The organism is Paenibacillus gorillae (assembly GCF_000513275.1).
GTDB lineage: Bacteria > Bacillota > Bacilli > Paenibacillales > Paenibacillaceae > Pristimantibacillus > Pristimantibacillus gorillae.
This window is the reverse complement of record NZ_CBVJ010000078.1, coordinates 1-57,671: the sequence shown is the minus strand read 5'-3', so window position 1 is coordinate 57,671 and position 57,671 is coordinate 1. Positions and strand designations below refer to the sequence as shown.

Below are 57,671 nucleotides of genomic sequence, written 5' to 3'. Positions count from 1 at the left end.
ATGAAGTAAACCGGTTTGTTGAGAAGCCTGCCGCCGGATTTGCGCCTTCTAATCTCGCAATAATGGGCCGATATATTTTGACCCCTGAGATATTCGAATTTCTTGCTCACCAGGAGGAGGGGGCCGGCGGTGAAATTCAGCTGACGGACGCGATTCAGAAGCTGAACGCAGCCGAAGGCGTCTATGCCTACAACTTCGAAGGCATCCGTTATGACGTTGGAGAGAAGCTTGGATTTATTACAACGACGCTTGATTTTGCCCTTCGCAGTGAAGAATTGAGAATACCGCTGTTGGCCGTTATGGAGCAAATGATGAAGCAGCAATATTCGAATAAGTAAAAGGACAGGTGAAAGCGATGGCTCCAACATCCCCTCAACGGAATGACATCGAGGCTGTTTTTGAATCCGGGACTTTATATACCGGGTATGAGCGTAATCTTACATTAAGGTTCTATCTGAAGGCCAAACGGGCAGTAGATTTGCTAGGCGCCTCAGTTGGACTCATCCTGTTGTCGCCGATTTTGCTGGTGGTCGTTTTCAGTATAAAAATAGAGGATCCTAAAGGGTCCGTTTTTTTTACCAAAAGCGGGTCGGTAAAAATGAGCGTCAGTTTAATATGTACAAATTTCGCTCAATGGTATCAGATGCGGAGAAGCAGTTGGACGAACTTCTGGAACGAAATGAAATTGAAGGCGCCATGTTCAAAATGAAAAATGACCCCCGCATTACGAAGGTTGGCAAGTGGATTCGGAAGACCAGTATCGATGAGCTGCCGCAGCTGTGGAATGTTATCCGCGGCGATATGTCGCTTGTCGGCCCGCGCCCGGCTTTGCCTCGCGAGGTTCAGGAATACACTAGCTACGAAAGGCTCAGGCTGAAGGTAACGCCGGGCTGTACCGGGCTTTGGCAGGTTAGCGGACGAAACGCATTAAGCTTCCGGGAAATGGTGGAGCTTGATTTGCATTATATTGAACGGCGAAGTCTTCTATTGGACCTGAAGCTTATTTTATTGACCGTCAGAGTGATGTTTGGCTCTAGCGACGCCTATTAAGAGGGGAGAACAGGATATGAAGCTCGTATTGTTGTCCGGCGGATCGGGCAAGCGTCTCTGGCCTCTCTCGAATGACGCCAGGTCAAAGCAATTCTTGAAGGTGCTGGAGGATAAAGAGCAGCGCAGAGTGTCCATGGTGCAGCGGGTATGGGGACAATTGGAGCAAAGCGGCTTGGCGGAATCCAGTCTGATCGCAACGAGCCAGTCCCAGGTGGAGATGATGCATAGCCAGCTAGGCGAGCAGGTACCGTTAATTATTGAGCCGGAGCGCAGAGATACATTCGCCGCGATTGCGCTGTCCGCCGTTTATTTATATTCACAGCAAGGTGCAAGCCTGGATGAAGTAGCGATTGTTTTACCTGTAGATCCCTATGTCGAAACCCGGTTTTTCGACACCGTCAAGGAACTGGAAGCTACTCTCCAAGTCTCTCAGGCAGAGATGGCGTTGATTGGAATCGAGCCCGCTTATGCCTCCTCTAAATATGGCTATATTGTTCCTTCCTCTGAACCAGATGCATCCGCCCGGCAGCCCTCTTATCGCACCGTAGATCGTTTTGTCGAAAAGCCGGATGAAGAAAAAGCTAAAGCGCTGATAAGCCAAAATGCGTTGTGGAACTCCGGCGTATTTGCATTCCGGATCGGTTACATGATCGATCTATTGGAACGCAAGGGTTGCCCCATTCAATATGAAGAGCTTGCTAAGCAATATCATCTTCTGCCCAAAATAAGCTTCGATTACGAAGTAATTGAGCGAATGAACAATATCGTCGTCATACCGTACGACGGGTATTGGAAGGACCTTGGCACTTGGAATACGTTGACGGAAGAAATGAATAACAGTCAGCTTGGCAGAGGAATGGTTAGCTCCGATAGCATCAATACACATCTGATCAATGAAACCGATATGCCGGTATCGATTATTGGCGTGTCTAATGTAGTCGTCGCGGTTAGTCCGGACGGCATTCTCGTGACGGATAAGCAGGCCAGTCCGCGCGTGAAGGATTTCATCGATTACGATCAAGAGCCGATGTTCGAGGAGCGGCAATGGGGATATTTCCGTGTGCTGGATTATCAGAAATACGAGGACGGCAGCTGCGTCGTGACGAAGCGTGCCTTGATCCGGCAGCATAGAAGCTTTGGCTATCAATTGAATGTTCATCGTGAAGAGAGCTGGACCATCATAAAGGGAACAGGGGAATTCGTGCTGAACGGACGATTCATGTCCGTCAAAGCGGGAAGCACCCTGCATATTCCGATGCAGTCTCTGCACAGCATCCGAGCGATAACGGAGCTAGAGATCATCGTTATCCAGACCGGCCGAGATGCGGACCACAATCAGGTGATGGAGCTGTACCGGACTTGGGACGAAGTGGCGGAGCATGCGATATATAAACGCTAAGCGACCTGCTAAATAAATTTGTTTAATTTCATGTATTGACATGCTACTAATTGTATCATAAAGTAGAGTTGTAGCAAATGTTACAAATTGTATCTATCTATTAATTATCCGAAGCTTCGCGGGGGTGCGATTGTGGATTTAAATCGTTATTTAAGTTTGGTCAAAAAGAAATGGTGGCTTTTGGCTATATTCGTTATCGTAGCATGCGCAGCCGTTGCCGTTAAGAGTCTCTATTTCACGACGCCAATCTACGAGGCAAGAGCCAAGCTGATCGTAAATCAAGTCAATTCCAACCTCATGCCTAACGTAGGATCGCTGCAATTCGATTTAATGCTGATGGGCTCCTACAAAGAAATTATGCTGTCTTCAGCGATTTTGGATAAAGTCGTTGAGCTGTATCCGGAGCTTGGGGAATCTGCCAGTCACATGGCAAGGGAGTTGTCCGTAGCTTCCAGCACCAATTCTCAGGTGATGAGCATCGTATATCAGGACGAGTCGTATCAGCATGCGATGGATGTCGTGAATGCAGTCGTCAAAGTGTTCAAGGATCAAATTCCGACTATTATGAATGTCAATAACATTACGATCCTGAATGAAGCGAAATCTACAGATGCCAATAGCCTCTCTCCGATTAACAACAACATGGTCATGTCTTTGCTAATCGCCTTCGTCATTTCGATCATGCTCTGCATGTCTTTCATTATTTTTCTGGATTACTTGAACGATACCTTTAAATCCGAAGTGGAATTAAAGGAGCTGCTGGGTATACCGGTTCTGGCCTCGCTTAGCAAGACGCAGCGGAAAGATTTGAGAACGGGCCGCAGAAAAGCTGCATTAGCCAAGAAAAGAGAAGTAGGTGAGAATTATGCCACGCTCAATCAATGATTCACATTTAATCGTCTCGGCTAATCCGATGTCTCCATTCGCTGAGAGTTATCGTGTCCTTCGTACTAACATTCAGTTTTCTTCTATTGATACTCAGTTTAAAGTCTTAATGGTTGCGTCTGCGCAAGCGGGGGAAGGGAAGACGACGGTTATCAGCAACTTGGCTGTCGCTTATGCGCAGGAGGGGAAGCGGGTGCTGCTGATCGATATGGATCTGCGCAAACCTTCCCTGCATGAGTTCTTCTCCCAGACGAACTATAAAGGATTAACAAATTTGTTAACCGGACAATTTACCACTCAGGACGTCGTGATCCAAACCCAAATTCCAAATTTGTCGGTCATTACTGCCGGTCCGACGCCGCCTCATCCGGCCGAAATGTTAAGCTCGCAAAAAATGAGTCAGTTAATCGAGGAGTTAAGACAGGACTACGATATGATCCTGATCGATACGCCCCCGCTCCTTGCGGTAACAGACGGTCTGCTTGCTAGTGTACTGTGTGACGGCGTAATCTTGGTCGTTCAGGCAGCCGTTGTTAAGAAAGCGCTCGTGCTTAAGGCGAAAGAGCGGCTCGAGCATGTTCAAGCCCGCATTGTGGGCACAGTCTTAAATCAACTGAACCGCGACGACAATTTTAATATCGGCTATTATGGCATGTGAGGTTGAATAGTCTAGTCGTGACGTCCTGAAGCAATCGTTTCATTAGGAGTTGAAAGCAATTGCGGATTCATCTGATACAATGGCGAAATCACCTCGTTTTGTTCGTGGCTGCTGTTCTGCTTGCCGCCGTTATTGGCTTGTTTACACAGAGTAACCCCATGTTTATGCTCCAAATCGGCATCCTTATTGCTGTCTTTATTCCAGCGGCCGTGTTGTCGCTTCGGGATCATGCCGCACTCATTCCCTATATCGTGGGATGCTGGGTTTTTTCTGCTGAGCTCCGGAGAATTATAGATTGGGCGCAAGGTGAGTACAACCAATTATCGTTAATTCTCATCCTTCCGCATATCGTGACGTTTTCTCTCATATTCAGCATCATGAAGAACAGGGAAAACCGCAGCTTCGCCGAGGAATTCAAGACGAATAAGTTTTATCCTTTCATTGTGGGGGCTTACGTATATGCTGCATTCGTAGGCTTGATTTTGAATAAAACGGCTGGCATCTACGATATGATGGGATACCTTGCACCCGCATTAATTGTACCTTACTTTTTTTAAGACCGTTTACTTCTGCTGAGCTAAATAAAATCATTCAATTATGCGTGACATTTGCTTTGCTCATTTCCATTTACGGCTGGATTCAATATTTGACTCTCCCGGCATGGGATTTGTTTTGGATGAAAAATGCGCACATGACTTCTATTGGTCACCCGTTTCCCAAAGAATTCCGGATGTTCTCGACGATGACCTCGCAAGGCCCGGTAGCTGTATTTCTAGGCACGATGCTGGTCATCATGTTCGTCAACAAAGAATGGCGAGGCAAATGGGGCTGGCTGGGCATCATACTGGTTGCGTCCGCCTTGTCGATTACACTGGTTCGCTCGGCCTGGGTGACGCTAGTGCTTGGATTGATTGGTTACATCGCCTTCATGGACAAAGGGAAAAGGGTATCAAAGATTTTATCCATCCTTGTTATTGGTGCATGTCTTTTCTTTGTCATGAGCAAATTGCCGGGTGTAGAAAATGTAACGGCGAGACTTCAAACCTTCCAAAATATGGATGAAGATACGTCTTATAAAGATCGAATTGGCCTTGTCTTTCACGCGACGCCGATCATACTAAGTCATCCTCTTGGCGCAGGGTTTGGAAGTGTCGGACGGGGGACGATTCTTGGTGATGGAGAAGGCTTTGCTGGACTAGGGAGCCTGGACAACGGCTATCTAGGCGTATTCGCGACCTTCGGCCTTTTGGGGGGAATAGCGTTTTTCATTGGGATGTATTTATTGTTTAAGCATTTGCTAACGCTTAAGAACAGCAGTATTAAAGTGTTAGCGATTTCGACGATTATTCAAATTTTAGTCGCCTTCTTTTTTGGAGGAGGGCTTCAAACTTATCAGGGCGTTTTGTTTTGGCTTTTCGTATCCATGGCGCTCTCGCAATCCAATCCGAAGGAGCGACGGTTATGATTCATATTTTGCCGGGCATCAGAAGGAGATTGCGTAACTAGAAGGCAAAGGAGTATTTGGATGAAGGAGCAGCAAGGGGTAAAAGGACAATGGATGAGGAATACGCTGCAAACGTTTGGAAGCCAAATCGCTATTATGTGCATTACGATTCTGACAGGTGTCTTGCTTGCAAGGGGACTCGGCGCAGAAGGCAGGGGAACCTACATTGCGATCACGATGTGGTCTAATTTGCTGTACTGGGGATTCAATTTCGGAATTTATCAATCCGTCATCTATTTTTCGAAAAGCTATAATGGGGATAAAAAGGTTGTTTTTACTACCTTTCTTGTCTATGGGGCCATTCTTTGTTCCATCGCTACCCTTATAGCAGAAGTTTTGATCGTTCCGATGGTTACTGCAAACGGAAGCAGCGATATCGTATTTGCTGCAAAAATCTATTTCCTGGGCATTTTCTATGCTGCTTTCTCCGAGATTATTATTAGTACATTGGCAGGCGAGGAGAAGTTCGGATATTCGAATCTTCTTCGCATGGCAGTACCGGGTCTGACGGCGATTGCAATGCTTGGGCTTTATGTCATGGGCTATCTTTCGAGTGTAACGGCGCTGTATGCTTCATTCATCATTTCGACCCTTTTGTTCGTAATGAATGTGGTGAAGATTATCCATATGAAATATGTTGACTATAGGATCGATTGGCGGCTGATGTGGTCTGCTTTTAAATATGGCTCCAAGTCGCATGGAGGCAGTGTAGCCAGCCTGACTTCGGAGAACTTAACGCAAATGGTTCTGTCTCTCTTTATGCCACCGGCTGCCCTGGGCCATTATTCGGTTGCACAAAGCGCAACATCGCCAGTTAACACGATTACCTCGACGATTGCCATTACGACGCAGCCGAAGCTGACAGCAGAAGAAAAGTATAAGGTGCATGGCCGGGTTGTAGAGCTGATTAAAAAAGCAATCATTCTAGTAGGAATCGCCGTAGCGGGCATGACAGTTGTATTGCCATTTGGTATCGAATTCGTTTACGGCCATGAATTTGAAGCGGCGATTATTCCAGCTTTGATCTTGCTGCCGGCCAAATTATTTGATTGTTTGTCTAATGTTATGAGAAATGCCTTAAATGGTGCGGGTATGACGTTCATCAATACGAAAAGTGAGCTTATCGTACTAATTGCGACGCTTGTCTGCATGTCTGTTTTTTTCACTCGCTGGCATTTAATTGGGGCCGCTGCCGCGACCTTAATTTCTAGTTTGGTTCGAATTGCGATCTTTTTTATCGAATACCGGAGAAGGTTTGTGCGTTTTACTGTAGCGGAGGCGTTTCCGGGTAAAATGGATATGATGGAGCTCTATAGGGATGCGCACAGCCGAATCGCCCGGGGATGGGCAGACCGGCGTAAGCGCGGTCTATCCCCGGAGCGATCGGAATTATAGCGCCTTATAGGGCTGCTAATGTGAGAACGCCATTTCTGACGAGTAACTGATATCGGATCCCGCTGGCTTCGTCAGTCAGAATCAGGCCATTGCCAGAACCGCCGATCTCCAGACTTTTGTCCGCATACAGGTATGGCACGGGCGAGTAGGAGCTTACATGGTCGTAGGATACCATAACACCTGCAAAGTAAGTGGGATTCGTCTTGGAGAGGACATGAAAGGTTAGCCGATAGGCAAGTCCGCTTGGAATACCTTGCTCGCGTCCGAGCATGCGAAGCCAGCCTAATTGCTCAGAGCCGATGACATCGTCATAAATATTTGTCCCTTCACCTTCGATTCTTCCCCTTGAAGCGTAGTAGGTAAAGCTTGTAGGTGTTGTTGGCAGGACAAAATATTGCATAGCAAGCGGTCGGTTAATGCCAACATTGAGGGGAAGCGAAGGAGAATTGAAGTCGATTTGGAGACTAGGCTCATTGATTCCATCCGGTGTAAGCTTAATGATCTTGATATTGGTTCCGATAATCCGTTTCATATCATCGGTGATAGGGACGGGGAGTTCGGAAGCGGAGACGATGCTTAGCTTTCCTCCATCGCCAACTCTCCAGTTCTCCAATACTTCCGGATTTTTAAGCAGGTTAGCCGGGGCAATCGGAACGAATGAACGGGTGTCACGCTCCTTCATTCGCGACTTCAAGTCATCGGAAGTATAAAACGGTGCGATTTTTTCTTTGACTACGATATCGCTCAAAGTCAAACCGCTTAGATCCAATCTTCCGGTAATATTGGAGATCCGGTAAATATAAGCTGAGCCCAATGCGCCTTTATTTGTTGACTTCATCAATTTATTCAACGTATCACCGAAGACGACGGATGTCTGCAACGCGCCGAACCAGGCGGCATACTTCTGTTTTTCCGACATCGGCTTCAGATCGTCAGGCAGAGCGTATTGCCAATCGCTTTCATTATCCGTGTAATCGGGTCTGGACCAAGAGAAGCCGAAACCAAATGTCATGAGGTTAAACGATATTGATTTAGGCAATAACCGAATGGCAGCTTCACCACATTGCTCAAACTGCGCAAACATGAATATACCGCTCAAGCCGTCGACATCGCTGACGCTGTTGTAATCCTCCAAGCCGCTGTCGATGCATTGATAAATGCCGTATGGCGAAAATCCTAGATGCACTCTAGTGATTTGAACCCCCAGACCTCCGCGATGACCTGCAATGGGAAGCGTTCCCAGCAGAATGCCGCAAAACTCCCCTGAGATATTTCCGCCCTGGTAGAAATAATCATTATTGTTTTTACGGCAGTAGACGCCGATTAGGCCGCTCCAATTACAGTCATACGATGTTATATGGCCTGTATTGTTATTTAACAATTGTCCGACTTTTACGAAGCGGGTTCTTACATTCCGGAATATAGGCGTAGCATTTCCGCTTATTTCTATGGCTGCAGGGCCAACAGCAAACATTTCATACAGATCTTGATCAAACAGTTTTTTATCGATCCATTTACTTAAATAACGTCTGTTGTATTGAATCACTCCGTGGACAGTGAAATTTTCGAATTCGGCACTAATTCCCGCCGTTTCAATTTTTAAGCAAGGCAACAAATCGGTTTTCGTATCAATTGGATCCCATTGCAGTATCGCTCCATACTGTTCTCCATCCACATAAGGGCCGGTAGCGGATACAATACCCCGGCAGTAGCTAACCAAGGTTTGGCGAATACGGTATTCACCAAGCGGAAGAAATAATTTATAAGATGAATTGCAAAACTGCAAGGCTGATTGCATAGCAGCTGTATCGTCAGTCGTTTTATCGCCCTTAGCTCCAAACCAGTGAGGATAGACAAAATCGATTTTCGCCGCTCCGTTAAATAACCCTCCTGCTGTAATATCGAAGATCCAGTCATGAGTTCCCGCCTCAATCGAACCGTTAATCGTTATTACAATGCCTTTATCTGGTTTTAAGCGAGCATTATTTGCGAATAGCAGCCGCTTGTTAGCAGGTATCGTTATATTTTTTTTACGGCGTAAACCCCTTTTGGGATGAAAATGATATCTGAACCTGCGCCCATTGCCGCCACGATTGCTGCCGAGCTATCTTTGCTTCCGGTCGGATCTGCGCCCTTCTGAACGATATTGTTGCCAAAATCATCAATTCCCGCCATCTGAAAATCACCGCCTCAATAAATTAGTTATGTATCCGCAACCTTGCGCAGAAACAATAGCATATAAGATGAGTTGTGTGGGTGATCTCGTTGGATTACATACTAGGATATTATATGAGATTCACAGTTGATAGAGACGGCGTCTGCACCAGATTGAATACCCAAATCCATCGGGCCCATTATTTATCCTTTGTTAAAATAGCGGTTATGCTATTGACATGATACTTAATGTATCATAAAGTTAGATTAACAATGATACAAATCGTAACTATTAAGAGTCGCTTAATTATGAGCAAGGGAATGATGGGAATGCGGGTAAGCGTAATAATCCCTTCGTTTAATCGCGTACAAAGCTTAAAGCTATGCCTCGAAGGGTTAATGAGACAATGCAGACTGCCGGATGAAATCATAGTGGTTGTACGAAACTCAGACGACGCAACGATGACCTTTATAGCATCGCAGATAGATTGCAGAATTCGGATGGTTACTGTTGATGTTGTTGGCGTGATAGCGGCATTAAACACCGGCTTGCAGCATGTTTCCGGAGATATTCTCGTCATTACCGATGACGACACGATTGCTTATCCGGACTGGATAGAGAAAATCGCTGAGCATTTTCAATCTAACGAACGGCTTGGAGGACTCGGGGGAAAAGATGATGTGTATCACTCGGGTAGATTGGAAACGGGCCAACGAAGCCGGGTTGGCCAATTATTATGGTTTGGCAGAATGATCGGCAACCATCATATCGGATACGGGAGAGCGAGGCAAGCAGACATCTTAAAGGGAGCAAATATGAGCTTTAGGAGAAAGGCAATCGAAGGCATCCTATTCGATGAGAATTTGAAGGGGACAGGAGCTCAGGTTCATCTGGAGGTCCCCTTTTGTCTAGCGGTCAAGAACAGAGGCTGGGAGCTTATCTATGATCCAGGCGTCGGCGTCAATCATTTCCCGGCAGAGCGATTTGATGAAGACAAGCGGAATACGTTTAATGAAACGGCCTTTTTCAATATGGCTCATAACGAAACTTATTCCCTTCTGAAAAACTTGAACTCTGCGAAACGTTTTATTTTTCTTCTATGGGCGTTCTTAATCGGCAGCAAAGCTACTCCTGGGTTCATCCAGTGGATCCGGTTCATTCCTCAAGATAAATCGATGGGATTGAAGAAGCTACTTATTTCATTTAAAGGAAGAGTTGAAGGATGGAGAACATGGAAACTGTACCGAAATTCGAATTGAGTCCGCTGCGGATTGCCGTTATTGCTCTGGAGTTCATTTCTTCTCAGCATAGAACCGGAGGCGTGAGCCACTACAATCACCGGTTGTGCACGAAGCTGGCCGATATGGGCTATGACGTAACGGCAATCACATTGAACCCCTACCCGGAGAAATTGAATTATAAGGTGTCACCTTTATTCGAAGACACAGAAGCGAAAAATAGGTTTGCCCGTTACTACCTGGCACCGATTAAAGGCAGAGCCGTAGACTTCAGCGCGTATGATCTAGTCATTTCAAGCGGTGATGATTGGGCGATGCGCCGCTCGGAGAAAACCTGGGTCCGCATTATGCACGGCAGCGCCTACCGAGAGGTTCAGCATAACAAAAAGTGGCTGAGGAAGTTAAATCTTTCGGTGCTTTATTTACTAGAGCTGCTCTCTTGGAGACAATCTACCGTTACGTTATTCAATTCGCAAGATACGCAGACTCTATACCGTTCCCGTCCACAGGATAAAGTGCTGCATCTGCCGGTCGACCTCCAGCTGTTTCATCCCGGAAAGAAGGCAGAAGATCCGACTATACTATTCGTCGGTGCGCTGGATAGCCGCAAGAGGGGGCGTCTATTAAGAGATTTATTCGTTTCAGAGATTAAGCCGAAAATTCCAAACGCGAAGCTATGGATGGTGTGCTATCCTGATGAACCGCATGACGGAGTAACCTATTATCAAAGCCTGAGCAATGAGCAGTTGGCGGAGCTTTTCCGGCAAGCTCATATTTATTGCATGCCTTCCACTTATGAGGGTTTTGGCCTGCCTTATTTGGAGGCACTCGCCAGCGGTACTTTGGTGGTCAGCACGCCTAACCCTGGAGCGGTTGAAATACTGGATGGCGGGCAATATGGCGTCCTGGCCTCAGATGATCAGCTGGCTTCCGCCTTAATTGATGGCTTATCGAACATAGCTAGCTATCAGGAATTGGTGTGCAAAGGGCTGGAGTGGGCTCAATCGCATTCTTGGGAGCAGGTGGCCATCGAATATCTTTCTTATTGCCCCGGCTGGAGAGGCGTCCCCGCGCTCGAAACGGCAGGTGTGATGTCATGAACATTCTTCTCTCCATTCACCACGAGATGAACAAAAACGCGGGAGCACCCGGCGTAACCTTTCAACTATACAAGCACTATCAGAGAATGGGGCATAACGCAGTTATGTTCACCTTCGATGATATGCCCTCATACATTCCTGGAAAGTGGAAGGCTGTCCTTTTTCCGTTTTACCTATACCGCAAAATTAAGCAGCTTGCTAAAAAAGGACAATTAGATGTGGTTGATGCCTCTAGCGGCGATGCATGGCTATGGTCGCTGCTAAGAAGCAGGAAACGATCGCCTGCACTGGTGTCTAGAAGTCATGGCCTTGAGCATACGATGCATGAAAATATGCTGGAGGAGCAGCGCAGGGGAAACCTCAAATTGTCGTGGAAGTATCCGCTCTATCACGGAGGTCTTCGGCTTCAGGAAGTTGCAATCTCCTTTCGAAGAGCGGACGGAGCTTTGTTTCTGAACCATCGCGATTTTGAATATGCGATCAGCCGGCTGAGGGTGCGAAGTCCGCTTGCCCGGGTCGTAAGAAATGGTCTGCCGGATGAATTTCTGCATTTGCCGGTCGATTACAATATAGGCTCAGAGATTCGGATCGCTCAAATCGGCAGTTATATACCGAGGAAAGGCATTCACTACACGGCTCAAGCGCTAGACGAAGTATTGCGGCAATTTCCCCACGTTAAAATATCTTTTATCGGCACAGGATGTTCACGGGAAAAGGTTCTTCAGGATTACGACGAGCAGCTTCACGATCAAATTGATGTCGTTCAAGAATATAGTCATGAAGAGCTTCCTAGGCTGCTGGTGAATCACCATATCAAATTATTTCCAACCCTCTCGGAGGGTTTCCCGCTTTCCCTCTTGGAAGCGATGGCTTGCGGACTGGCCCCTATCTCATCTTTCACGACAGGCTCTTTCCTTATTGATGGACGAGATGCCTTGATCATTCCTTTCCGGGATGCTGCCGCCATTCAGAAGAAATTGATTCGCCTTATCGAAGACACCGATTACTTGCAATCCATCCGGAAAAAAGCTTATGAAACCGCGCAGCAGCATGAATGGGACCGTATCGCCGGAGAGGCGATTTCTTTTTATGAGCAATTGAAAGAGAGCAAGTTATAAAAATTTTTTATTTGTGACAACCACCCTATATCGATCAGAAAGAGAGAGAAGCGACAATGAAGCTGCTATCGACAGGATTGGGCTGGAATGAGCTGCAGCCGGGCGGATTAAATCGTTATTTTGCAGATTATAATGCCGCTATGAAGGAGTATGGGCATGCTGAGCTGGGACTTGTCGTGACGGAGAGTGGAGACCGGCTGTCGACGGAGTTGAACATTGTAGAGGCTGCGTCTTCACAAACGCCGCTAATCACCCGAATGAGATCGCTAAGACGGAAGACCCGTCAATCGGTGGAAGCGTTCCAGCCAGAGGTGTTCAATCCACACTTCGCGCCCTATGCGGCAATGGTGTCCAGATCCGTCTTACCGCAACATGTGCCCATCGTCACCCATTTTCACGGACCTTGGGCTTTGGAATCAAAGGTTGAGGAGCATCACCGTTCCCCTTTGATGAGAGAGTCTCGTTATTGGATGAAGAAACAAGTTGAATTGATGACGTATCGTCGTTCAGACAGCTTTATTGTCCTAAGCGAATACTTCCGGGACATCTTGACCGAACAATACGGCATAGAAGACAGACGCATACATATTATTCCTGGAGCGGTAGAGCATGAGAAATTTAAACCGCATCCGGATAGGGAGAGCTTAAGAAGGAAGCTTGACATACAGCCTGAGCAGCAACTGTTGTTCTGCGCCCGAAGAATTGTTCGCCGGATGGGCATCGACCGTTTAATCGAATCGATGACCGCTGTTGTGGCACTGCATCCCGGTGTTCGTCTGTTTATTGCGGGAGACGGGGCGATGCGAGAGGAATATAGCCGACTCGTCGAGAGTCTGCAGCTTTCTGATCACGTTAAGCTGCTCGGCAGGGTGTCGAATGAAGAGTTGGTGGAATGGTACCAGGCGGCGGATATGAGCATCGTCCCTACGATAACGCTGGAGGGATTCGGACTTGTCACCGTGGAGTCGCTGTCCTGCGGCACTCCGGTGCTCGGTACGCCTTATGGAGGAACGAAAGAGATTTTAAGCAGGCTGTCGACGGATTTGCTTTTCGAGGATGGAACGTCTGGGGCGATGAGCGATACGATAACAGCGGCTTTGGAACAAAGCTTGCGTATACCATCTCGGGAACAGTGCAGGGAGCATGTCCTGCAGCATTACACATGGGACAGGGTCGCAGATGCAGTGACTCAAGTATTCGAAGTTGAGCTTGAGAAAAGGAAGCGATTCCGTTAGCGGGTTAATGGGAGGTAGCAGGCCATGAGTATTCAACTCAGTATTTGTATCTGTACGAGAAATCGTCCCGAGGACTTGGAGAAGGCACTCATCTCGATCGAGCAGTCCACGATACCGGCATTTGAAGTCATCGTATCCGATGACAGTACCGATCTTCGTACAAGGGATTTGGTTGCATCGAAATTTCCGCAGACGGTGTTTATCGAAGGCCCGAGAAAGGGACTAGGTCCGAACCGTAATCATGTGCTGCAGCGGGCCGCAGGAACGCATCTCTTGTTTATGGATGACGACATGGAACTGGGAACGGAATGTATTGAGCGGCTGAACAGGCGATTGAACCAAGTGGAAGCGGCTCGCAGAGATAAGGCGATTCTGACTGGAATTGAATATGGCCGTAACAACGACAAAGTGTATCCGAAGGACCAATCATTTCTCGGATATCAGACCAAGCTGTACAACCGTTCGGAGGGGCTGAATACGTTAGTAATAGGGAGCGCGATTTTTCCTCGGGGATTGTTTCAGATGGTCCGCTTCGATGAGCAATTGGTGTACGGGTATGACGAGGTCGATATTTCGACAAGAGCTGTAAAAAGCGGCTATGAAATTATTTTGTGCGAGCAAGCTTTTATTACCCATAACAGTTCCCCGGTCAACCGCGATTATTATAAACCGGTTATAGAAGCTTCCAGATTTTACGTCACTTACAAACGTTATACGTACACGGAGAAGCTGCCCGTTAAAGGCTGGATCTTTTTTTCGTTGGCTTGCTGTCACTTGCTGCTCAGCGATTTGAAGCATAAGGGGCTTCCGGGACTTAAGGATGCAAGAAAAACGATGGAAACCTCTTTGACTTATATTCGGAATTACCGGCAAACGGAAGCCGGACGTTAGTTCCTTGTGTAAAAGGAAGAAAGGACGCGATACCGATGAGAATCGCTCTGTATAATCACACGAGCGAAGTGAGCGGCGCAGAAATTAATTTGCTGCTGACCGCAGCCTATATGCCGCAGACTTCCTTTGTTCTGTACGCGCCGGAAGGTGAGCTGCTGGAGCGGGCTAGAAGCCAAGGGATGGAGACGATTGCGTTGCCGGGCTATAGCGCGAAACTATCGATGAATCCAATTCGCCTGCTTAAAGGAGCTGCCGGTATGGCGCTTGCAGGCTGGAGATTTGCCTCTATGGTCAAAACAGCGAAGCCGGACGCGATTCATGCCAACTCGGTTCGTGCCGGCATTATGGCGTCGATGTTCCGCTGGTACCACCAGATTCCGCTCGCTTGGCATCTCCACGATATGCCGCCAAGAGGAATCATCGGCCGGCTGATCCGGACGCTTGCGGCCGGTACAACACAGGCGCTTATTGCGATCTCGCAGCCTGTGCTGGAGGGGATGAAATCAAGGACGCTGGAGAACCGTCTTCATCTTGTTCATAACGGCGCAATACTGAGAGATCAGGATGAGCTTGCCAGAAGGTACAGCAAGAAGGAGATTAGAGGCGAACTACAGACGCCAATGGAAAGCAGCGTGCTCGTCATTGTCGGACAGATTACGCCATGGAAGCGGCAGGAGGATGCAATTCATGCGCTAAATGCTCTGCTGCAGGAGGAACGCGATCTCTATTTATGGATCGTGGGAGAGCCGAAATTCCGCATGGAGAACGAGATTTATTTGGAACAGCTCAAGCTGCTTGTTTCTATTTTACATATGGAAGACCGCGTACGATTTACCGGCTTTCGCGAAGATATCGATGAGATTTGCAATGCTGCTGATATGCTGCTGCTGTGCTCGGAGAATGAGCCCTTTGGGCGGGTCATTATCGAAGCGATGGCGAAGGGGACGCCAGTCGTTGCGACTGACGGCGGCGGCGTATCGGACATTATTAAACATGGCGTAAGCGGTTTGCTGTATCCGGCGAAGGATGTAGAGGCACTCGCCGCCAGCATTGGGAGCGTACTGGATGATCGCAAGCTGCGGACATCGCTCAGTATACACGGCCGCCAGCGGATCGAAGATTTCTTTTCAATTGAAGGAGCCGCTGAAAAGCTGGAGCGTGTCTATGCGGGCATTGCCGGAACACACCAGAGGACAGGTGTGAATGCGAAGCCGGTTGAACGAGCAAGGGGGATTGCCAAATGAATAGTCCCAGAGTAGCGATTGTCCATGATTATTTGAATCAAATGGGCGGAGCGGAGCGGGTTGTAGGCGTGCTGCACAAAATGTTTCCCGAGGCGCCGATCTATACGACGATCGTTGATCAGGATAAGCTGCTTCCGGAGCTTCGATCAGCATCGATCATTACGACATGGATGCAGCGGATTCCGCGAATAACGAGCAGCTTCAAGCTCTACTTCTGGCTTTATCCGCTCGCAGTCAGATCGATGAATGTTAAAAACTACGATATTATCGTCAGCTCCAGCAGCGCCTATGCCAAAGGAGTGCGCAAATCGAAGGGGAGCGTGCATGTCTGCTATTGCCATGCGCCGATGCGATTCGCCTGGGATTTCGACAGCTATATGGATCATACCCGGCTGCCAAAGCCTTTGAAGGCGATAGCGAGAGCTTTCACCCTGCCGCTTCGCGCATGGGATAAGGCGAATTCCAAGCGGGTGGACAGAGTGATTGCGAACTCGAATGTCGTTAAGGGCCGAATTAAGCAATATTACGGACTTGATGCCGATGTTGTATTTCCTCCAGTCGATATAAGCCGCTTCTCCGTTGCTGATGAACAGCCGGATGATTACTATCTCATCGTCTCGCGCCTTGCTTCCTACAAGCGGCTTGATCTAGCGGTGGAGGCCTGCACGAGGCTGAATAGGAAGTTGCTCATTATCGGAGATGGAGACGACCGGGAGCGGCTGGAGCAATTAGCAGGGCCAACGGTTTCCTTTCTGGGCCGAATCGGCGACACCGAGGTCGTCTCCCATATGCAGCGATGCAAAGCGCTGTTGTTTCCTGGACTTGAGGATTTCGGCATTACGCCGCTGGAGGCCAACGCCTGCGGTCGTCCGGTCATCGCTTATCGCGGAGGCGGCGCTCTGGATACGATTGTTCCGGGGCTTAACGGGATGTACTTTAATACACAGACGGCAGAGTCATTCGCCGAGGCGCTGGATAGCTTTGACAATCATATCTGGAATGCCGGTGCGATCCGGGAGCATGCGGAAAAATTCAATGAGCGGCTATTTAAGGAGAAATTGCTCCAATTTGTAGATTTTACAATAAAAGAGAGAAAAAAAGATACAAATCGTTAACTTTATATGCTATAATTGCTACAATTAGTATCATTTAAGGGGGCAATTGCTCATATGATGCATGATCGTACGGTTAGGCAGTATCGGGCATTCGGCCTCCGAATCGCAAGCGATTTCGAGCTGCCCGAATTGCTGAGCGTGGATGAGCCGGGATTTGAGCCGGATCTCGTCGTGGAACAGGCTGACTTGACGGCCATCCGCAATGAATTGGACCCGAATCGGCCCTTCGCGGTTAAGGAGAACGAGATGGTGCTCGGCTTGGAAAACGCAGCGACCTACCGGATAACGAACGGCAGCCGGATTCAGATGATGCCGGCGGAAGGCGCCGATCCCCGTGATTATCGGATTTATTTGCTGGGAATCGGATTCGCGGTGGCCTTATTTCAACGCGGAGCCATTCCGCTCCATGGCAGCGCCGTTGTCATGGAAGGAAGGGCGTATGCCTTCGTCGGGGAGTGCGGTGCAGGCAAATCAACCTTGGCGGCAGCCTTTTTACGTCAGGGCTACAAGCTGTTAAGCGATGATATCGTTCCGGTTACGCTTGGAGCGGGTGGCAATGGCTTTGTTGCGCATCCGGGATTTCCGCAGCAGAAGCTGTGGCAGGAAAGTCTCGACTTTTTTCAAATGAACTCAGAGCAATTTAATGCCATCGCAGATGATTACGACAAGTATGCCATACCGGTAGCAGACGGGTTTCATCAGGAGTCGTTGCCGTTGGCCGCGATATTCGAATTGGAGGTGTCAGCGGACAGCGGAGCTGTTGAGTTGAAGCCGCTATCGAAGCTGGAGCGCATGCAGCTGCTCTATAGGCACACTTATAGCGGTGAGGTGCTGACGAAGCTTGATTTAAGACAATGGCATTTCCAGATGTCTGCAGCTATCGCATCGCAGGTGGATTGCTATCAGTTGAAGCGCCCGAAACACGGCTTTACGGCGGATTTGCTTGTGCATGAAGTTTTAAATCTAGCGATGAAAGGAGAAATGGTGAAATGACAACTCCATCCGGTGTTTTTGCAGGGCAGACCGTCATGCGTGCGGAGGGCTTTCTCGTAAGCGATATGGGCGGCGATAAGGTGATGATGAACGTCGCGACTGGAAAGTATTACAATTTGGGCCAGACGGGCGGGCGGATATGGGAGCTTCTGTCGGAGCCTTCTAGTCTGGAGGGACTGGTCGACTCGTTATGCTCGGAGTACGAGATCGATCGCGAAGTATGCGAGCGTCAAGTCACTTCCTTCCTGTCCCAGCTGACAGAGCAAGGACTCATTCAGACGCGTTCCGACGAAGCTTAACATGGCTGGCAGGGTCAGAAAATGGCTGGCGTCCGACCGCCGGACGAAGCTGCTGCTGCTGGAAGCCTACTGGTACCTGGGCTGGGCCCGGATTGTGAAAGCGATGCCGTTCTCCAAGGTAGCCCCTTCTCTTGGCGTGGCGATGGAAGAGACGGCTTACGTCTCTTCCCCTGACCATGAGGAGGCAGCCCGAATGATCTCTCGGACGCTGCGCATTATGAGCAAGTACACGCTCTGGGAGAGCAAATGCATGGTGATGGCGATTGCCGGCATGAAAATGCTGGAGAAACGGGGCATCGAAAGCACGCTCTACCTGGGGACGAAAAAGGATGGCAGCGGCAAAATGACCGCACATGCATGGCTTAGAGCGGGAGCCTTTTATGCAACAGGTGCGGAAATTATGAATCAATATACGGTCGTAGCCATGTTCGCCAACGATGCGACCGTGTTTAAAGGGGAGAGAATGGGATGAGCAGCCTGAACGCGCTCGACAAGCGTTTCTTTTCGAAGGAATTTAATATGCTGCTGTTGCTGCTGCGAAGCGGCAGAACCGTTACCTTTGAAGAGGCATGGGAGCAGTCGCAGCAATTAGACTGGAATGAGTTTTTATCCTATGTCGGCTATCATCACGTTAACCCGGTCGTGTATCCTCTGCTCAAGCGGCTGAATGACGAGCGGCAGTTCGTACCGCCGGCTATTATGCAGAAGATGAGCCAATATTTTATGAAAAATACATATGAAATGCTTCATCTGCGCGGAGAAATGGAGCGTATCGTACAGCTTCTGGAGGGCCGGGGCATACGTTCGCTGCTGCTCAAGGGCCCGGTGCTGGCCGCTCTTTTATACGGGGATATATCGGGCAGGACGTCGAAGGATCTCGACATACTTGTCCCTAAGGCCGACATCAAGCACACGGAAAAGCTGCTGATGGAAGAGGGCTACCGCCTCAGCGAGGATACACCGCTTCTGCTTAATAATACCGAGCGTAAAACCCATCATCTCTCCTATTTTCATTATGAGAAAGGGATTGAAATCGAGCTGCATTGGCGGCTAAATCCCGATACGATACAGGAGCCGGATTTCGAGCAATTATGGGCCAGAAGGCAAGCCAGCTCCCTGCATCCTTCGGTACAATCGCTGGGCAATGAGGATTTGTTCCTGTATCTTGTGCTTCATGGAACGAGACATGGCTGGTCCTGCTTGCGCTGGCTGCTTGATATCGATCGCATCATCGGCAGACCGCTGGGAGGGGATATGATACAGCAGCTGCTGCAGATCTATCGCGGCCGCGATCTGATTGGCCTTGCTTTCGTGCTTGCGCAGAGTTTGCTTGGGACGAAGCTGCCGGATGCTCTAGCTCCATTGTCTGCCTCTAACAAAGCGGATAAGCTTGCGACTTACGTATTGATTTTCATGCGGGAGCGGGCGATCCTGCATCCTAAGCCGGAGAAGCGCGATATCGCGATTCATTACAATCGCTACATGCTGGCTACGATGCCGTTCAGTCAGAAGGGGCTGTATCTGCTGAACAAGATTTATCCAAGCTCCTGGGATGCAGAGGTTCTGCCGCTGCCCAAGGCGCTTCATTTTCTCTATTTTCCGCTGCGTCCGTTTCTCTGGATATGGAGACAAATGAAGCGGCAGTCCATTTAAGGAGGCTTTTCCAACGTGAAGGCGACTCTCATCCTATTGAAAAAGCTGTATGCCGCAGCCGGCAGCAAGGTGCTCCTGCACCTGACGCTCATGCTTCTGGTCAGCTGTCTGGAAGGCATCGGCATTTTTTTGATCATTCCGCTGCTTAGCATTATCGGCGCTTTCGATATGAATGCCGATGCGGTGCCGTTCGTCGGTTCGGCGATGGATGCTTTGGAAGGAATGAATATCCCCTTGAATTTGCCTATGGTGCTGGCTGCTTACATTTTGCTCGTTGGAGGACAGGCGCTGCTGCAGCGGAATCAGACGGTTCTTTCTGAAAAAATATCACAGAAATACGTGAAGAGTTTGCGGGTCGAGACGCACCGCTCCCTGTTGAGGGCGAAATGGGAATTTTTTCTGAAACGGAGAAATTCGGATTTCAACCAGATGCTTTCTACGGAGTTGAACCGGGTAAGCCGGGGGATAGATTTGTTTCTGATGCTGATGTCCTCCGTGGCGTTTACCGTTATTCAGATTGGATTTGCCATGTGGCTTTCATTTCAGCTGACGGCCATCATCATTGCAAGCGGCCTTGTACTCTCGCTTGTTTCCCGCAGATTCATTCGCAAATCGGCGCAATATGGACAAGAGTCCTCCCGGTTATTTAAAAGCTATTTCGCCGGTTTGAATGATCATTTCGGCGGGATGAAGGATATTAAGAGCAATCAGCTGGAAAGCTCCCACATTTCGTGGTTTCAGACACTGGCGGGCAAGATCGAGAGCAACTATTTGCGCGCTTACCGTCTGTACGCGAATTCGCAGTTTCTATACCGGATGACGTCCGTGCTGCTGGTCGCCGTATTCGTCTATTTCTCGATAACGTTTCTGCATGTCGCTGCAGAGCAGCTGCTGCTCATCGTTCTGATTTTTACGAGGCTGTGGCCAAGGTTTATTTCGATTCAGTCCAGTCTGGAACGTCTGGTGTCGGAAATGTCGGCGTTTGAATCACTGACAACGTTGCAGAGGGAAAGTGACGAGGCAAGGGAAGCGCATGAATCGCTGGATGATGAGGAGATTGCGCCGCTTCGCGTCGAGGAAAGCATCGCTTGCAACGGAATTCATTATCGCTATGAAGGCGGCCCGGAAGCTCATTATGCTCTGAAAAATATCGATATTACCATCCCCGCCAATCAAATGACGGCAATCGTCGGCAAGTCAGGCGCGGGGAAAAGTACGCTGGTCGACCTGCTGATGGGACTGATTAAGCCCATTTCCGGCAAGGTTTTAATCGATGGACAGGAACTGACAGATGAGCGCCTATACGGGCTCAGGCAGTCTATCGGCTATGTCGCGCAGGATCCTTTTTTGTTTCATGGCAGCTTGCGCGATAATTTGAAGCTGGTCGTCCCGGAAGCGACGGATGAGCAGATGTGGGAAGCATTGCGCTTCTCGGCATCGGACCAGTTTGTCCGTAATTTGCCGCATGGGCTGGATACGATTGTGGGAGACCGCGGGGTAAAGCTCTCCGGCGGAGAGCGGCAGCGTATCGTGCTGGCAAGGGCGATTTTGCGCAAGCCTTCCATTCTGGTGCTGGATGAAGCAACAAGCGCACTGGACAATGAGAATGAGCTGCGGATTAAAGAGGCGCTTGAGCGGCTTAAAGGTAAGATGACGATTATCGTCATTGCCCACCGGCTGTCGACGATTCGCAACGCTAACCAGGTCATCGTGCTGGAGGATGGGGAGATCGTACAGCAGGGAGGGTATGCTCAGCTTTCTTCCGAGCCCCGTGGCGTTTTCCAGCGTCTGCTGGCGAGCCAGTCTTAAGGGGATGGCATTGCAGGCTTATTGCCTTCAATGTCTTTTTTTATTTGCCTGCAAAAAAATAAACCCAGTTCCTCTGCTGAGGAATAGGGTTCATTGTTAAGCTTTTTATTACCAAGGCCAACCCCAACCTCCGCTTTTCGGAGGCCAATGTTTGCCTTGTGCATCAGAATCACCCTCGTCGAATGTCATTTTCACATCCAACGTTTCCAACTCAGGAGCTTCCCATTGTTTTTTCATACCGGTCACCTCCTTTCAATGGTTATGGCAACTCATATGTATGAGCTACGTTACGTTTCTAAGTATAGCATATGTGATACGATTTGTATCTATTTTTCTAATTTTTTCAGTTTTTTTTGAAGGGAAATTGGTGGTTGACGAATCGATTGGACCTATGGTAAATTTTAGTCAATCTATAACGGCAAATACGGAAGCACCGTAAAAGGCCGCAGGAAACTGCGTCTTTTACGGTGCTTTTTTGCGTTTGTCCGATGCGCTGCGTTGGAGGAGGGATAAGGCGATGAAGCTGCAATTGGCGATCGCAGTCAAGGAATCGGAATATGCGAGAAGGCTGGCGGATTACGTCCGCGACAGTCCGTTCGGTGAGAAGTGGCAGCTAACGGCATTTACTCATCCGGAAGCTTTTGTTCATTTTCTGAAAGGGGGGTACCCTGTTGATTTTATAGCGGCGCAGCCTTCAATGCTGAAGACTGCGGGTTCATTTCTTCCGGGGGTGCCTACGGCTGTACTGGTTGGAGGAAATGGCGAAAGCGCAGATTTTCCGGAGCTGCGGCAATTTCAGCCGCTGCCGGAGCTGCTGCACCGGATTGCTGCGCTTTATGCCGATTCTGGCATATCGAGGCAGAAAACGGAAGAAGGGGCATCCGTTCTGACTGTCTATTCGGCTTCCGGGGGTGTGGGTAAGACGACTTTATGCTTGCAGTTAATGAATACCGCAGGGTCTGGGGGCTTACGTGCTTTTTATTTAAATTTGGAGCGCTGGAACGCTATGGAAGCATGGTTGGGGAAGGAGGCAGGCTCCTCGGAGGGGGAAGGGTTGTCGCAGCTGCTTTACTTGCTGAAGGCTCAGCCGGAGAAGGTAAACGGCTGGCTGCTTCAGCATCTCAAACGGCATTCTTTGCTCAAAGGCGACTACTTGCCGTCCTTTTCCAATGCAGATGATCGAATAACGCTTCAGGCGGGTGATGCCGAGGCAATCGTTAAGGCTATTGCCGGTTCTGGTCAATACGATTTGATTGTCATTGATATGGATGAGGGACTTGATGAGCTGCATCTTGCGCTCTATGAACGAAGCGATCAGATTGTTTGGCTGCTGACCGATGATCCTTCCGTCAGACGCAAGAGCGAGCTGGCATGCCGATATGGCTCGCAGCGCTGGGGCAGCCGGTTTCAATCAGTTGAACGGCGCTTCCAGTTCGTCGTGAATCGCCGCTCTGGAGGAAGCGGGGAGCGGCTGCCGCAGAGGAATGGGAATGAGACCTGGCCAATTGCTGCGGCTTTGCCGGAATGCGAAGCAGGCAGCATCCAGCCGCAGTCTGTCATTGCAGCACCTCAGTATAAGGCGGCCGTCGAGCGGTTATATCGGCAATTGATGAAGGAAGGAGGGGGAGAAAGGCTTGCTGACGGATGAGATCGTCCTTTCGCTTCGGGAACAGATACGCGCTCAAATCGATTTTGGAGGGGCGGTTTCCGACGAACGGCTGATGGAACTGGTTGAGCGGAATGTGTTCCGCTGGTGCGAAGAGCATCCGCTGACGGTCTCGGAGAAAGTAAAGCTCGTCCGCCGGCTCTATCATTCCTTTCGAGGACTCGATATTTTGCAGCCGCTGATGGATGACCCGACCGTAACGGAAATTATGATCAACCATCATGCGGAAATCTTTATTGAACGGGGCGGGCAAATCTCTCTCCTTCCCGCTGCTTTCGAGAGCCGGGAGCGGCTGGAGGATCTTATACAAGCCGTTGTGTCGAGCGTCAACCGGGTCGTCAATGAATCGTCGCCGATTGTCGACGCGAGACTGAAGGACGGTTCCCGTGTTCACGTCGTACTGCCGCCGGTTGCGCTGCGCGGACCTTCCATGACAATCAGAAAGTTTCCAGAGCGTCCGTTAACGATGGATTCGCTAGTTGCCGCCGGCTCTTTGTCCGCTGAGGCAGCCGGGCTGCTTCAGCTGCTCACGCAGGCACAATATAACCTGTTCATTAGCGGCGGCACAGGAACGGGGAAGACGACTTTTTTGAATGCATTATCCCAGTATATAGCTAATGATGAGCGTATCGTAACGATTGAGGATTCGGCTGAGCTGCAAATTCGCAGCGTCCCCAATCTCGTATCGCTGGAGACGCGAAATGCGAATACCGAGGGCAAAGGCGCCATTACGGTAAGGGAGCTCATTCGTGCTTCACTGCGGATGCGTCCGAACCGGATCATTGTCGGGGAGGTTCGGGGCGGCGAAACGCTTGATATGCTGCAGGCGATGAACACCGGCCATAGCGGATCCATGTCCACCGGCCATGCTAACGGCGCACGAGATATGATGGCACGGCTGGAGACGATGGCGCTATCGGCGGCCGATATGCCGGTGCAGGTCATTCGCCAGCAGATTGCATCGGCGCTGGACATTGTCATTCATCTGTCCCGATTCCGCGACCGCTCCAGGCGTGTGACGGAAATTAGCGAAGTAGTTGGCGTCGAGAATGGGGAGATAAGCGTCGTTCCGCTGTTTGTGTTCCATGAGGAAGGCGAGAAGGACGGAAAGGTAATCGGCCGCTTGAAGCGTACAGAGCATAGGCTGCTTCACCGGGACAAGCTGCGGATGGCTGGCTTGGCGGAGCGTCTGGAAGGGGAGGAGGGACAATGAATCGAACGCTCGGGACAGGTGTGAAAGCAACGAAGCAGCAGAAGAGAAAGACGGGACAGTCGGCGAAAGTAAAAGCGGGACTCGCATGGATGGGCTATTCAGATGCCGCTGGCGGAATCGGCACGGCATTGCAGGATTACGACGAGTACAGATTAACGATCCGTCAGTTTGTTCTGTCTGCTGCAGCAGGGTGGTGCATCGTATTTGCAGCAATCTATTTAATTTATCATTCGATCTTCGTATCGATTGTGCTCGGTTGTATTGGCTGCTGCGCCCCCAGGCTGTATAAGGCATCTTTGCTTCGGCGGCGCAAGGAGAGGCTGAAGCTGCAATTCAAGGAAGCTCTGTATTCTTTGACATCATCACTTGCAGCGGGAAGGTCTGTTGAGAATGCTTTTGTCGCTACGATTGATGATTTGAAGCTGCTGTATCCAGACCCGCGGACAGAGCTGCTGCGCGAATTTATGATTGTCAAACACCGGCTCGACCATTCGGAGCCGCTGGAGCATGCTTTGCGTCAATTTGCGGAGCGGGCGCATATTGACGATATCACGCAATTTGCTGAAGTATTCGCCGTGTGCAAACGCTCTGGGGGCGATCTGGTGGAAGTGATGAAACGAACGTCGCAGACCATTGGAGAGAAGCTTGAGGTGCAGCAGGAAATTGCTGTCATGGTCGCACAGAAGCGGTTTGAGGCTCGCATTATGATGGTTGTACCTTTTGTTTTTCTAGGTTTTCTTAGCGCTGCTGCTCCAGACTATATGGCGCCGCTCTACGGAGGCGCGGGGTATGTGCTGTTGACGGCAGGTATGGCGGTATTGGGCTTATGCTTTTGGTTCATTCATAAAATGATGGACATTCGAGTATGAGGAGGGGTGAGAAATGGCGGCAGTCCCGCTGATTCTTATGGCGGTATGGCTTCTTCTGCTGGGAAGGCCGACGCTGGACAGGCTCATCCGGCTTCGGAAAAATAGGCGTGCGTCACACCATGCCAAGGATTGGCTGCTGATTGATCCCTTTGCGAGAGTACTAGAGAAGAGCGGCATCTATGAGCAGATACAGCTCCCGCTCAGCAGCTACCATGCCAAGCAAGTTGTGCTGCGCGGCTTGGACTGGTCTTTCGATCAGACGAAGCGGCTGCTAGCAGCCGCTGCCGCTTATGGCTACGCAGCTATTGCCGTTTGCTCGCTGCTTGCTTGGATCGCGGATGAAATGACTTTAATGGCAATGGGGATCATTATTGGCGTTCTGCTGTTTCTCCGTCCGATGCTGGAGGCAGGAAGGTTAATTGAGAAGCGGAAGCAGGCCGTTATTTTGGAGCTTCCGGAGCTGCTCAGCAAGCTTATGCTGCTCGTCGGGGCAGGTGAAACCGTCATGCAGGCTTTGATTCGCTGTCAGGAAGGCAAGGAATCCCAAGATCATCCCTTGTATAAGGAGTGGGGCAAAGTTGTTCACTCGCTAAGCAACGGAGAGTCATTCTCTGTTGCAGCCGAGAAGTTTAATCGGAGCTGCTCGGTGCAGGAGGTATCTATTTTCACAACGGTATTGCTGCTTAATTACCGGAAAGGCGGCGAGCATTTCGTGCTTGCACTGCGGGAGCTTTCCTATTCGCTTTGGGAGAAGCGCAAGGCGGTGGCCCGTTCACGAGGCGAGGAGGCATCCTCTAAGCTGGTCTTTCCGCTGGTCGGGATTTTACTTGTACTAATGGTCTTCGTAGCAGCGCCAGCCATGCTGATGATGGGATAGAAGCAGACGTTAAATCAAACTAAAAGCAGAGAGGAAGATAGAAGATGAAGATGATGAAAAAGCAGCGGGGGCTATGCGTTCATTTTGGAGATCGGAGAGCGGTCTGGGCACGCTTGAAATTATTTTGATTATCGCTGTCGTTATCATTATTGCGCTGCTGTTTAAGGACTGGATTATTGGATTAATCGAGAACCTGATGGGGAAAGCCGATGAACAAGCGGATCAAATTTTCAGCTAGAGTTCGTTGGCTTCAGCAGCTGCGCTGTGAGCAAGGAAGCTTCACACTGGAGTCCGCCATCGTATTTCCAGTCTTGCTTATGATGGTATTAATTTTCGTTCTGTTCGCCATCTATCTGTATCAGCAGACCATTGTCTATTATACGGCGTCGGTTACGGCGGAGCGGACAGCCTACAGTTGGGACAATAGCAGCCGGAATACCCGCAGCGGCATAGTGGAGGGCGATGCCTATGACGGGCTGTACTGGCGAGTAGCTGAGGATCAGGCGCTGCAATCATTGTTCGGGCTGTCTGCTGGATCAGATTCTGATGAAGTCATGCTGGAATTGCCGACTGCTGGAGAACGGGAGGGCATGGGATTGGCCGCCCGGAAGCTGGCGGGAGGCTCCGCTTGGCTTGGGGAAGGGAAACTAGCGCATTTTCAAGGCGCGATTGCCTATGAACGGGGACTATTGAAGCGAGAGGTAAAAGTGAGTCTCAAGCAGCCAGTCTCGCTTGCTCCGCTGGAAAGGATGCTGGGCCGTACGGAGCCAGGAGCTATTGCCAATGCGAGCATTGTCGATCCTGTTGAGTTTATCCGAACCGTCGATTTGGTACGTTACTATACAGAAAAGTTTAAATCGGCGTGGGGCGGCACTGAAAAAGATGGTGCAGCCAAGACATTGGGCAAATATAGCGGCAAGTAAATGAATCAGGCGGGAGAGGAGGAGCGGCTTTGCGGTTTGCTATAAAGGCTAGAAGATTGTTCTTCCGGACGGATGGAGCGGTCACAGTGCTGTCGGCAATGATGATGTCCTCGCTGCTGTTATTTTCAGGCGTACTGATCGATTATGCGAGAATGGCGGCGCTGCACAAGGCAGCCGAGGATGCGGCAAGGACTGGTGCGCGTTCGGTGCTGTCTGCCTATGACGGTGAATTGTACGGAAGGTACGGCCTGTTTGGGCGCGGCGGTACCGAGAGCGATTTAATCTATGAGCTTGTTGCCAAAGCGAATCTGGAACGAAAAGCGAAGGCTTCAGCGCCGGCTATACGTCTCGTTCAACCGGAGCTTGTGTCGGCACATGCCAATGCTTCCGAATTTCTAGGCACTCATCGTATTTTCAAGAGGCAAGTAATGGAAGAAATGAAATATAAGGCGCCTGTCGATTTTACGATAGAACTGGCCGCAAAGTTCGCTCCAATGGCGGGACCTCTTAAAGAGGCATCGATCACAGTCGATTTGCTGGAGAGACTGAGAAAGCTGTACGAGCAGCGTGAAGCACTGCTGCAAAAGGTGCTTGAATTACAGTGGGAAGCCGTGCGCAGTGTTGAAGAAAGCGACTTGAAAAAACTTCTTCCCGAGGAAGGCTCGCGATCGATAGGAGTGAATACAGCGCAGCAGCTTGCGACAGAGCATGTTCAGTATGCGGAATGGGTCAGGATTGATGAGGCGCTGGAAGAAGCGGGCAAGGCGCGAAAATTCACGAGAGAGATAGAAGATTATGTGCGGCGGGCAAGGGAGCTTGTCCGGCAGCTTGACAGCATCCGGGTGAAAGCGGGGAAAGAGCATGATTCGCTTTTAGCGGCGGGGACAGAATGGCTGGAACAAGCCAAGGCAGTTAACATGCAAATGAAGCAAGTAGCTGACGAGGTTGAACGGCAGGCCAACAATGACGGTTATGACCGTGTTGCGGGGCAAGACATACCTGGAACCGACACAAGCCATGACTCTTCGGTGACAGAGCAGGAAATAAAAGATGTACAGGAATCGGCTGGCGATTTGGTGCTTCAGGATGAATTTTTCTCCGAATATCGATTGGAGCTGGATAGTCATGCTGCGGCCTATGAACGACTGGATGCCTCGGCCGAAAGTTTTACTACTGCTTTGTCAGCAGCGGTACTTGCGCCCGAATCGGAAGCTGGCAGTCAATTGATTACCGGTGCCAATAGGCTGATTGCAGATTATGGCCGTTACAGCAGCGAGTATATGGGAAGCGGCTCTATCGTGGAGCGGCGGCATTTGAGGTCGAATGACGATCTGAAGCAGAAGCGAAAGGAACAGGAGAAGAAAGCTGATTCGCTCTGGCGGCAGGCGCGCGCGATGCTGGAGGGGATGAAGTCTCTGCCAGAGGAGGACGAGCATGGGGCGCAATTTCAACAGGTGAAGCAGCGGTACGAAGCTAATCTGCTGTTTAACCAGCATGAAGCCAGCGGGGATGAGGCAGCTGAAGACGGGACAAGAGGCGGGAAGTCGTCCAATGATGCGCATGAGCAAGCGGAGTCTTCTATTTCTTTGATGGGCGGTCTGTTTGGAGGCATGGCAGATACGCTGGAGAAGACGAGAGATTCCGTCTATGCAGGTGAATATGTCATTTCAAGATTTTCCGCTTTCCAGCCGCAGCACTTGAAGTCGATGATTATGGACGGGGATACGGAGTCTTTAAAGCAATCGCTAGCTTTGCAAAATCAGGAAGCGGAATATATTTTATACGGTTTCTATCAGCCTGCTGCGAACGTAGCTGCGGCTTACGGTGAACTCTTCGGAGCGCGGATGGGGATTCGAACGATGGAAGGGCTGGTGCAATGCAGGTCGGCTGGTCATCCGCTGCTTATTCTCTCTTGTTCTTTAATTTACGGCTTGGAAAAAACGATGGAAGACTTCGTAGATTTCTCGAATCGAGGGGCAGCGCCGTTGTCGAAGTATGCCAAGGTTGATATTTCGTACACCGACTATTTAAGACTGTTTATGCTTTTGCATGGCGGAGCGGATCGTCCTTCGAGGCTTGCCCGGATGATCGCCATTATCGAGCAGAATCGCGGAATTACGCTCTCATATGTGCCTACAGCTGTAACTGGTGAGGTACAGGCAGCGGCGGAGCTTTGGTTTTTGCCAGGGGCATATAAGATGATGGGCGGTTTCGGATTTCTGCAGGGAAAGGTTGTCGACGGCCGGTATGAAACGACGCAGACGATTGGCTGGTCTTATTAGTCTAAAAAGCAGGGAAGGTGAGCGGGGCAGTATCGTTGTGGAAGCGGCGCTGGTGATGCCGATTTTATTAATTGTACTGCTTGTGTTTATCGTGCTTGTCCGGTTAAATGCAACGCAAATGGCGCTTCAGTCTGCAGCGTCGCAGACGGTAAGGCAAATGGCGGCTCATATTTATCCTGTAGATTTGGCTTATCAGCAAGTGGAGCATAAGCTGCCGGAGTTTACTCCAGCCAATGCGAACTTATCGGATTGGGGGCAAATAGCTGTCAAAGCGGCGGAATGGCTTCCTGATCCTGCCGGAGCTGCGGCGGCAGCCGTCATTCAGGGGGATTGGCTGCCTTTAATCGATACGGCGGCTACGGAATTAGGAAGAGCAGCCATAGAGCCGATGCTGCAGCATTATGCAGATGAAGCTGTTATTAATAAGGAACGTATCAAGCTTTCGCGTCTTGGGTTGCCGGATTTGAAGCATAAGCAGGAGCCTTACCTGACGATTGAGGCCGAGTATGATTTTCCGATGAAGATCCCCTTTACAGGAAAGAAAATACGCCTTCGGGAGCAGGCATCAGAGCGTGTATGGGTGGAGGATGCAGTTCCCGCCTCAGACGGGGGCAACCATGGAGAAGCTGACGTTATACCTGTGCAGATTATCTCGATCGAACCAACACCCCTTCGTCCCGGGTTAAAGGCAACTGTTGTTGCGCTCACCCGCCCCGGAGCCAGTGTATCGCTTGAAGTCCAATATAAGAGCGGGAAGAGCACTGCCAAGCATCTTGGCGAAACAACAGCTGACGCTAACGGCTATGTGCAGTGGACTTGGCATGTGTCCGGGAATACGACTCCAGGCATCTGGGAGCTGACAGCAACGTCAGCCTCGGGGGAGAAAGCGTCCAGACATTTCAGTGTAGAAAAGAAACCGAAAGGGGGATAACCATTGCCCATTCCGATAACGATTCCGTTTGCGGCTGCAGCTGTGCTGCTGGCTGCTGCGCTTTATACCGATGTTCGATCCATGTTGATTCCGAATCGGCTGACCCTATCTTTTTTTGCCGCGGCTATCGTCTACCGCTTGGTTGACGGAGGCTGGCATGGATTACTGCAAGGGGCTTTAGGTGCTGCAGCAGGTTTTGTGCCATTGCTGCTTCTGTACGCTGCCAAAGGTATAGGTGCCGGCGATGTAAAGCTGTTCGGAGCTTTAGGCGCATGGATAGGAGTTCCAGCGGTGCTCTATGCACTTATGTATGCTATTTTGTACGCTGGAGCTATCGGGTTGATTATTGTACTGCTGCAACGGCCAATGGCCAAAAGAATGATCGCCGCCGGACTAACGTTTTTGCTGCAAGGGGGAAGGCTTCGCCGAGGGCAATGGACGGCATGGGCTGAAGGCGGGCGAAGCTTCCCGTTTATGCTTGCGGCAGTGCCAGGTGCGATTACGGCATTTTTGAATTAAGGGGGAAGACGAGTGGCTGCATTTAAAATCGATTTCTCCATGAACCGGGGACATGAGATGATTATTGAACGGGAGCCTGTCATCCGCCGGGAGGAATTGGATGAGATTGAGCTTCAAATGCTGATGAACAGCAAAATTCCGGGCATGCTGCCAATGAACTGGTCGGATATGGATGGCATCATTACCTTTCGTTACGATCTGTCAGGTCGAAAGATGCTATCCCATCGCCTGCAAATGCAGCGTCTGTCGATGGAACAGTTTTATACGCTATTGCTCGCGGTTGTGGAGACGCTTGGGGAATGCAGCCATTATATGCTTAGGCCCGAAGGCTGCATGCTCGGGGATCAGTACATATTCATAGGCGAGCAATTCAACAATATTGGCATTGCTTATTTGCCGCTTCATGAGCCTTCGGCTGCCGCTCCTATGATGAATGGCGGCTCTTCGGGGCATGGGGATCTCTTGGCTCTCATCGTCCGATGGACATCCTTTGTCGGGCAGCTTGAAGGAGAAGGGCTGCAGCGGCTCCTTCAATTTTTCAATGACAAGCGCTGGCCGCTTGCTGAGCTTCGAGTTGCGCTGCTGGAATTGTTAAGCGGGCCGGAGGATCGCTTTGTACAGGCTTCTACGGTCAAGGAAACAGCAGCTAAGACATCTATAGGCAGCTTACGGGAAAAAGACGAGGATAGCGAGTATACCGATTGGCGGGCAAAGAGCGAAGACGTATGGAACAAGCATATTCAACTCGAGTTGGAGCCTTCCGGAAGCTTAAACGATACTAGAGGCAGGGAAAACAGTGCAATTAGTAAAGGATATCCGGCAGGCTTCGAGGAGGAAATTATAGAAGAAACGGATGCTGCGGCACATGATAACTCGGTCAAGAAAAAATGGGTAATTTCTGCTGTTGTCCTCATCGCAGTCGCCTTCGTCTGGCGATTTCTGTATTTGCCGGCCCCATCGAAAAACAGTCTATATATCAGCCTTGGCTTGTCCTTAATAGGAGCGGCTATTGTTGTGATGATCTGGCTAAGAAGCCCAGCCTTATCCATGCTATCGGAAGATGGAGGGGAGGAAGATTTTATTCCGGAATCCGGTCCGCTAGCCCATTCCTGGTCAAAAAATGTTTCTTCTGAATCGGCTGCTTCTTGGGATATGAAGAAACAGTTTCATTCGTCTTCCTCGCCGAAAATAGCGGAGCCAAGTAACGAAGCTCGCTTTGCAGTGGCAGTAATTGATCCTCCCCAAGCGGCAGCTAAGATCGAAGCGACCGTATTGCTGGGGAGTTCTCAGCCGCAGCAGGAGGGAAGACTCAGACTCTTCCGGGAATGGGAAGGGAAGAGAGAATGGCTCGACTGGAAGGGAGAGCGGTTTACCGTTGGCAGAGCTGGCGAGCAGGTAGATTATGCAGATGAAGCTGTAGGTATTTCACGGCTTCATCTCGAAATCGAGCGAAAGAACGGAGTCTATCAAGTAAAGGATCTGGGTTCGCGCAACGGAAGTCTATTAAACGGCCAGTCGATGATTGCGTACAAGATATATTCGTTAGAGGCGGGAGATGGCATTCAGCTGGCAGGGGCAAATGGCCCGAAATATGGCTTAGTTCCTTGTAGAGGAAATGATTAAGATACTGTATGCAATAAAATTTAAAGTTCATTTCACAATTAAAAAGGGCTTTATTAAGAGGGGATTACTAAATCTACAGGTTTCACCTTTGCTTATGCCTCAAAGTTGGGGAGAAAACATTTCGATTCATAGATGCAATTCCTAAGAAATAATTACAGTAAGAAGACGCTAGATCATAACGTCTTCTTACTGTCTGAAGTATTTTAGTGTGTATTATTTTTTAAATAGTTATCTAATTCATCAGAAGGTGTAGCTGAAACTTTGTAGTAGTCTTCAATTCTCTTGTTATCACTATCATAGGAAATTTTAATGTACATTGTTTTATATATATTGATTGAATTTTGGTCAATCTTATTCGGATCAAGTATGAATGCTCTTGCTAGGCTCGCGCCTTGGACTTCACCGTTAGGGATTATATTCAATTTTTCGTCATTATGAGTATTAGTTTGAAATACATTACTTGTGTTTAATTTTTGTAACATAGTTGGTTCTAAATAAAATGACATTATAACATTATTCATAGGTATTCTAGGTTCTTGTATAAAAGTTTCATATTCAATTCGATCAGCATCTTCGTCATTGAGAAGTTTAATACTATTAGTTAGTTTATAGTTGGAAGGCTCAATTTTGTTAAAATCATTTTTGTTAATTGCTTCTATAAGATCTTTTTCTTCGGAATTATATGTAATCTCACTGGTTAAAATATTCGAGTTCGATTTATTATTTTGACATCCTAATTGGAAAGTTACCAACAAAAGAATAATCGAATATAGTAAAGTTTTCTTCATGATACATCCCGTCCTAGAAAAGAGACCTGTTAACAAACTGTCAGGTCTCTTTGGAATTTTTGAAACTAGTCCATCCAGTCTTCGTCGGTATATCTCTTGTTTTGTAAATAGTTTAGATATGCTTGGTTAGTAATATAAGCATGATCAGTGTAATGTGGAGCAGATTCAACTTTTACAGCAGAATAGCCAGTAGCAGGAACGAAGTCTTTAGTTGCTTGACGAGTATTTTTGTTTTTATCTGTATAATAGCCATAATAGTGTTTGTAAGAATTACGATTTGTACTTTCAAAAAGTACATTCCATTTATTATTGTAATACACTAAACCTTGCTTTGTTGGGAAGTTATAAGAAATCATAGTTTTTGCTTTTGCTGTCTTTTGAATGTCAATATTTGAAATTGTAATATCAAATACCGAGAGAATAATTGCTCGGAATGGAGTTATTAGAGATCCTACTATAGTTAAAGTTATATCTTTTATAAGATCAAATTGACCTTCTTTTGAATCTTGTACTATTGGTTCACCATACCATGCATATGTAACCAATTTCAAATCTGTTGAACCTGTTCCTGGTAGTTCAGCGAATGGTTGTATGATATCAGGTACTGATAGGGCATCGATTTTATCATCCTGAACGATATAGCCATTTTTTTTAGATAGTTCGTATGAGGCTCTCCACTCATTCTTTTCATAGTCGGAAAATTCTGAATTTGCACTAACTACGGATGCACTTGTAGTAAGCATCGCCCCAATTAAACCGATTGTAATCAATTTATTAATTACTCTTTTCATAAGTACCTCCCCACGAAAGTTGTATGTTGTTATTTGAAGTACACCAAACCCGATAAACCTCCTTTATTGTAAAAATTAAACAACAACATGAATTAATGATAACACAATGAAGTGGCTTAATAACCGCAAATATATTTTGTAATTACCACAATGGAAATTTCGTTATTGATTTAACAAAAAAAGATAATTAACCATAAAAAGTTGTTTTTTTTGTGTATTTGTTTTGATGAAGTCTGTTTGGAATAACAAATAAATTTGCATAGGTACATTCATCCAAAATATATCCTGATGTCTTCTGGAGGAGAGCATTAGCTGGGGGTGGAATTGAAAAAAGGGATAAGCCCTGTTTAAAAGGCTTATCCCTTTAGTAATGTGCGCCCAGCATGGGCACTATCTCTAGGGTTCAAGTCCCGAATGGTGAAGGCAGTAGTAGCCATAGCTTAAGGCAAGGGTGTCCGCCGTGAGGCGGAATCTGAAGGAAGCCGGCGGCAAATCTCCGGTCTGAGGAACACGAACTTCATACAAGGCTAACGTACGTTGGATGAGACTGCATTACAAGTCAAAGTCCATACTGCCGAAGGCGTACGAGAGTAAATGGAGCAGATAGATGGAGAGGAAGATAGTGTTCTTACCTGGGGAGATCTGTACGAGAGCGAAGTGAACTTCGTAACCTTGTTCGCGAGGACAAGCTGAACGTACAGAAGTCAGCAGAGGCCATAGTACGCAGGCTGTTGCAACAGCTCGCGGAAGGGCTGAACATGGAATAGGAACGGATCAACTTGGCGTTCGTGGATGGGCGTTGAAAGCAGACAATCCCCGTTTTTTTTGAAGGGACTTATCTGAGGAAAGTAGCGGTGAATACGCGAGGGTACTCAGAAGGGCAGAGTCCATCTGCGGCACAAAGAGAAGAATCGTTCACGCAGGGAGTGTATCGAAAGATGATCGAGGAAGTGCTGTCACGAGCAAACATGCTGTCGGCTCTAGCAAGGGTCGAAGCGAACAAGGGAAGTCATGGCGTAGATGGCATGTCGGTAAAAGACTTACGCAGACACATCGTACAAAATTGGCAAGCGATTCGCGAAAGCATACGAAACGGAACCTATGAGCCTAGTCCAGTCCGTCGGGTCGAAATCCCGAAACCGAATGGTGGAACAAGGCTATTAGGGATACCTACGTGACAGACCGACTCATCCAACAGGCGATGACGCAAGTACTAACTCCTGTATTTGACCCCACGTTCTCCGAACAAAGCTATGGATTTCGCCCACAAAGGCGAGGACATGATGCGGTGAGGAAAGCGCGCAGCTACATGCAAGAGGGGCACCGTATTGTAATAGACATGGATTTGGAGAAATTCTTTGACCGTATCCATCATGACCGCCTAATGGCGAAGCTAGCGGAACGAGTTACAGATAAAACTGTGTTGAAGCTCATTCGGAAGTATTTGCAGGCGGGAGTTATGGAAGGCGGTCTTGTCCAAGCATCAACGGAAGGAGCGCCGCAAGGAGGTCCGCTTAGTCCGTTATTATCTAATATCGTCCTAGATGAATTAGATAAAGAACTGGAGAAGAGGAAGCACGCTTCGTGAGATATGCGGATGACTGTAACATTTACGTGAAAACGTGGAAGGCAGGCCATCGCGTGATGAAATCCATTCGCGCATTTATTGAAGGGAAACTGAAACTAAGGGTCAATCGAGAGAAAAGTGCGGTAGACCGCCCATGGAAGCGGAAGTTTCTAGGATTTACATTGAGCTGGGACAAAGAGAACCCGCGTATAAAGATCGCAAAACCATCTTTAGAGCGAGTCAAAGCAAAGATCAAAACGATCACCTCCCGCAGCAAAGCGATCCCAATCGAGAAGCGAATAAAGGAATTAAATCAATATCTGACAGGCTGGTGCGGCTATTATGCACTAATGGATACGAAAAGCGTGTTCCGAGAGTTGGATGAATGGACAAGAAGAAGGCTTCGAATGTGTGTCTGGAAGCAATGGAAGCAACCAAAGACGAAGGTTAGAAAACTGCTGTCGCTGGGAGTCCCGAAACAAAAGGCATACGAGTGGGGAAATTCGAGGAAGAAATACTGGCGTATTGCAGGTAGTCCAATTCTCCACCGATCATTGGATAACCAATACTGGTTATCCCTCGGTCTGAGAAGCCTGACGGACAGATACAATCAATTGCGGAATAGGATATGAACCGCCGTATACCGAACGGTACGTACGGTGGTGTGAGAGGTCGGGGGCTAGACGCCCCCTCCTACTCGATTGTTCGATCATTGTTAAGAGCCTGCTAATTCCTTCATCGCGCTGTCCACATCCGGATAACGGAACTGAAAGCCTAGTTCCAGCGCCTTGTGCGGAAGCGCACGCTGACCATCGAGCAGCAGTGAGGACATTTCTCCAAGGACAGTCTTCATGAGGAAAGCAGGGACGGGAAACCAATGCGGCTTGTGGAACGCTTTTCCCAGTGCCCGGCCGAAATCCTCATTGGTTACTGGCTCAGGCGCGGAGCCGTTGACAGGCCCTTGCACCTTGCGATTGTCCAGACAGAAGAGAATAAGCCGGACCATATCCTCAAGATGAATCCATGAAAGCCACTGCTTTCCGCTTCCAATCGGTCCTCCGCCGTATAGCTTATAGGGCAGCGCCATTAGCGGGAATGCTCCGCCTTTATTGTTCAAGACAACGCCAACGCGGAGCTTGACTAGTCGTTCCACTTCAATAGCGTTAGCAGCTTTCTCCCATTGTCTAACGACACCAGACAAGAAATCGGTCGTATTCATCGGACTCGACTCGTCGAAGGTTTCGCTTAATGAGCTGCCGTATGCAGAAATGCCGGAGGCGTTAATAACGACCTCCGGCTTCTGTCTAAGTTCTTGAACGATGCGTGCGACGCGTACGGTTGCATGGAGTCTGGAGTCTAGTACACGCTGTTTGGCAGCTGCTGTCCAACGCTGATTGATCGATTCCCCCGCCAGATTGATAATGGCCTGCACGCCCTCCAGCTTGGAGGGCTGCTCAGCGAGCTCAGTCCAGGTCGTATAGTACAAACCTTTGGCTGCCTGTGCCCCTGGAGATTTTGCAGTTCTGGAAATAATCCATACCTCATCTTGCCGTTCAAGCAGTGCTTTTACAAGCGCTGTGCCGACAAATCCCGTTCCCCCTGTAATCGCAACCCGCATCCGCCACTCATCCTTTATCGACTAAAGTTTCTCCAGCTTGCTTAAGTAAAGCAAAGTCATACCATCGATATTTTTTTCGGTATATTCGATTTTAATTTTATCATCGGGCTTAAGCTTGTTCAATGTGTCGGTAAAGGCATCGGTAATCTGTAGAACAAGCGGATTTCCGTCCACAGTGACCTCGATGCTGGTCGTATCGACTTGTCCGCCGTAGACGCCTTCTTTTGCAATTGCTGCAGCATTGTCAGTGCCATTGTTTCCTTTATCAGTTGCTGGAGTATCCGGGGAACCGGTTCCGGTCTCCGTTACGCCATTGTTGTTAGTGTTTCCATTACTGCTGCCATTTTCTGTAGTTTCATTGCTTTCGGAATCTGGTGTAGGCGTAGCATCGTTAGGCTGTTCAGTCACTTGATTCTGATTACTTTGATTGTTCTGGTTCGGCTTGTCCGTATTGCCTGATGCGCAAGCTGAGGCTGTCAGCATGATAGCCAGCAGAACGGCGCTTGTAGCAACTACGCCTTTCTTTTTCTTTCTCTTTGTTGTATTCATAACAACCACCTCCTGCCCTTATTAACGAAAAGGAATGCTTTTGGTTACATTTTTTCGTCAATTCTAGACCATAGTCCTATTTATTTAAAAGATGACTGTAGGGTGCATAGTCAATCCCTCTGCGTTCGAGAAAGCTAACCAAGCTGCGGTAATCGCGTTTTGGCGTAGCGCGTATGTAGCCTTCGATACAATGGTCACGAGTGACCTCAGCGGCGCCGTAATCAATGGCGACTTGGCCGATTCTGGCTGCTATGGAATGTTTGGCAATATCGCGAAAGGCGGTCGGCACCGGAGACACCAGCTCATCGAGAAAATGCTTCGATTCCTCGGTCCACATGCTGCGGCTTCGTTCCACCCAATAATTTTGCCAATCGAGCTTGGATTTGCCATCGCGCTGCGGGAGCACCTTCAGAAATTTACGGAACATGAAAAATCCGCCGATAGCCATAGCTCCAACCATGACAACCGCCCAAAAAATGATGAAAAACATAAACCAATCTGGAGCTGATTTCATCTTATCCCTTCACCTCAGCATGAATTATACCGTATTCCTAGATTTATTTCGACATTCCTTGTAAAATAAGGTTTGATCAACCGAAAGGGGCGTTTATTAATGTTGAAAATCGGTTCCCATGTTTCTTTTTCGGACAAAGGCCTTTTGACTGCAACTGAGGAAGCTGTAACATACGGTTCGAGCACCTTCATGATTTATACCGGGGCACCGCAAAACACCCGGAGAAAACCGATCGAATCTCTATATATTGAAGAAGGCAGATTGGCAATGGACAAGGCCGGCATCGGCGAGATCGTCGTACATGCTCCCTACATTGTCAATCTTGGGTCCTACAAGGATTCTACATTTGATCTAGCCGTTCAATTTCTGCAAGAGGAAATTCGTCGTACCGATGCGATTGGCGTCCGCAATATCGTGCTTCATCCTGGCGCGTATACGGACAAGGATGCGGAGTACGGCATTGCCCGGATTGCAGAGGGCTTGAACCTCGTGTTGGAAGGAACCAAGGAAACAAAGGTCAATATTGCGCTTGAAACGATGGCCGGCAAAGGTACGGAAATCGGCCGCAGCTTCGAGGAGCTGGCGCAAATTATCGAGAAGGTCGGAATGAATGACCGCCTTACGGTATGTATGGACACTTGCCATATGCATGACGCAGGCTATGACCTGATTGGCGACTTGGACGGAACGCTGGAGCAGTTCGACAAGATTGTCGGCCTCAATCGCGTCGCTATCGTGCATGTTAATGATAGTAAAAATCCGCGCGGTGCCGGCAAGGACCGTCATGCTCCGGTTGGCGCAGGCTGGCTGGGCTATGACGCGATTCGTTCCATCGTTCATCATGATGCACTCGCAGGCCGTCCATTTATATTGGAAACGCCATGGATCGGCAAGACGGATAAAACGCAGCGTCCGATGTATGAAGCGGAAATCGCTTTGCTCCGCGGCGATGCTGCGGGACGCTTCGGCGATTCGTTCTTCGACCATGTTGAGCGTTTGCATCATTTCTTCGGCAAGCAAGAGGTCGACCATCGCGAGTTCGTTCTCGGTACTTGGGATGTGTTGAAAAACGACGCGAAAGCGAAAAAAGCCGATCCGCGCGAGCCGATGGAGCGCTTGTACGATCTTGTAGCAGAAAGTGATGCGCTTCCTGGCGATCTCTCCGAGGAGCAAATCAACCAGCGTATTACAGCTTGGTTTGCCGGCAAGCAATTACTGGTCAACGCATAGATTTTACGAGCACGCCTTTGCTTCGCCCAGCCAATATGGAGGCGAAGCAAAGCGCGTTTATTAGGATAAAGCTTATAAATTTACTTATTTAAATAAAGACTAAACAAATTAGAAGTCAAGGAAGGAAGTTACTGTACATGTCTTCAAGCCAAACCCAAGCATCCGCTTCAAACAGCGGACGCGCCCGTATGCTCATCTCTTGTCCGGACCGGCCGGGTATCGTAGCAGCCGTTTCGCATTTCCTGTATGAGCACGGCGCCAACATCGTTTCATCGGATCAATATACGATGGATCCTGTCGGCGGAATGTTCTTTATCCGATTTGAATTCGATTTGACTGACCTCGACAAGGAGCTTCCAGTGCTCGTCGAGGATTTTGCGCGTGTAGCAGACCGTTTCGAAATGAAATGGCATACCTTCCGCGCCAGCCGCAAGAAACGTCTTGCGATCTTCGTTTCCAAAGAGGACCACTGTCTGATGGAACTGCTGTGGCAGTGGAAATCTGGCGATCTTAATGCCGACATCTCCATGGTCATCAGCAACCATCTGGATATGAAGGAAATGGTCGAATCCTTCGGCATTCCGTATCACCATGTTCCGGTTACGGCTGATACAAAAGGGGAAGCTGAGCGTAAACAGATGGAGCTTGTATCCGACAAGGCAGATCTTATCGTCCTTGCCCGCTATATGCAGATCATTACACCGAAATTTATTGAGGTGTTCCCTAACCGCATCATTAATATCCACCATTCGTTCTTGCCGGCTTTCGTTGGCGGCAAGCCTTATGCACAAGCTTACAACCGCGGCGTGAAAATCATTGGCGCAACCGCTCACTATGTGACAGAAGAGCTTGACGGCGGACCGATCATTGAGCAGGATGTGCAGCGTGTCACGCACCGCGACGATGTTGAGGAGCTGAAGCGCATTGGACGGACGATTGAGCGTGTCGTATTGGCTCGCGCTGTGAAATGGCATACCGAAGACCGAATCATCGTACATCAGAACAAAACCGTGGTGTTCAACTAGAATCGTTCGGGTTTAAGCCCTTTCATTCGTGAATTTGGGATGGCAAACGCCAGATCGGAATGGTACAATATTCAAAGCCATTGCGCTACAACTCGCGCTATATAAACAATTAGAGAGAAATGCAACATCGCTTCAACCAATGGATCTTTAGGAGGAAATAAGAATGACAGTTACTCAAAAATCGATTGACCAGCTTTCGATTGACACGATCCGCACGCTTGCTATCGACGCAATCGACAAAGCGAATTCCGGACATCCGGGCATGCCGATGGGGGCTGCTCCGATGGGCTACCAGCTTTTTGCTAAAAACATGGTGCACAATCCGTCCAACCCGACTTGGATCAACCGCGACCGTTTCGTTTTGTCGGCTGGTCACGGCTCGATGCTGTTGTACAGCTTGCTGCATCTGTCCGGATACGATCTTCCGATCGAAGAACTTAAAAATTTCCGCCAATGGGGCTCCCTGACACCGGGTCACCCGGAAGTTGGACATACAGCTGGCGTTGACGCGACTACGGGTCCGCTTGGACAAGGCGTTGCGATGGCAGTAGGTATGGCTATGGCAGAAGCGCATCTTGGCGCTACTTATAACAAAGAAGGCTTTAATGTAGTGGACCACTACACGTATTCGATCTGCGGCGACGGCGATCTGATGGAAGGCATCTCTCATGAGGCAGCTTCCCTTGCAGGCCACTTGCAGCTTGGCAAACTCGTTGTGCTGTATGATTCTAACGATATCTCCCTCGATGGCGAGCTGAGCTTGTCCTACTCCGAGACAGTACAGAAGCGCTTTGAAGGCTATGGCTGGCAAGTGCTTCGCGTTCAAGACGGCAACGATCTTGGCGCATTGTCCAAAGCGGTTGCGGAAGCGCAAGCTGAGACGGGCAAACCGACGCTGATCGAAGTGAAAACAGTCATCGGCTACGGCAGCCCGAACAAGCAAGGCAAAGGCGGCCACGGCGGTACGCACGGTTCCCCGCTTGGTGCTGACGAAACGAAGCTGACGAAGCAATTCTACGGCTGGTCGGAGGATCATGCTTTCTTTGTACCAGAAGAGGTTCAAGCTCATTTTGCTGAAGTGAAGCAAAACGGAGAGAAAGCAAATGCACAATGGGACGAGTTGTTTGCAGCTTACAAACAAGCAAATCCAGAGCTTGCGAAGCAATTCGAAACGGCGATTTCCGGTGAACTGCCAGAAGGCTGGGATGCTGACCTTCCTGCTTACACAACGGAAGACAAGCCGGTATCGACCCGTGTTGCATCGGGCAATGCGTTGAACGGACTTGTTAAAAACGTTCCTCAGCTGGCTGGCGGATCCGCTGACCTTGAGAGCTCGACGATGACTCACTTGAAGGGCCTTGCGCAATTCAAACCGGGCAGCTATGAAGGCCGCAACATTTACTTCGGCGTTCGCGAGTTCGGCATGGCGGCAGCGATGAACGGCATCAGCCTTCATGGCGGCATGAAAGTATTCGGCGGTACGTTCTTCGTATTTACCGATTACCTGCGTCCGGCTATTCGTCTGGCTTCCATTATGAAGCAACCGGTTGTGTACGTATTGACGCATGACAGCATCGCAGTTGGCGAAGACGGCCCTACTCACGAGCCGATCGAGCAGCTGGCTTCGATCCGTATTATTCCTGGTCTGACTGTTATCCGTCCTGCTGACGGCAACGAAACTTCGGCTGCATGGGCTTATGCGGTTGAAAACAAGGAAAATCCGGTAGCACTCGTCCTGACTCGTCAAAACCTCCCTATTCTGGAAGGCGCAGTATCGAATGCCCGTGAAGGCATCCGCCGTGGTGCATATGTCGTATCTGACGCTGCAAACGGTAAACCGCAAGCACAAATTATCGCTACGGGTTCCGAAGTCCAATTGGCTGTTGCTGCACAAAAAGCGCTGGCTGAAGAAGGCATCGCAGTTCGTGTAATCAGCATGCCAAGCTGGGATCTGTTCGAGAAGCAAGACAAAGCGTACAAAGACTCCGTTCTGTTGCCGGAAGTTAAAGCACGCGTAGCGGTTGAGATGGCTCATCCGTTTGGCTGGGAACGTTATGTTGGCGACCAAGGCACGATTATCGGCATTAACACCTTCGGCGCTTCGGCTCCTGGTGACCGCGTAATCAAGGAATACGGCTTCACCGTTGAAAATGTAGTAGCAAAAGTAAAAGCTGTACTGTAGAGGAGCCAACTGACATGTCGCAATTTGAAAATGTAACAATCGTCAAAGAAGCTAATGTTTACTTTGACGGCAAAGTAACAAGCCGCGCAGTACTGTTCGCGGACGGAACGAAAAAGACGCTGGGCATCATGCTCCCAGGCGACTATGAGTTCGGAACAGACTGCGTCGAAATTATGGAAATTCTCGCAGGCGATTTGAAAGTGCTGCTGCCGGGCGAAACTGAGTGGCTGCACATTCAAGGCAAAGGTGAGTTTACCGTGCCGGCGAATACAAAGTTCAAGCTGCAAGTAGCGGCTGTGTCTGACTACTGCTGCTCTTACATCTACGAATAGCATCAATTGCTGAAAAGCTGCTCCGCCTGTTGGCGGAGCAGCTTTTTTATGCTCATCGCTACGACTGCGAACATCAGGCTGGAGCGTCGATGAGACGCATTTCTCTATCAAAATTAAAATCAAAATGCAAAAGTGCAGGCTGAAATCTGTTTTTTCGGTGATATACCGCGTCAAAATGTAAAAGTGCAGGTTGATTGGCTTAAAAAGCCCGAATCTAGCGAAATAGAGAGATTTCAAATGCACTTTTACATTTTGATAGCGATTTGGAGTGTTTTGGGGCTAATTAAAATGTATATTTGCATTGCAAAATTTGCTGCCCTCAGAGTGCTCATACACACCCTAGATATAATTTTCCTGTTTTCCGTCATCTTCAGAAATTCTTTAGTTTTTTCTGCACTTTGTCTGAATCTTTCCTCTGTAAGATGAGGATAGTTGAAGTGAGAGTGAAGGAGAGAGGCAAGATGAAGACGATGCAAGAGAAGGTTCTGTTCCTGCAAAAATTTTCGAGGCAGCCCCGGATGATTGGCAGCATTACGCCTAGCTCCAGCTTTTTGGCGAATGCGATGTTACGCTCGATACCTTGGGGGCAAGTTAATGCGGTGGCAGAGCTGGGAGCAGGGACGGGCGCAATAACAAAGCGGCTTAGCGAATATGCGGGGCAACAAACGAAGGTGCTGCTGTTCGAACAAGAACCGGAGCTTTTTCACAAGCTAAAAAAGAATTACCCCGCGTATGACATTCACCCTGACGCCCGGTTTCTAACTCAAACCCTCCAGAAATCCGGAATTGACGGGCTGGATTGTATCATTTCCGGTCTGCCCTTTTATAATTTTCCGCAATTGATACGTGACCAGCTTATGAAGCAAATTCATAGCTCGCTGAAGCCTGGCGGCTTGTTCATCGCCTTCCAGTACTCGCTGCAAATGCGCAGACAGTTCAGCAGCTATTTTGAAGTTGAACGGATCCGCTTTATGCCGTTAAACATACCTCCGGCTTTTATTTATATTTGCAGGAAAAGGGAGAGCGCTTAACTTTATTTCATGATTTATGGTAATTTGGAGGGAGGAGGGATAATCAAATGGCTCAGCATATTGTCATTGCCGACGACGATTTGGAGATACGTGACGTGCTTCGCATTTATTTGCAGAACGAAGGCTACCGCGTAACAGAGGCCGAGGATGGCTTGCAAGCGCTTGAGATCGTCAGGACGGAGCCGGTTGACCTCCTGATACTTGACGTCATGATGCCGCGAATGGACGGGATTAGAGCTTGTATGACCATCAGGGAGACGTCAGACCTGCCGATTATTATGCTCTCAGCGAAAGCCGAGCCAATCGATAAAATTGACGGCTTGACGACGGGGGCCGACGATTATGTGTCGAAGCCCTTTAATCCGCTGGAATTGATCGCCAGAGTTAAAGCCCGGCTTAGAAGGCATATCTCTCAGAACCCCGCCGCAGCCAGCAATGATGAGGTTATTATCGAGCTTGGTGAGCTTGTTATCGATCGGCAGCGTCACATGGTCCGGCTAAGAGGGCAGGAAATCCCTTTTACACCTATCGAGTTTTCAATACTTGAGCTGATGGCAAGCCATCCTGGTATTGTATTTAATGCCGAAAGGCTTTATAGAAGCATTTGGAACGATGACAAGTACATTAGCGACAATACGATTATGGTGCATATCCGCAATATCCGCGCCAAGATTGAGGATCATCCTCGAGAGCCGCGATATATTAAGACGGTATGGGGAGTGGGGTATAAAATTGAATAAAAGCTCCCTTTTTGCCTGGCGCAGAAGCATTCGGGTCCGTATTATCTGGTGGCTCTTGCTCAGCTTTATATTTGCGCATATTTTGACGAACATCATTGAGGATTACATCCCTTATTTCAATTCCGGTACTACGGCTGCGAATTTGTTGGCGTTTTGGATGTTTATTATTTGTTTTTTATTGTTTTTCTTTTTGCTGACACGAAGTCTCGTGCGGTATTTGAGAAGGATAGCTGACGGGCTGATGTCCATCGCGGGAGGCAGTCTGGGGCATCGTGTGCCAGACGGGCGGAGGGACGAGCTGGGTGACGTGTCGCGCAATATTAACTATATGGCGGAGCAGCTGGAACTGACGATGACGAAGGAACGGGAGATGGAACGGTCGAAAATGGAGCTTATTACGAATGTCTCCCACGACCTGCGGACTCCGCTGACGAGCCTGATTGGCTATCTCAATCTATTAAAGCAAGAGGAAAGCGGACTGACGGGTGAGCTAAAACGGTATGTGGACAGCGCTTACTATAAGTCTGAGCATTTGCGATCATTAATTGAAGAATTGTTCGAATATACGCGTCTTACGGGTGGCGGCGTCCGGCTTTCTCTGGAGACGATCGATTTGCATAAATTGATTGAGCAGGTCATTACGGAAATCGAGCCGCTTGCTGAGGAGCAAGAGCTGATCATTCGCAGGCTCCAGCCTTATCGTGCTTTGCCCGCCGACATAGATCCTGATTTATTCGTACGGGTCATCGATAATCTGCTGATGAATGCACTTAAATTCGCCTCCAAGCCTGGGGAGATAAAGATAGGGATCTGGAATCGCGATGGAGGAATCGAGATTAAAGTCATAAATGAAGGAAAGCCGCTTCTTCATGTGGATGGAGAGCAGTTATTTGACCGTTTTTATAAAGGAGACTCCTCAAGGGGTGAAGGGGCAGGCGGTAAGCCTGGCGGTGCAGGTCTTGGGCTCTCAATCGCACGCAACATAGTAGAACTGCATGGCGGGAAGCTGTTTCTTCAATATGAAGACGGTGTTTACAGCTTTACGATTCAAATTCCGCAGCGGAGTGCCGAAAGTCACAATTCCGCAAACGAATCGTCATAGATTCGTGACATCGAGTCGCCGAACCGAATTGTTTTGCCCCGCCAAATCAGATATGGTAAGGGTATACATTGGTTACGAAGGAGAGTTCGATGAAGGAACGCAACTATACGCCGTTAATCGCCGTTTTGTCGGTGGTTCTTGTGCTGGTCATTACTGTATTGTTTTTTCTGCCGGCTTATGACGGGGAGATTCACTTTGATGTGACGCTTCTGCCGCTGCTGAATGCGGTGTTCAACAGCTTCACTTTTATTACGCTGCTGGTCGCTTTGATCGCGATTCTGAAAAAGAACGTCAAAATGCATAAACGTTTCATTGCGGCAGCTTTTACGTCTACGACGCTGTTTCTTATTTCTTATGTCACCTATCATTATTTGACAGAGTCGACGAAATACGGCGGTGACGGCGTGCTGAAGGGAATATACTTCTTCGTTCTGATCACACATATTTTGCTGGCTATCGTCATTGTGCCGCTTGCTCTTCTGTCAGTCGCGCGTGGTCTGAATATGCAGATCGAGAAGCACCGCAAAATTGCCCGCTGGACGATGCCGATATGGCTGTATGTCAGCTTTACAGGCGTTGTCGTGTACTTAATGATTTCCCCGTATTATTAAAATCCGGCTGCAGGATCATCTGCACTGGATCAAAATGAAGAGGCTGTCCCAAAAGTCACCGCTGGTGACTCTAGGACAGCCTCTTTATTTACGTCTGCCCAATCGCGTTTAAGCTTCGCCGCCGCCAAACTTGCGGCCGATCCATTGCTCATAAGCTTTGGCCACAACGCTCATATCATATTCGCCAAGACCCATCGCTTCGCCGATTTGGAGCTGGCTTTTCGCCGCTTCCAGTATCGGAGTCGGCACTTTCAAGCCATCCGACAGCACGGACGACAAGCGCAAATCCTTCAGCATAAGCGCGAGCGAGAATTGAACGTCGTAGTTGCCGGTGAGCAGCTTCTCACCTTTCAGCTCAGCCGTTCTGCTGGCCGCGCCGCCCGATTGAACGAGCTCGAGGAAAGCTTTGCCGTCGATGCCGCCGCTTGCTGCAATCGCCATGCCTTCAACCAGACCGAGCATGTTGATGCCTACGATCGTGTTATGAGCGAGCTTGGCTGTGGAGCCGCTGCTGTTTCCGCCCATATGTATAATTTTACGCCCCATAGCCAGCAGAGCGTCTTCGACCAATGCCAGAACCTCTGCGTCACCGCCGACCATGAACGTCAGCGTGCCGCCATCTGCCGCCGGCTTGCTGCCCGTAACAGGAGCATCGAGAAACTTCGCTTGCCGCTCTTCAGCGGAAGCCGTCAGCTCAAGCGCCAATGCAGGAGAGATTGTGCTGCTGTCAATCAGCGTCGTGCCCGGCTGCAAAGCGGAGAAAATACCATTTTCGCCAAAATAAACTTCACGAATTGCGTCGTCGTTGCTGATCATCGTAATGACCGTATCGTTTCCAGTTACCGCCTCTGCAGGAGTAGCGGCTTCTTTCGCGCCAAGCGTAAGCAGCTCACCAGCTTTGCCCGGTGTCCGGTTGTATACCGTGACCTCGGATCCTTTGCGAAGCAAGTTTGCAGCCATTCCATAGCCCATGACACCCAGGCCGATAAATCCGATTTTTTTGCTCATCTCTGCCATCCTCCAAATGTGTAATGTGTGCTTTCCGCACCGCGCGCGCTAGGAGCTGCGCGCGGTGCGGAATTAGCCATTCAAATCTTCTATATCCATTATAATATTTCTTCATGCATATTTCATGGTCATTAAACTTGTTTTTGACGGGTAAATCCGATATTCTAAATGCTAAGCCAAGATGCTTGTGAAAAACATTATCAGGGAGGCCTCCTTACTTATGAGTAAAACAGTTAAATTCGATTATAGCAAGGCGCTCACGTTCCTTGGACAAAACGAAATCGACAACCTGACAGAACAAGTACGCCTCGCTCACGATCAATTACATAATGGAACGGGGACCGGCTCCGACTACCTCGGTTGGATCGACCTGCCGAGCAACTACGATAAAGAAGAATTCGCCCGCATTCAGCAAGCCGCGGCAAAAATCCAATCGGACTCCGAAGTGCTGATCGTAATCGGCATCGGCGGTTCGTACCTCGGCGCACGCGCTGCGATTGAAATGCTGTCCAATTCGTTCTACAACCTGCAGACGAAGGAACAGCGGAAAACGCCTCAAGTGCTTTTTGCCGGCAACAACATCAGCTCCACTTATGTGACACATTTGCTGCAACTGATCGAAGGCCGCGAATGGTCGATCAACGTGATCTCCAAATCCGGCACAACAACGGAGCCTGCGATCGCTTTCCGTATTTTCCGCGAAGCGCTGGAACGCCAATACGGCAAAGAAGAAGCTCGCAAACGGATCTATGCAACGACTGACCAATCCAAAGGCGCGCTCAAAAAGCTGGCTACTGAAGAGGGCTACGAGTCCTTCATCATTCCGGATGACGTTGGTGGACGCTACTCCGTACTAACACCTGTAGGCTTGCTTCCAATTGCGGTAGCGGGTATCGACATCACTTCGATGATGCAAGGCGCTGCAGAAGCGGCTAAAGAATACAGCAATCCGAACCTCGCAGAAAACGAGGCTTACCAATACGCGGCTGCCCGTAACGCGCTGTACCGCAAAGGCAAAACAACGGAGATTCTCGTGAACTACGAGCCAAACCTCCATTTCGTATCCGAGTGGTGGAAGCAGCTGTTCGGCGAAAGCGAAGGCAAAGACTACAAAGGCATTTACCCGGCCTCCGTCGATTTCTCGACTGACCTGCACTCTATGGGTCAATTTATTCAAGAGGGCAACCGGAACATTTTCGAGACGGTTATCCAGGTGAATGAAGTGGCAGAACATATTTCGATCGGTCATGATCCTGCGGATCTGGACGGACTGAACTTCCTGACTGGCAAAACGATGGACTTCGTTAACAAAAAGGCGTTCGAAGGTACGCTGCTTGCGCATACAGACGGTCAAGTGCCAAACTTCATCGTCAACATTGCCGACTTCTCGCCATACACCTTCGGCTATCTCGTTTACTTCTTCGAGAAAGCTTGCGGCATCAGCGGCTACCTGCTGGGCGTTAACCCATTCGACCAGCCGGGCGTAGAAGCTTACAAACGCAACATGTTTGCGCTGCTTGGCAAACCAGGCTACGAGAAAGAGAAAGCGGAGCTTGAAGCACGCCTGTAGGCGCTGTTTCATGCGGGACAGCTGAATATGCTGGAGCGTTATTCGACGATTCGGGGAGATGGAACTGCCGAGGTCGTCATTAAAAAATCCAGATTTATCGGCCACGCCAAGCCTGTCGAGACGGAAGAGGAAGCGGTCGCCTTCATTGAGGAGATCAAGCGTCTTCACCGGCAGGCGACGCATAACTGCTCGGCTTATCTAATTGGCGAACGTGATCAATATCAGAAGGCGTCTGACGACGGAGAGCCAAGCGGCACGGCAGGCAAGCCCATTCTTGAGGTTATTAAGAATAAGGGGTTGAAAAATGTCGCTGTCGTCGTTACCCGCTATTTCGGCGGCATCATGCTTGGAGCCGGAGGCCTCGTCCGTGCTTATACGGACGGGGCGGTCGCCGGAATTGAAGCAGCCGGTGAAATCGTCAGAGTGCTGCACCGGGAAGTGTTCGTCGGTGTTGACTACACGTGGTACGGCAAGCTTGAGAATGAGCTTCATGGACGCGGAACGCGCGTTGGCGGAACGGAGTTCACTGACCGGGTTATCGTCAAATGCCTGCCGGAGGAGCCGGATGCAGAAGCGTTTGTAGCGTGGATGACGGATCTGACACAAGGTCAGGCGGAAATTACGCTAGGCGAGAGCGTCTATTATATTGAAGGCGAATAAGGGATGAAGGAAGCCCCGCAGAAGGTTCGAGCAATCGAATCCTCTGTGGGGCTTTTTTGGCGATGCCAGCAGTTAAGCCTATTTCCAGCAATCAACACCCGCCAGACAGAAAAAATGTTAATTTAGGATTGACTAGACCAGTTATTGTCTGCTAAATTTAGAATACCAAGTGTATTAATAGGAATTGTAATGAATGGTTTTAGGCATCATCATACGGCACGAGCCGATGGTCTGGAGGTTAAGGCATAGTGAATGTCATGTTTCGCGGCAAGCTGTGGAGCTTCGGGTTTCGCAGCACGGTCATGCTCTATTTTGTCATCCTTATCGTTCTGCCTATTCTAGGAATCTATTCGCAATCATTATCACTCGGATGGCACCCGCTTTGGGAAAGCATATCCGACCCGCTTGCTTGGAAAGCAGTGCTTCTGACGGTGAAGCTGGCGGTTATTGCAACCGTCATCAATCTGGTCATCGGTACGCTAATCAGTTGGGTACTCATTCGCTACCGTTTTCCCGGCAGGCATTTGTTGAACAGCCTGGTAGACTTGCCCTTCGCGCTTCCGACCGCTGTAACGGGATTAATGATCCTGCTGCTGCTTGGTCCCGGCAGCCTCGTTGGGGGCTTTGCCGCAAAGCTGGGCTTCGAAATTGTATTTCATGAACCGGCCATTGTCATTGCCATGGTATTCGTCACCTTTCCCTTCGTTATCCGGGCGGTACAGCCGCTGCTAGAGGAGCTCGACAAGTCGGAGGAGGAAGCGGCCTATACGATGGGGGCGACTCGGACCCGCACTTTTTTCAGCATTATTTTCCCATCGATGCTCCCTGGCATATTGAGCGGGGGGATGCTGGCGTTTTCCCGCGGACTGGCGGAATTCGGGGCAGTCGTTCTCGTTGCCGGTAATATTCCGGGCAAGACGCTCATCGCATCGGTTTATATTTTTGGAGAGATTGAAAGCAATAATCCGCAAGGGGCGGCCGCGGTATCCGTACTGCTGCTGACGCTATCGTTTCTTATTTTGTGGACGGTCAACTTGATTCAATCAAGGAGGCCGGGACAATGACGATACGCAGAACATGGATTGCCGCCGTTTATTTTATTTTTACCGTACTCTTGATTATTCCGCTAATTGAAATCGTTAGAGGGTCTTGGGCAGACGGCTGGGGCGGGTTTACCGATGCGCTTATGCGCCCCCAATCGCTACATGCCCTTGGAATGACCGGAATGATCGTAATTGTGGTTACACTGATCAATACGATGTTTGGCGTCATGCTGGCATTGTATCTCGTTCGGGCACAGTGGATTGGCCCAAGGATCAAGCGGCTGCTGAACAGTCTGGTAGATCTTCCTTTTGCCGTATCGCCTATCATCGGCGGCTTGATGATCGTACTGCTGCTCGGTCCAAGCACCGTCATTGGCGCCTTTTTCGAGGATGCGGGTTTTAAGGTCGTATACGCCTTGCCTGGCATGATTCTCGCAACCTTGTTCGTAACTTTCCCGATTATGGTACGCGAGGTACTGCCGGTACTGCAGGAAATCGGTGCTCAGCAGGAAGAAGCGGCATCGACGCTTGGCGCTTATTCCTGGTACACGTTCTGGAAAGTGACATGGCCGTCTATCCGCTGGGGCGTTATCTACGGCGTCGTGCTGACGGTAGCCCGTTCGCTAGGCGAGTTTGGCGCTGTACTGGTCGTTTCCGGCAATATTATGAATAAAACGCAAACCGCCACAACTCTTGTCTATCAAGATGTGGAAAATTTCAATGTGGTTGCTGCCAATGGCGTAGCGCTCGTTCTGGCCGTATTCTCGGTAGGCTTGCTGCTGCTCATGGAGTGGGCCAAAAAACGAAAGGAAGTGCATTAGCCATGCATATCGAAGTCCGCAACCTCAACAAAAGCTTCGGTGATTTCAACGCGGTGCAAAATGTCAGCTTTGAAATCGAGAAGGGCCATCTGATCGGCTTGCTCGGCCCAAGCGGCGGCGGTAAAACGTCGATTCTGCGAATGCTGGCGGGCCTGGAAACGCCGACCTCCGGCGATATCTTGTTCCATGGGAAGCGCGTCAACGATTTGCCGCCGCAGGAGCGGGGCATCGGGTTTGTATTTCAGAACTATGCGCTGTTCAAGCATATGACGGTGTTCGACAACATCGCTTTTGGCTTGAAGGTCAAGAAACAGTCCAAGGAACAAATCCGTCAGCGCGTTACAGAACTGGTCGAGCTAACGGGCTTGAAGGGCTTCGAGCATCGCTATGTGCATCAGCTGTCCGGCGGACAACGTCAGCGCGTTGCCTTCGCACGAGCTCTCGCACCAGAGCCGCAATTGCTGCTGCTCGACGAGCCGTTTGCCGCAATTGATGCGAAAATCCGTACCGAGCTGCGCACCTGGCTCAAAGAGATGATTGAGCGCGTCGGCATTACTTCGATCTTCGTCACGCATGACCAGGATGAGGCAATTGAAGTGGCGGATGAGATTATGATCATCGGCAAAGGCAAGCTGGAGCAAAAAGGGACACCTTGGGAAATTTATAAAAACCCGGAAACGCCATTCGTCGCCAGCTTTATCGGCGAGTCGACCGTTGTGGAAGACTTGTCTGTACTCAAAGGCTTTGAATCGGCAGCTGCGGATCATCCGGGCACGAAGGCGCTCATTCGTCCGGAATATATCGAAATCGGCAGACCGGGTGAGATCAAGCTCGCTTCGGCTACGCTGGATGCGAACGTGAAGGATGTTCATTTCCGCGGCAGCGAATGGCTTGTAGAGCTGCTGGTCGGCAATGTGAAGCTGATTACGTATCGCTCGCTGGAGAAGGAAGTTCTTCGTCCAGGCGATTTCGTCAATGTACTCGTTCACCGCGCTTATTTATTCAATGATAATGAAAGCTGGATTGCAGAGAACAGTCTGAAGACCGATCCGATGCCTGTCCACATCTAATCGAAAACTAACGAGGTACTCTAATGATAAATAATCGAGCAACAAGCAGGCGCATACTCGCTCTGCTGCTTGCCGGAGCATTGCTGCTGACATTGGCGGCTGGCTGCGGCAGCAAAGAGCAGAATGATGCCGCATCTTCCGCTCCAGACGGTGATTTGACGCTTGTAATCGGTGCCTATTCGGTCGTGAAGGATGCTTTCGAAGAGCTTCTGCCGCAATTCCAGGCGCAATGGCTGCAGCAGACGGGACAGAAAATTGTGTTCCAGCAATCTTATGAAGCATCCGGTACACAAGCCCGGGCGATAGCCGGCGGCTTTGAGGCTGACGTCGCTGTCCTTGCGATGGAAGGCGATATCGATAAAGTGGCCGACGCCGGATTTATAACGCATGACTGGAAGGCTCAGCCGCATGCCGGAATGATTACGAAATCGATCGTCGTTCTTGGTACGCGTGCGGGCAATCCGCTTGGCATTACCGGATGGGATGATCTGACGAAGGATGGCGTGAAGGTGCTGTATCCGAATCCGAAAACATCGGGAGGGGCGCAGTGGGATATTAATGCTATATACGGCGCCGGGCTCAAAAAGTCAGAGGAAGAGACAGGGAAACCTGATCCCGCTTATGCGAAAAACTATTTGAAATCGATTCATGCGAACGTGGAATCGCTCGATAAGAGCGGCCGTGCCTCGATGGCGGCGTTTGAATATGGCGTCGGCGACGTCATTGTGACCTATGAGAACGAATTGCTTTCCCGCATCAAGCAAGGCGTGAAATATGATATCGTCATTCCGCGGGATACGATATTAATCGAAAATCCTGCAGCCGTGGTCGACAAAAACGTCGATAAGCACGGTACTCGTAAAGCGGCAGAGGCGTTTGTGGCTTTTCTGCAAAGTGAGCAGGCACAGCGTGTACTCACCGATTATGGCTTCCGTGCCGTAGACGAGAAGGTTGCAGCCGATACAAAGGGACGTTATGTCCAGCCTGAAGGCTTGTTCGATATTACCTATCTTGGCGGATGGAAAGAAGTCCGCAAGACGCTCTATTCCAAACGCGGCGTCTGGTATCAGGTGCTGGCAGGCATTTAAGCAGTATTTAAATAAAGCTAACAAGGCCATTGAAAAGGCTTTGGTAGCTTTTTTTATTTTCAGAAGAATGGAACTTTCCGGCTGCTCAGTTGTCTGTTTAATAGGAGGTGCGGGAATGAAAACAGCTGGAGCAGCTAACGCCGCTCAGGAGGATTATCTTGCGACACTTGTAAGCGCAGGGCCGATGGAAATCGAAATGATTATCGCTAAATATTGGACTGATATTTGGAATTATGCTTTCGTACTAACGAAAAAGCATGATTTGGCAGATGATGTGGCACAGGATACTTTTGTTCAAGCCTTTCTTAGGCTGGACAAGTTCCGGGGTCAATCATCCGTAAAAACATGGCTGTTGAAAATATGCCATAACGTGGCGATGAACCAGTTGAAATCCGCATTTTTACGAAAAATATTCCCTGTTGCTGCTGTTAGGCATTCCGGACAATCGGCATCTGCAGAAAGTGTGTTTTTCGCAAAAACAAAGCTGGATGAAGTCTGGGAGAACATGCTCGAACTACCGCTAAAGCATAGGGAAGTTCTTATTCTAGAGATCAAGTACGAGTTGTCGATAGCAGATATAGCTGATTTCCTCGGTATTGCAGAAGGCACTGTAAAATCACGGCTGCATCGGGCCAAGGCCAAGATGAGAATGAAGCGGAAGGAGGAAGAATGATGCCGGTCACCAACTTTGAAGACTCGCTGCGGAGGGAGCCTTATACGGAACCTCGAAGAGTTACGGGCCAGCAAATTGAGCAGATAAAAGAAAGAGTGGCTCAGGGTGAAAGAAAAAAGTTTCATTTCAAATGGGTGATTCCTGTTTTGCTTAGCTTAACTGTATTAAGCGGGGTCTCCTGGTTCAACTTGCCGTTCATGCAATTACCGAAGGCGGCAGAGAGTATTAAGATGCCATCAGACGAGCGGACTCTAAGAATCATTAATAAATTTGATCCCGATAAAACTCGATCCATCATCCATCAAGAGTTGTTGAATAATCGGGAGATACTAGTACTCACTAAGGTTATCAAGTCAGATGAAAAAACAACGTTATGGGAAGCTGGGGTTCTAAATGAAGAGGATGACAGTCTGAGATGGTTGAAGAAGGGGGAAGTCACAACACCTTTCATTTCCAGAGAACAGTATGCCAAGCTCGCAGAGAAAGGAATAACGGATACGTTAACCCATGCTTTTGTTCCGTTAAGGGATGCTAACGGCCGAACTCTGGTCATAGGCACGTCCATCGATCCTCATACAAATTCGATTGACATCACCGATTCTAATAACAACGTATATAAGGCTAAAAAAATACAAACCAGCTTTCTATGGTATGCATTCCTGCCAGAAAAGCAAAAATCCGAATACCGCTATGAACCATCGAGAGAGGTTGTTACTAGAAAATAAAGAGCAGGCATAGATCTCAATTGGAGATCGCTGCCTGCTCTTTTGGCATATATTTTGTCTATTCCGCTTTCAGAACGAACTTATCGATCACATGCTTCACGCCGTCCTCATTGTTGCTGAGCGTCACGTAATTCGCCAGTTCTTTCAGCGCGGGAACGGCGTTGCCCATTGCAACGCCAAGACCTGCGGCTTCGATCATCTCACGGTCGTTCCATGCATCACCGATCGCGATCGTCTGCTCGATCGAGCAGCCTAGATGCTCGGCCATAAATCGGAGGGCATGTCCCTTCGTTCCTTCTTTATGCGTAAACTCCAGATAATGCGCCTTCGACTTGGTCATATGCACCTTATCACTGATAAGCGGCTTTAATTCCTCCGCAATTTGATCCAAATAATCGGGCTCGTCGATCATAAGCAGCTTCGTATTAGGCTTGTCCAGCAGCGCCTCGACGTCGTCAGCAACGACGTAAGGGATTTTGGATAATGCGGAGTAAGCGCGAGCGCGGTCGTTGTCTTCAGCGACATACAGCACATCATCGACATAAAATTGCAGATGCAGCCCTTTTTCCTTGGCAAAAGCATACAGCAGTCTCGTAATTTCTGTCGGAACACTCCGTTCGTACAAGACTTGGCCGTCCAGCAGCGTCTTAACGAGCGATCCCTGATACGTAATAATCGGGACGTTCAGCTGAATTTGGTCCGCGATTTTGCGGGCGGAAGCATACATCCGGCCCGTAGCGAGCGTAACGGTTACGCCTTGGGCAATGGCTTGCTCCAGTGCGGCTCTAGTTCCGTCCGTCACGATCAGTTCATCATTTAGCAGGGTGTCATCCACATCAATAGCAATTAATTTATACATAAGCGCAGTCTAGCTCCTCTCTCTATAGCTAGCCTGATTGTAGCGAAAAATAGAGCGGCCTACAAGCCACTGGCTATTATAGGGTATAATGAAAGCAATGGAATGCAAGCGCACGGATAAGACGATGGCAGCAGCGGCTATTTGCTCCGTCGCCCTCAGATGAGCTACATTTAGAAGGACATACGGGAACCGGGAGTGACGGAAGTGAAATATTTTACGAATGAAGTGATGAAACAAAGAGCGATCACGATAGCGGTGCTTGGTGCGGTCGTATTTGCAGCGGTCGGATTCGGTATCGGGTGGCTGTGGATGGGCTATAAGTATCCAATGCTTCGAGAACCCTCTTTCCGCAATTTTGCCGTCTCCTACGAGACGATCATGGACGATTATTTGAACGGTGCCAAACCGGAGGATCTCATTAACGGAGCTTCTCAAGGGATGGTCGCCTCGCTGGAGGACCCTTACTCCAGATATTTGATCAAGGAGCAAGGCAATGCCTATACACAAGGTTATGAGGGTGAGTTTTCGGGTGTAGGCATCACGGTCCGGGAAGAGGACGGATTGTTTGTTGTCGGTGCCTTAACGAAAGGCGCGCCAGCCGAACGGGGCGGCATTAAGCTGCAGGACGCGATCATTGCAGTAAATGACGAGAAAATGGCCGGCAAGAAATACGAACAGCTGATCGGTCTGATGAGAGGCGAGGAAGGCACGGAAGTGAAGCTTACCATTCAGCGCGGCAATCAGATGCAGCCTATTGAGGTGAAGCTGATCCGCGAAGCGATTCCGGTTCATACGGTTACCTCTGAAATGCTGGAGAACGGGATCGGTCATATTACGATCAGCCGGTTCGCTCAGAAGACTGGCGATGAGTTCGAGACGGAGGTTGCCAAGCTGCAAAAACAAGGCATGAAGAAGCTGCTGCTTGATATGCGCTCCAATCCTGGAGGCTTGCTGCAATCCACTCTTCAAATCGCCGACATTCTTGTTCCGAAGGGAAAAACAGTGCTGCAGGTCGTCTACAAGAACGATAAGCGGGTTATTACGTATAAATCCAAACAGGAGAAGCCTTGGAACATTCCGATTGCTGTTCTCGTCAATGGTCAGTCCGCAAGCGCCAGTGAGGTGTTGACGGCCGCTCTGAAGGAGTCTGCCGGTGCCACGGTAATTGGGGAGAAGACGTACGGCAAAGGCGTCGTGCAGGCGTTCCAGCAGTTTAAAGACGGATCGGTGCTCAGCCTGACGGAAGCGCAGTGGAAAACACCAGGCGGCACATGGATTCATAAAGCCGGGGTTATGCCGGATATCGATGTTGCACTTCCTAGCTACGCCTCGCTTCGTCCGCTTCCGATTGGAAGCGAGATGGGGAAGGGGAGCTTTGGCGAGGATGTGAAGACGCTCCAGACGATGCTGAATGTGCTGGAACGCCTGCA

Annotated in this window: 55 protein-coding genes and 3 pseudogenes (1 of these 58 running past the window's edge); 48 read left to right on the top strand and 10 right to left on the bottom strand. The window is 49.3% G+C overall.

Annotated elements, in window-relative coordinates; all coding sequences use genetic code 11:
- The 8 genes and pseudogenes from galU to TY10_RS13625 all read left to right on the top strand — a co-directional run.
- Positions 1 to 338 (top strand): annotated as a pseudogene (gene galU, locus TY10_RS13660) (UTP--glucose-1-phosphate uridylyltransferase GalU); it begins 524 nt to the left of the window's first position.
- Positions 339 to 355: 17 nt separating this feature from the next.
- Positions 356 to 1,050 (top strand): annotated as a pseudogene (locus tag TY10_RS13655) (sugar transferase).
- 16 nt (positions 1,051 to 1,066) lie between these two features.
- The gene (locus TY10_RS13650; protein ID WP_042164373.1) at positions 1,067 to 2,449 is read left to right on the top strand and encodes a sugar phosphate nucleotidyltransferase; all 1,383 of its coding nucleotides are present in this window, start codon (positions 1,067 to 1,069) and stop codon (positions 2,447 to 2,449) included.
- 132 nt (positions 2,450 to 2,581) lie between these two features.
- On the top strand, positions 2,582 to 3,334 hold the full coding sequence (locus TY10_RS13645) for a YveK family protein (protein WP_042164371.1): 753 nt from the start codon (positions 2,582 to 2,584) through the stop codon (positions 3,332 to 3,334).
- Positions 3,315 to 3,992: a CpsD/CapB family tyrosine-protein kinase gene (locus tag TY10_RS13640; protein WP_042164369.1), complete on the top strand. Its 678-nt coding sequence runs from the start codon at positions 3,315 to 3,317 to the stop codon at positions 3,990 to 3,992. The genes TY10_RS13645 and TY10_RS13640 overlap by 20 nt, the downstream gene beginning before the upstream one ends.
- Before the next feature lie 59 nt (positions 3,993 to 4,051).
- The gene (locus tag TY10_RS13635) at positions 4,052 to 4,549 is read left to right on the top strand and encodes a hypothetical protein (RefSeq protein ID WP_042164366.1); all 498 of its coding nucleotides are present in this window, start codon (positions 4,052 to 4,054) and stop codon (positions 4,547 to 4,549) included.
- 119 nt (positions 4,550 to 4,668) lie between these two features.
- Complete coding sequence (locus TY10_RS13630; protein WP_081735268.1) at positions 4,669 to 5,457, top strand: O-antigen ligase family protein; 789 nt, start codon at positions 4,669 to 4,671, stop codon at positions 5,455 to 5,457.
- Positions 5,458 to 5,517: 60 nt separating this feature from the next.
- Positions 5,518 to 6,891 carry a lipopolysaccharide biosynthesis protein gene (locus TY10_RS13625; RefSeq protein ID WP_042164360.1) on the top strand — a complete coding sequence of 458 codons (1,374 nt, stop codon included), beginning with the start codon at positions 5,518 to 5,520 and terminating at the stop codon, positions 6,889 to 6,891.
- A 4-nt stretch (positions 6,892 to 6,895) separates the two neighbouring features.
- Here TY10_RS13625 and TY10_RS13620 read toward each other — a convergent pair whose 3' ends face one another.
- Complete coding sequence (locus TY10_RS13620) at positions 6,896 to 8,689, bottom strand: hypothetical protein (protein ID WP_042164358.1); 1,794 nt, start codon at positions 8,687 to 8,689, stop codon at positions 6,896 to 6,898.
- Between the two features lie 221 nt (positions 8,690 to 8,910).
- Positions 8,911 to 9,066, bottom strand: coding sequence for a glycosyl hydrolase family 28-related protein (locus TY10_RS30455; RefSeq protein ID WP_155985862.1), 156 nt, complete (start codon positions 9,064 to 9,066; stop codon positions 8,911 to 8,913).
- Positions 9,067 to 9,354: 288 nt separating this feature from the next.
- On the opposite strand from TY10_RS30455, the gene TY10_RS13615 reads away from it, so the two are divergent.
- The 12 genes from TY10_RS13615 to TY10_RS13560 are packed head-to-tail and all read left to right on the top strand — an operon-like array spanning position 9,355 to position 21,741.
- Positions 9,355 to 10,305 (top strand): glycosyltransferase family 2 protein, encoded by a 951-nt coding sequence (locus tag TY10_RS13615; RefSeq protein WP_238327600.1) that lies wholly within the window; start codon positions 9,355 to 9,357, stop codon positions 10,303 to 10,305.
- Complete coding sequence (locus TY10_RS13610) at positions 10,269 to 11,384, top strand: glycosyltransferase family 4 protein (protein WP_042164355.1); 1,116 nt, start codon at positions 10,269 to 10,271, stop codon at positions 11,382 to 11,384. Before TY10_RS13615 ends, TY10_RS13610 begins: the two co-directional genes overlap by 37 nt.
- Positions 11,381 to 12,502 (top strand): glycosyltransferase family 4 protein, encoded by a 1,122-nt coding sequence (locus TY10_RS13605; RefSeq protein ID WP_042164352.1) that lies wholly within the window; start codon positions 11,381 to 11,383, stop codon positions 12,500 to 12,502. The genes TY10_RS13610 and TY10_RS13605 overlap by 4 nt, the downstream gene beginning before the upstream one ends.
- Positions 12,503 to 12,558: 56 nt before the next feature.
- Positions 12,559 to 13,737, top strand: a complete 1,179-nt coding sequence (locus TY10_RS13600; RefSeq protein ID WP_042164351.1) for a glycosyltransferase family 4 protein — start codon at positions 12,559 to 12,561, stop codon at positions 13,735 to 13,737.
- A 24-nt stretch (positions 13,738 to 13,761) separates the two neighbouring features.
- A complete protein-coding gene (locus TY10_RS13595) occupies positions 13,762 to 14,628 on the top strand; it encodes a glycosyltransferase family 2 protein (protein WP_042164348.1) in 867 nt (288 codons plus the stop codon).
- Positions 14,629 to 14,663: 35 nt separating this feature from the next.
- Entirely contained in the window at positions 14,664 to 15,872 is a 1,209-nt protein-coding gene (locus tag TY10_RS13590; RefSeq protein ID WP_042164346.1) for a glycosyltransferase family 4 protein, read from the top strand.
- Positions 15,869 to 16,987 carry a glycosyltransferase gene (locus TY10_RS13585; protein WP_042164343.1) on the top strand — a complete coding sequence of 373 codons (1,119 nt, stop codon included), beginning with the start codon at positions 15,869 to 15,871 and terminating at the stop codon, positions 16,985 to 16,987. Before TY10_RS13590 ends, TY10_RS13585 begins: the two co-directional genes overlap by 4 nt.
- 54 nt (positions 16,988 to 17,041) lie before the next feature.
- Entirely contained in the window at positions 17,042 to 17,980 is a 939-nt protein-coding gene (locus TY10_RS13580) for a hypothetical protein (protein WP_042164339.1), read from the top strand.
- On the top strand, positions 17,977 to 18,279 hold the full coding sequence (locus TY10_RS13575; RefSeq protein WP_042164336.1) for a lasso peptide biosynthesis PqqD family chaperone: 303 nt from the start codon (positions 17,977 to 17,979) through the stop codon (positions 18,277 to 18,279). Before TY10_RS13580 ends, TY10_RS13575 begins: the two co-directional genes overlap by 4 nt.
- Before the next feature lies 1 nt (position 18,280).
- Positions 18,281 to 18,751 carry a lasso peptide biosynthesis B2 protein gene (locus tag TY10_RS13570; RefSeq protein ID WP_042164334.1) on the top strand — a complete coding sequence of 157 codons (471 nt, stop codon included), beginning with the start codon at positions 18,281 to 18,283 and terminating at the stop codon, positions 18,749 to 18,751.
- The gene (locus TY10_RS13565; RefSeq protein ID WP_042164330.1) at positions 18,748 to 19,932 is read left to right on the top strand and encodes a nucleotidyltransferase domain-containing protein; all 1,185 of its coding nucleotides are present in this window, start codon (positions 18,748 to 18,750) and stop codon (positions 19,930 to 19,932) included. Before TY10_RS13570 ends, TY10_RS13565 begins: the two co-directional genes overlap by 4 nt.
- A gap of 15 nt (positions 19,933 to 19,947) precedes the next feature.
- Positions 19,948 to 21,741, top strand: coding sequence for an ABC transporter ATP-binding protein (locus tag TY10_RS13560; protein ID WP_420329403.1), 1,794 nt, complete (start codon positions 19,948 to 19,950; stop codon positions 21,739 to 21,741).
- A 108-nt stretch (positions 21,742 to 21,849) separates the two neighbouring features.
- Here TY10_RS13560 and TY10_RS30450 read toward each other — a convergent pair whose 3' ends face one another.
- Complete coding sequence (locus TY10_RS30450; protein ID WP_155985861.1) at positions 21,850 to 21,978, bottom strand: paeninodin family lasso peptide; 129 nt, start codon at positions 21,976 to 21,978, stop codon at positions 21,850 to 21,852.
- Between the two features lie 280 nt (positions 21,979 to 22,258).
- On the opposite strand from TY10_RS30450, the gene TY10_RS13555 reads away from it, so the two are divergent.
- From TY10_RS13555 to TY10_RS13510, 10 genes are all read left to right on the top strand, one after another.
- Entirely contained in the window at positions 22,259 to 23,389 is a 1,131-nt protein-coding gene (locus tag TY10_RS13555) for a P-loop NTPase family protein (protein ID WP_042164328.1), read from the top strand.
- Complete coding sequence (locus tag TY10_RS13550) at positions 23,376 to 24,620, top strand: TadA family conjugal transfer-associated ATPase (RefSeq protein ID WP_238327598.1); 1,245 nt, start codon at positions 23,376 to 23,378, stop codon at positions 24,618 to 24,620. The genes TY10_RS13555 and TY10_RS13550 overlap by 14 nt, the downstream gene beginning before the upstream one ends.
- Positions 24,617 to 25,489 carry a type II secretion system F family protein gene (locus TY10_RS13545; protein WP_081735267.1) on the top strand — a complete coding sequence of 291 codons (873 nt, stop codon included), beginning with the start codon at positions 24,617 to 24,619 and terminating at the stop codon, positions 25,487 to 25,489. The genes TY10_RS13550 and TY10_RS13545 overlap by 4 nt, the downstream gene beginning before the upstream one ends.
- A gap of 13 nt (positions 25,490 to 25,502) precedes the next feature.
- Positions 25,503 to 26,366, top strand: a complete 864-nt coding sequence (locus tag TY10_RS13540; RefSeq protein ID WP_052350540.1) for a type II secretion system F family protein — start codon at positions 25,503 to 25,505, stop codon at positions 26,364 to 26,366.
- A 73-nt stretch (positions 26,367 to 26,439) separates the two neighbouring features.
- On the top strand, positions 26,440 to 26,604 hold the full coding sequence (locus TY10_RS13535; RefSeq protein WP_042164326.1) for a Flp1 family type IVb pilin: 165 nt from the start codon (positions 26,440 to 26,442) through the stop codon (positions 26,602 to 26,604).
- Positions 26,576 to 27,289 (top strand): TadE/TadG family type IV pilus assembly protein, encoded by a 714-nt coding sequence (locus TY10_RS13530; RefSeq protein WP_042164325.1) that lies wholly within the window; start codon positions 26,576 to 26,578, stop codon positions 27,287 to 27,289. Before TY10_RS13535 ends, TY10_RS13530 begins: the two co-directional genes overlap by 29 nt.
- A gap of 29 nt (positions 27,290 to 27,318) precedes the next feature.
- On the top strand, positions 27,319 to 29,571 hold the full coding sequence (locus TY10_RS13525) for a TadE/TadG family type IV pilus assembly protein (protein WP_042164324.1): 2,253 nt from the start codon (positions 27,319 to 27,321) through the stop codon (positions 29,569 to 29,571).
- Positions 29,537 to 30,502, top strand: coding sequence for a TadE/TadG family type IV pilus assembly protein (locus TY10_RS13520; protein ID WP_155985860.1), 966 nt, complete (start codon positions 29,537 to 29,539; stop codon positions 30,500 to 30,502). Before TY10_RS13525 ends, TY10_RS13520 begins: the two co-directional genes overlap by 35 nt.
- Positions 30,503 to 30,505: 3 nt before the next feature.
- The gene (locus TY10_RS13515; protein WP_052350539.1) at positions 30,506 to 31,021 is read left to right on the top strand and encodes an A24 family peptidase; all 516 of its coding nucleotides are present in this window, start codon (positions 30,506 to 30,508) and stop codon (positions 31,019 to 31,021) included.
- A 12-nt stretch (positions 31,022 to 31,033) separates the two neighbouring features.
- Complete coding sequence (locus tag TY10_RS13510) at positions 31,034 to 32,644, top strand: DUF6382 domain-containing protein (protein ID WP_042164322.1); 1,611 nt, start codon at positions 31,034 to 31,036, stop codon at positions 32,642 to 32,644.
- A gap of 203 nt (positions 32,645 to 32,847) precedes the next feature.
- Here the strand turns inward: TY10_RS13510 and TY10_RS13505 are convergent, their stop codons facing one another.
- Positions 32,848 to 33,432, bottom strand: coding sequence for a hypothetical protein (locus TY10_RS13505; RefSeq protein WP_155985859.1), 585 nt, complete (start codon positions 33,430 to 33,432; stop codon positions 32,848 to 32,850).
- 65 nt (positions 33,433 to 33,497) lie between these two features.
- Complete coding sequence (locus tag TY10_RS13500) at positions 33,498 to 34,223, bottom strand: hypothetical protein (protein ID WP_042164318.1); 726 nt, start codon at positions 34,221 to 34,223, stop codon at positions 33,498 to 33,500.
- Between the two features lie 938 nt (positions 34,224 to 35,161).
- On the opposite strand from TY10_RS13500, the pseudogene ltrA reads away from it, so the two are divergent.
- Positions 35,162 to 36,422, top strand: a pseudogene (ltrA, locus tag TY10_RS13495) (group II intron reverse transcriptase/maturase).
- A gap of 83 nt (positions 36,423 to 36,505) precedes the next feature.
- Here the strand turns inward: ltrA and TY10_RS13490 are convergent.
- The 3 genes from TY10_RS13490 to TY10_RS13480 form a co-directional block, all read right to left on the bottom strand.
- Positions 36,506 to 37,408, bottom strand: a complete 903-nt coding sequence (locus tag TY10_RS13490) for a TIGR01777 family oxidoreductase (protein WP_042164316.1) — start codon at positions 37,406 to 37,408, stop codon at positions 36,506 to 36,508.
- A gap of 21 nt (positions 37,409 to 37,429) precedes the next feature.
- Positions 37,430 to 37,957: a hypothetical protein gene (locus TY10_RS28875; protein WP_052350538.1), complete on the bottom strand. Its 528-nt coding sequence runs from the start codon at positions 37,955 to 37,957 to the stop codon at positions 37,430 to 37,432.
- A 76-nt stretch (positions 37,958 to 38,033) separates the two neighbouring features.
- Positions 38,034 to 38,471 carry a DUF2621 domain-containing protein gene (locus TY10_RS13480; RefSeq protein ID WP_042164315.1) on the bottom strand — a complete coding sequence of 146 codons (438 nt, stop codon included), beginning with the start codon at positions 38,469 to 38,471 and terminating at the stop codon, positions 38,034 to 38,036.
- Positions 38,472 to 38,570: 99 nt separating this feature from the next.
- Here TY10_RS13480 and TY10_RS13475 point away from each other — a divergent pair, with 99 nt between their 5' ends.
- The 8 genes from TY10_RS13475 to TY10_RS13440 all read left to right on the top strand — a co-directional run bounded on the left by TY10_RS13475 (position 38,571) and on the right by TY10_RS13440 (position 46,724).
- The gene (locus TY10_RS13475; RefSeq protein ID WP_042164314.1) at positions 38,571 to 39,701 is read left to right on the top strand and encodes a deoxyribonuclease IV; all 1,131 of its coding nucleotides are present in this window, start codon (positions 38,571 to 38,573) and stop codon (positions 39,699 to 39,701) included.
- Positions 39,702 to 39,838: 137 nt separating this feature from the next.
- Positions 39,839 to 40,726, top strand: a complete 888-nt coding sequence (gene purU, locus TY10_RS13470) for a formyltetrahydrofolate deformylase (protein ID WP_042164312.1) — start codon at positions 39,839 to 39,841, stop codon at positions 40,724 to 40,726.
- A gap of 163 nt (positions 40,727 to 40,889) precedes the next feature.
- Complete coding sequence (gene tkt, locus TY10_RS13465; protein ID WP_042164310.1) at positions 40,890 to 42,908, top strand: transketolase; 2,019 nt, start codon at positions 40,890 to 40,892, stop codon at positions 42,906 to 42,908.
- Positions 42,909 to 42,922: 14 nt separating this feature from the next.
- Positions 42,923 to 43,240, top strand: a complete 318-nt coding sequence (gene ppnP, locus TY10_RS13460) for a pyrimidine/purine nucleoside phosphorylase (protein ID WP_042164308.1) — start codon at positions 42,923 to 42,925, stop codon at positions 43,238 to 43,240.
- A gap of 461 nt (positions 43,241 to 43,701) precedes the next feature.
- Entirely contained in the window at positions 43,702 to 44,271 is a 570-nt protein-coding gene (locus tag TY10_RS13455) for a class I SAM-dependent methyltransferase (protein WP_042164305.1), read from the top strand.
- Positions 44,272 to 44,318: 47 nt separating this feature from the next.
- On the top strand, positions 44,319 to 45,011 hold the full coding sequence (locus TY10_RS13450; protein WP_042164302.1) for a response regulator transcription factor: 693 nt from the start codon (positions 44,319 to 44,321) through the stop codon (positions 45,009 to 45,011).
- On the top strand, positions 45,004 to 46,113 hold the full coding sequence (locus TY10_RS13445; RefSeq protein WP_042164300.1) for a sensor histidine kinase: 1,110 nt from the start codon (positions 45,004 to 45,006) through the stop codon (positions 46,111 to 46,113). The genes TY10_RS13450 and TY10_RS13445 overlap by 8 nt, the downstream gene beginning before the upstream one ends.
- An 89-nt stretch (positions 46,114 to 46,202) precedes the next feature.
- A complete protein-coding gene (locus TY10_RS13440; protein WP_042164298.1) occupies positions 46,203 to 46,724 on the top strand; it encodes a DUF420 domain-containing protein in 522 nt (173 codons plus the stop codon).
- Positions 46,725 to 46,832: 108 nt separating this feature from the next.
- Here TY10_RS13440 and TY10_RS13435 read toward each other — a convergent pair whose 3' ends face one another.
- A complete protein-coding gene (locus TY10_RS13435) occupies positions 46,833 to 47,732 on the bottom strand; it encodes an NAD(P)-dependent oxidoreductase (protein WP_042164295.1) in 900 nt (299 codons plus the stop codon).
- Between the two features lie 220 nt (positions 47,733 to 47,952).
- Between TY10_RS13435 and TY10_RS13430 the strand changes: the two genes are divergently transcribed.
- From TY10_RS13430 to TY10_RS13395, 8 genes are all read left to right on the top strand, one after another.
- Positions 47,953 to 49,302 (top strand): glucose-6-phosphate isomerase, encoded by a 1,350-nt coding sequence (locus TY10_RS13430; RefSeq protein WP_042164292.1) that lies wholly within the window; start codon positions 47,953 to 47,955, stop codon positions 49,300 to 49,302.
- A 27-nt stretch (positions 49,303 to 49,329) separates the two neighbouring features.
- Positions 49,330 to 49,962, top strand: a complete 633-nt coding sequence (locus tag TY10_RS13425) for a YigZ family protein (protein ID WP_042164290.1) — start codon at positions 49,330 to 49,332, stop codon at positions 49,960 to 49,962.
- A gap of 257 nt (positions 49,963 to 50,219) precedes the next feature.
- The gene (gene cysT, locus TY10_RS13420) at positions 50,220 to 51,026 is read left to right on the top strand and encodes a sulfate ABC transporter permease subunit CysT (protein ID WP_042164386.1); all 807 of its coding nucleotides are present in this window, start codon (positions 50,220 to 50,222) and stop codon (positions 51,024 to 51,026) included.
- Positions 51,023 to 51,826 (top strand): sulfate ABC transporter permease subunit, encoded by an 804-nt coding sequence (locus TY10_RS13415; RefSeq protein ID WP_155985858.1) that lies wholly within the window; start codon positions 51,023 to 51,025, stop codon positions 51,824 to 51,826. Before cysT ends, TY10_RS13415 begins: the two co-directional genes overlap by 4 nt.
- Before the next feature lie 2 nt (positions 51,827 to 51,828).
- Positions 51,829 to 52,896, top strand: a complete 1,068-nt coding sequence (locus tag TY10_RS13410) for a sulfate/molybdate ABC transporter ATP-binding protein (RefSeq protein WP_042164289.1) — start codon at positions 51,829 to 51,831, stop codon at positions 52,894 to 52,896.
- Positions 52,897 to 52,919: 23 nt separating this feature from the next.
- Entirely contained in the window at positions 52,920 to 53,984 is a 1,065-nt protein-coding gene (locus TY10_RS13405; RefSeq protein ID WP_042164287.1) for a sulfate ABC transporter substrate-binding protein, read from the top strand.
- Positions 53,985 to 54,099: 115 nt separating this feature from the next.
- Entirely contained in the window at positions 54,100 to 54,657 is a 558-nt protein-coding gene (locus tag TY10_RS13400; protein WP_238327590.1) for an RNA polymerase sigma factor, read from the top strand.
- Positions 54,654 to 55,382: a hypothetical protein gene (locus TY10_RS13395; protein WP_155985857.1), complete on the top strand. Its 729-nt coding sequence runs from the start codon at positions 54,654 to 54,656 to the stop codon at positions 55,380 to 55,382. The genes TY10_RS13400 and TY10_RS13395 overlap by 4 nt, the downstream gene beginning before the upstream one ends.
- 58 nt (positions 55,383 to 55,440) lie before the next feature.
- Here the strand turns inward: TY10_RS13395 and TY10_RS13390 are convergent, their stop codons facing one another.
- A complete protein-coding gene (locus TY10_RS13390) occupies positions 55,441 to 56,241 on the bottom strand; it encodes a Cof-type HAD-IIB family hydrolase (RefSeq protein ID WP_042164283.1) in 801 nt (266 codons plus the stop codon).
- A gap of 204 nt (positions 56,242 to 56,445) precedes the next feature.
- Here TY10_RS13390 and TY10_RS13385 point away from each other — a divergent pair.
- Positions 56,446 to 57,671 (top strand): S41 family peptidase (locus TY10_RS13385; protein WP_042164281.1); only part of this gene is annotated, 1,226 nt, incomplete at its 3' end.

Bases quoted from the DNA above. Each gene is read 5' to 3' on its own strand.
- TY10_RS13650 (WP_042164373.1), top strand. From the start codon at position 1,067: ATGAAGCTCGTATTGTTGTCCGGCGGATCGGGCAAGCGTCTCTGGCCT.
- TY10_RS13640 (WP_042164369.1), top strand. From the start codon at position 3,315: ATGCCACGCTCAATCAATGATTCACATTTAATCGTCTCGGCTAATCCG.
- TY10_RS13630 (WP_081735268.1), top strand. From the start codon at position 4,669: ATGAAAAATGCGCACATGACTTCTATTGGTCACCCGTTTCCCAAAGAA.
- TY10_RS13625 (WP_042164360.1), top strand. From the start codon at position 5,518: ATGAAGGAGCAGCAAGGGGTAAAAGGACAATGGATGAGGAATACGCTG.
- TY10_RS13620 (WP_042164358.1), bottom strand. From the start codon at position 8,689: ATGCAATCAGCCTTGCAGTTTTGCAATTCATCTTATAAATTATTTCTT.
- TY10_RS30455 (WP_155985862.1), bottom strand. From the start codon at position 9,066: ATGGCGGGAATTGATGATTTTGGCAACAATATCGTTCAGAAGGGCGCA.
- TY10_RS13615 (WP_238327600.1), top strand. From the start codon at position 9,355: ATGAGCAAGGGAATGATGGGAATGCGGGTAAGCGTAATAATCCCTTCG.
- TY10_RS13610 (WP_042164355.1), top strand. From the start codon at position 10,269: ATGGAGAACATGGAAACTGTACCGAAATTCGAATTGAGTCCGCTGCGG.
- TY10_RS13605 (WP_042164352.1), top strand. From the start codon at position 11,381: ATGAACATTCTTCTCTCCATTCACCACGAGATGAACAAAAACGCGGGA.
- TY10_RS13600 (WP_042164351.1), top strand. From the start codon at position 12,559: ATGAAGCTGCTATCGACAGGATTGGGCTGGAATGAGCTGCAGCCGGGC.
- TY10_RS13595 (WP_042164348.1), top strand. From the start codon at position 13,762: ATGAGTATTCAACTCAGTATTTGTATCTGTACGAGAAATCGTCCCGAG.
- TY10_RS13590 (WP_042164346.1), top strand. From the start codon at position 14,664: ATGAGAATCGCTCTGTATAATCACACGAGCGAAGTGAGCGGCGCAGAA.
- TY10_RS13585 (WP_042164343.1), top strand. From the start codon at position 15,869: ATGAATAGTCCCAGAGTAGCGATTGTCCATGATTATTTGAATCAAATG.
- TY10_RS13580 (WP_042164339.1), top strand. From the start codon at position 17,042: ATGATGCATGATCGTACGGTTAGGCAGTATCGGGCATTCGGCCTCCGA.
- TY10_RS13575 (WP_042164336.1), top strand. From the start codon at position 17,977: ATGACAACTCCATCCGGTGTTTTTGCAGGGCAGACCGTCATGCGTGCG.
- TY10_RS13570 (WP_042164334.1), top strand. From the start codon at position 18,281: ATGGCTGGCAGGGTCAGAAAATGGCTGGCGTCCGACCGCCGGACGAAG.
- TY10_RS13565 (WP_042164330.1), top strand. From the start codon at position 18,748: ATGAGCAGCCTGAACGCGCTCGACAAGCGTTTCTTTTCGAAGGAATTT.
- TY10_RS30450 (WP_155985861.1), bottom strand. From the start codon at position 21,978: ATGAAAAAACAATGGGAAGCTCCTGAGTTGGAAACGTTGGATGTGAAA.
- TY10_RS13555 (WP_042164328.1), top strand. From the start codon at position 22,259: ATGAAGCTGCAATTGGCGATCGCAGTCAAGGAATCGGAATATGCGAGA.
- TY10_RS13545 (WP_081735267.1), top strand. From the start codon at position 24,617: ATGAATCGAACGCTCGGGACAGGTGTGAAAGCAACGAAGCAGCAGAAG.
- TY10_RS13540 (WP_052350540.1), top strand. From the start codon at position 25,503: ATGGCGGCAGTCCCGCTGATTCTTATGGCGGTATGGCTTCTTCTGCTG.
- TY10_RS13535 (WP_042164326.1), top strand. From the start codon at position 26,440: ATGCGTTCATTTTGGAGATCGGAGAGCGGTCTGGGCACGCTTGAAATT.
- TY10_RS13530 (WP_042164325.1), top strand. From the start codon at position 26,576: ATGAACAAGCGGATCAAATTTTCAGCTAGAGTTCGTTGGCTTCAGCAG.
- TY10_RS13520 (WP_155985860.1), top strand. From the start codon at position 29,537: ATGAAACGACGCAGACGATTGGCTGGTCTTATTAGTCTAAAAAGCAGG.
- TY10_RS13505 (WP_155985859.1), bottom strand. From the start codon at position 33,432: ATGAAGAAAACTTTACTATATTCGATTATTCTTTTGTTGGTAACTTTC.
- TY10_RS13500 (WP_042164318.1), bottom strand. From the start codon at position 34,223: ATGAAAAGAGTAATTAATAAATTGATTACAATCGGTTTAATTGGGGCG.
- TY10_RS13490 (WP_042164316.1), bottom strand. From the start codon at position 37,408: ATGCGGGTTGCGATTACAGGGGGAACGGGATTTGTCGGCACAGCGCTT.
- TY10_RS28875 (WP_052350538.1), bottom strand. From the start codon at position 37,957: ATGAATACAACAAAGAGAAAGAAAAAGAAAGGCGTAGTTGCTACAAGC.
- TY10_RS13480 (WP_042164315.1), bottom strand. From the start codon at position 38,471: ATGAAATCAGCTCCAGATTGGTTTATGTTTTTCATCATTTTTTGGGCG.
- TY10_RS13475 (WP_042164314.1), top strand. From the start codon at position 38,571: ATGTTGAAAATCGGTTCCCATGTTTCTTTTTCGGACAAAGGCCTTTTG.
- purU (WP_042164312.1), top strand. From the start codon at position 39,839: ATGTCTTCAAGCCAAACCCAAGCATCCGCTTCAAACAGCGGACGCGCC.
- tkt (WP_042164310.1), top strand. From the start codon at position 40,890: ATGACAGTTACTCAAAAATCGATTGACCAGCTTTCGATTGACACGATC.
- ppnP (WP_042164308.1), top strand. From the start codon at position 42,923: ATGTCGCAATTTGAAAATGTAACAATCGTCAAAGAAGCTAATGTTTAC.
- TY10_RS13455 (WP_042164305.1), top strand. From the start codon at position 43,702: ATGAAGACGATGCAAGAGAAGGTTCTGTTCCTGCAAAAATTTTCGAGG.
- TY10_RS13450 (WP_042164302.1), top strand. From the start codon at position 44,319: ATGGCTCAGCATATTGTCATTGCCGACGACGATTTGGAGATACGTGAC.
- TY10_RS13440 (WP_042164298.1), top strand. From the start codon at position 46,203: ATGAAGGAACGCAACTATACGCCGTTAATCGCCGTTTTGTCGGTGGTT.
- TY10_RS13435 (WP_042164295.1), bottom strand. From the start codon at position 47,732: ATGAGCAAAAAAATCGGATTTATCGGCCTGGGTGTCATGGGCTATGGA.
- TY10_RS13430 (WP_042164292.1), top strand. From the start codon at position 47,953: ATGAGTAAAACAGTTAAATTCGATTATAGCAAGGCGCTCACGTTCCTT.
- TY10_RS13425 (WP_042164290.1), top strand. From the start codon at position 49,330: ATGCTGGAGCGTTATTCGACGATTCGGGGAGATGGAACTGCCGAGGTC.
- cysT (WP_042164386.1), top strand. From the start codon at position 50,220: ATGTTTCGCGGCAAGCTGTGGAGCTTCGGGTTTCGCAGCACGGTCATG.
- TY10_RS13415 (WP_155985858.1), top strand. From the start codon at position 51,023: ATGACGATACGCAGAACATGGATTGCCGCCGTTTATTTTATTTTTACC.
- TY10_RS13410 (WP_042164289.1), top strand. From the start codon at position 51,829: ATGCATATCGAAGTCCGCAACCTCAACAAAAGCTTCGGTGATTTCAAC.
- TY10_RS13405 (WP_042164287.1), top strand. From the start codon at position 52,920: ATGATAAATAATCGAGCAACAAGCAGGCGCATACTCGCTCTGCTGCTT.
- TY10_RS13400 (WP_238327590.1), top strand. From the start codon at position 54,100: ATGAAAACAGCTGGAGCAGCTAACGCCGCTCAGGAGGATTATCTTGCG.
- TY10_RS13395 (WP_155985857.1), top strand. From the start codon at position 54,654: ATGATGCCGGTCACCAACTTTGAAGACTCGCTGCGGAGGGAGCCTTAT.
- TY10_RS13390 (WP_042164283.1), bottom strand. From the start codon at position 56,241: ATGTATAAATTAATTGCTATTGATGTGGATGACACCCTGCTAAATGAT.